A 50,777-nucleotide genomic window follows, 5' to 3' on the forward strand; every position below is an offset into this window, starting at 1 on the left:
CCAACGGGCTGTCCGTGATGCTCGGTGGATTCCGATCTGCCGTGCTGCAGGTAGTCTCAACCGTGGCTGTTGTGGCCTTTATTAGTCTTGGGGGGCTAGGGCGCTACATTATTGACGGACTTGCAGTGCAGGATTACGGTCAGGTACTTGGCGGGGCCGTGGCGATCGCCGCCGTCGCCATTGTGATTGACGGTTTGTTAGCCTTACTGCAGCGTTCAGTTGTTTCACCAGGGTTGCGGACCGCAGGAACGCCCTCGGAGCAGGCTGCTCCTAATGAGGTGGCCCTTGACGGCGAAACTATGGAAGAAAAAGTTCTTACTACAGGAGATAAATCATGAATAAAAATTCCACGTCCACACGCCGCGGGTTCCTTGGAGCTGCCGCTGGACTCTCCGTAGCTTTTGCCATTACCGCTTGCGGTGGCGGCGATCCACTGGCGCAGAACACCTCCAGCGGCGCAGCCGGTGGCGGAGAGGCCGTTGTGGTTGGCTCGGCTAACTTCCCAGAGAACGCAATTTTGGCTGAAATTTATGCCGGCGCCTTGAGTGCTGCCGGTATGGATGCCACCACACGGCTGAACATTGGCGCCCGTGAGGTTTATTTGAAGGCTCTCGAAGACGGCTCAATCGATGTTGTGCCCGAATACACAGGTAACCTCTTGGGCTATCTCGATGCCAGCAACACCGTGGTTGATGGAGCCGGTATTCTTGCCGCATTGCCCGCTAAGATGCCAGCAGGAATCAGTGTTTTGGACGCCTCATCCGCCGAAGACAAGGATGCCATTGTTGTGACTGCGGAAACTGCTGCCAAGTACAAACTGAAATCGATTGCCGATCTGACCCCCGTATGCAGTGAACTGACGCTGGCCGCGCCATCAGAATTTCAGACCCGCCCCTACGGTCTGCCCGGTTTGAAAAAACTTTATGATTGCGTGCCCAAGGACTTCAAAGCGTTCAGCGCAAGCAGCGAAGCATTGAATTTGAAGGCGCTGCTCAACGATGAGGTCCAGTTCGCCGATATCTTTACTACCTCTCCTGAAATCACCGCTAACAAGCTGGTGGTTCTGCAGGACCCCAAGTCCATGATCGGGGCGCAGCAGGTTATCCCCATTATCAAGACTGACAAGGTCAACGAGGCTGGCCAAAAAGCACTGAACAACGTCTCCAAGCAGCTCACCACCGAAGACTTGATTGCCTTGCGCACACAGGTTGAGGGCGATCAGAAGATGGATCCCAAGGCCGCCGCAGCACAGTGGCTCAAGGACAAGGGCATCACCAAGTAAGGAGCTTTCATGGCCACCACGGTTGAACCGGATGAAGTTGATGTTGTAGTCCTCGGCATGGGACCAGGTGGTGAGTCCGTTGCCGGGGACCTAGCCGCTGCGGGCTTAGACGTTGTGGGCGTGGAATCCCGGCTTGTGGGCGGAGAATGTCCATACTTTGGCTGTGTCCCGTCCAAAATGATGATACGGGCTGGCAACGTGGTGGCCGAAGCACTTCGTATTCCGGATCTTGCCGGCAGCGTGGAGGTCACACCGGACTTTTCCAAGGTGGCCTCCCGCATCCGTTCTGAAGCTACGGACAACTGGGATGATGCCGTCGCCGCCAAGCGGTTCACGGATAAGGGTGGCCGCTTAGTTCGTGGTACCGGCAGGCTCACTGGAGCCGGAGAAGTCTGTGTTTCTATGCCCGACGGCGGTGAACGCACCTTTCGGGCCCGGCGGGCAGTGGTGCTCAACCCCGGCACTAACCCCGCAGTCCCCGACGTTGCGGGACTGGCTGAGACCCCGTTTTGGACCAACAGGGAAGCCCTGCAGACGGAGGTGGCGCCGAAGTCTCTGATTATTTGGGGAGGCGGCCCCATTGCGGTGGAATTAGCCCAGGCATTCACCAGATTCGGCACCAAGGTAACAATGGTGTTGCGCGGTTCCAGCCTGCTTTCGCGCGAAGAACCCGAAGCAGCAGATCTGCTGGCCAAGGTTTTCCGTAGCGAAGGCATAAAGATACTGAATAACCGGGACATCACAGCTGTTGCTCATTCAGATGGGATCTTTAAAGTGCAACTGGCGGCATCCAGTCGCACTGCTCCTGGCGCCGGCGTTTCAGAGCTTTCGGCGGAGAATTTCTTGGTCGCCACGGGTCGAACACCGCAGTTAGCGACGCTTGAGCTGGCAGCAGCGAATATTGACTGGGACGGCAAACATGCGCCGTCATTCGATGAGCACATGCAGTTGACCGACGGTCTTTATCTGATCGGTGACGCCGCAGGTGCCGGAGCGTTTACCCACATGTCCATGTACCAGGCCAATATTGTGACCGGTCATATCCTCGGTGAGGACCGAGGCTCCGCTGAGTCTCATGCAGTTCCACATGTAACCTTTACCGACCCGGAAATTGGCGCCGTCGGTCTGAGCGAAAATCAGGCTCGAGAAGCTGGCCTGACCATTAGAGTTGGCTACTCCGAAATCAGTGCATCCGCGCGAGGGTGGATTCACAAGTCCGGAAACCAAGGCTTCATCAAGGTGATCGAAGACACCCAGGCCGGCGTTCTGGTGGGTGCCACCTCCGCCGGACCCACAGGTGGGGAATTACTGTCCCTGCTGGCCTTGGCTGTGCATGCCCGCATCCGCGTTGCTGAACTAAAAACGATGATTTACGCCTACCCCACGTTCCACCGAGCTATCCCCGAGGCATTGGCAGATCTAAAGTAGCCCTCCGTTTTGAGCCTGCCCTGGTGAGATTGGAGATAATGACAATGCCGGTGCCTGAACCTGTGGGCTAGGACTATCTCCTCAACTTCCCAGCTGGAGCGGCCCCCAGCCACCGGAGCCAATTCTTGACTGCACACCAAAGCGCCCCCTTAGCATTGGGTAGTGGTGCAGGTTTCCGGCACGGTCACGCGCTAAAATGCCCCACTGATGGGTGCCGAGGTGGTTATTGATGCCTGAAACGTGCGTCATACCATTCCAGCCGGAACCAATCACCTTGCGTGGCTCATCGATGAATCCGCCGCCTCCGTTGCCCCGGTACAGCAACAATGCTCCGGCAGTATTGCGGGCCAGAACATCACTGCGTCCATCACCATCGAAGTCCGCTGCAAGAACGTTTAATGACCCCCATCCGGTTCCGATCCTTGTACGTACAGAGAATCCGCGACCATTCGGAGACGGGTAGAGGAACAGTTCGCCGGTGACGCGCGATTTAGCTACAACTGCCGGAAATTTGTCGCTGGTGCGCCATTTGATGACCATAATGTCAAAAGATCCCCACCCTTTGCCGATCTGCAACGGTGCGGAAAGTGCGCCATTTGCTTGCCCGTACCTCACGGTCAGATGCCCACTTGACCATTTAGCCACGATGTCTTGGCGGCCATCGGAATCGAAGTCGACGATTTCCAGCTGCTGCACACCGCTCCAGCCCCCTGAGATGAATCGACGCTGCCATAAGTCACCTCCTTTGGCTGATCCGTAAATGAAAAGATTCCCGGCTTGGTCGACGGCGGCCACATCTCCCGCGTTGGCTACAGGAACCGGTGCGGGTTGCGGCTGAACGGCCCGTGATGACGCATAACCTGCCAAATTGGCCACCACCACCGACGACCCGTTCCAGCCACTCATAGAGATTTTGACCTGTCCTATGCCTATGTCAGTAGCCTGCTTGTTCAGCAAAGCCGCACGGTGCGACGGAGATCCCATCCACCAGTCAACAATCTGTTGAGCTGATCCGTTGATACCAATGATCTCCGAGTACATGTCCGCACCTGCAGGCAAAATAGATCGCCCGGCGTCGGCTCGATGCAGATTGTTTATGTCCAGAGAACCTTTGTTGATTCGCGTATTCAACGTTGTGGCCCACTGCTGAGATCCAGTGGAAATATTCTTGTTCCACACCAGCGGACCTGCTCCATTGGCTGCCCGATATTTATTCGCTAAAACCAGCACCTGAGCCGTGTAAGGGTTACTGGCAGTGGCCGCATCCGCCAAAGGCTGGGCCAAAGGAGTCCGAACACCTACTGGGGGCGTACCCGGGCCTGGTGTCACCGGCTTGACAGTCGCCGGAACAGGCGCGGGCACCGCCGGCTTAGCAGTCGCCGAGGGGGCCGAAGGCGCAGAAGGGGCCGAAGGGGCCGAAGGCGCAGGATTAATTGCAGTCGGAGCGGGGGCAGTCGACGCTGAAGACGAAGGAGTCGGGGTGGAAACAAGTTCTGGAGTCGGCGCGGACTTAGGAACAGGCTCCCCCAGATTTTTCGGCACCTCGGGCATCGCCGACTCTGTTGTGGGCGAAGGAGTCTGCCACTGCACCATGGAACCGGGTGAAACTGAACGCGCCGCAGCAACAGGACCCACACCTGCGCTCAGCAGGGTAGCCGTGAGAGATAGCGCTGCGATGCGCCTAAGTGTGTTGCGCAAATTCGTTTCCTTATTTTTATGGGCGTGTTCCCCGGAACCAAGAGAACGAGGCGACTAGGATGCCAGAATTGCCTTTCGTACCGCTGCGCTGAGCTGCATAGCCCTGCCCCCGGTTGCGCCCGCCTCGTTCCATGCTGGGACGTATCCAAACCCTATTCCGTAGAGGGGGTCAGCATAGCCCAATGAGCCGTTGGCCCCTTCATGTCCAAAGGCTTGGGCGCTGCCAAAGTCCATGCGCGGGTGGGCCTTCATGAAAGTAATGGCAAATGAGCTGGTCTCACAAAAGACCCTGTCTAGCCCCCACACCTGTTCCTGGCTCATGAGCGCAATAGTTTCAGGATTCAAATAGGGCGGAAGCAAGTCGATCCCGGTAGTTGCACCGGCATAGACACGGGCCAGCCCATCAGCTGATCCCACCCCTGCACCGCTGGAACTTCCTGCCGCTCGGACACTTCGGACATTGGGCATTCCTAGAAGATTTCCTGCAAACACATTCGCTGAGACGCCTGCAATGGAACCCGGCTCAAAAAACCCGGCCGCAGGCTCTTCCTGGAACAGGACAGGGCGGAAGCGTGACTCTTCAGATTCGGGTAGGCCCAGGTACATGTCAGCCGTGTAGGGTGCTCGAATACGACGGTTGTACAGGTCCTGTAACCGCTCTCCGCTGACGCGTCGGCACAACTCCTCAAGGAAGACACCCATGGTGAGCGCGTGGTAACCGAACGTTCCGCTGCCTGGCCGCCACATCGGCTCTAGCGCGGCCAACCGCTCGGCCACGGCAGAAAGATCGTTGTACTCCTCCATGGCAAAACCACCCTGTACACCCAACAAGCCAGCTTGATGAGAAAGCAGCTGCCTAACTGACAGGGCACTCTTGCCGTTCTCAGCAAATTCCGGCCAGTAGGTGGCAACGGTTGCGTCTAGATCGATCAGGCCATCCTGCACCAGGAGGCTGAAGGCGAGCGCGGCAATTCCCTTGGAACACGAGAACACGCCCGTAAGTGAGTTCTCGGAAGAATCAGGGCCGCCCACGAGTTCAACCACCTTGGCGCCGTTAAAGTAAACGGCCAGCTGCGCGCTGTAGCCGGGGTCGGCGTCGAGCATGGAATCAAAAAGTTCCCGAACACCGGTAAATTGTTCGGTGGCGAGGCCTTGGGATGCACCGGCGCCCGGCTGCTGTGAAAGTGTCATGGGACCACTCTAGGGAATACCGCACCCGCGGCGCCTCCTTGTGGATCACGGGTTGACCCGCTACGCGTTCTACGGAGATGAACTAGTGACTCCCGGCGCCCCTGTAAATACTCAGTCCGTTCGCTCGCGGTGTTTGCACCCCGGCCAGCAGCAGGGCCGTCGCTGACCTTGCTCAAGCTCTTCCTGGGTTCGGCGAATGCGGCGCACTCGAGTCGTCTTTTGTTTGGCATCTTCAACCCAACAGATAAATTCATTGCGAGCCAACGGCGTAATGTCGTCCCACAGAACTCGCGCCACAGGGTTGGCGAGCAGGGCCTCTCTCAGGTCTGCCGGCAAAGCGTGGACTACCCCTCCGGGCACTGGCTCGCTACTCATACCACTACGATAGCGGGCCGGTGTGCCAGCAGGTCCGCTTGACCACGGACCCGGAGAGTTTCGGCTAGCGGCTGGCCCGTAGCATACGTTGCACTCCGGTGATCGAAGATAAATTGGGACCACGCGCTCTCGTGGCTGTTGCTCACCATAGGCGTATTCGCCACACTCGCCACACTCGCCAACGGTAAAGGTGCAGCGTTGGAACTGCTCCGGACTACGCCGATGGAAAATGAGAACAAAACCGCAGATCTCTGAATCGACGCGAAGGTCTCTGGGCCAGCCACCGGGTTCATAACAGCATTCACGGGTGCTGGTTTCCCCATAGCAGCGGCTCCCAGGCGCCACCGTCAAGGCAAGGAGAGTCTTCCACCGTGCTTTGACCGTTAACGTTTTAACCGCCAGCCGATGACGGCACGGAAAATCGCGGCCAGCGATGCGTCTTCTGTGCTGGTCTCAATCGCCACAGGGTACACCCACCCCACTAGACTGGCGGTTGCGTCCCTTCGCCACCCGTTCCTGGAAGGTTTCTGCCCATGCATGACAAACACGACCTAATCCAAAGCCGGCTCAAACGAGTCCTGGTTGAGCGGATCATCCCGGCCATCCACACACCCATCGCTGCCCTGACCTTGACGGCTTGGCATGTTGCAGGTGGCCAGGGCGAACCTGTCTCTCCGGCTGAGGCGCTTCCCCAGGGAACAACGGACGACGGCGGCACCGCGGCAACGGGGTCTCCCAGCACGGGGTCTCCCGCCACGGGGTCTCCCAGCACAGGCGTGGATTACCAGCCCTTCGCAGTGGGAGACCAGTGGGGGCCACCGTGGGGCACCAGCTGGATTCATCTCAGCGGTACCGTTCCCGCTGAGGCGAGGGGTCACACAATTGAACTCGTGGTGGACTTGGGTTTTAGCCAGTCGTGGCCTGGATTCCAGGCCGAAGGGCTCATTTATCGTCCTGATGGGAGCACTCTCAAGGCGCTGAACCCTTTGAACACTTGGGTTCCAGTGGCGGAATTGGCTCAGGGCGGGGAATCAATTGACCTTTATGTTGAGGCTGCGGCGAACCCTTTCGTATTTACCGATAACCCCTTTGTCCCAACCCAGCTGGGCGAGAAGTTCACCGCCGGGGATACCCCGCGTTACACCATGGCCCGGGCAGACATCAATATTTTCAACGCCGAGGTGTGGGAGCTCGTCCAGGATTTTGAGGTTCTGGACCAGCTTCAAAATGAGCTTGATCTGGGCAACCCACGCCGCTGGGACATCCTCTACGCTCTGGAACGCGCGCTCGACGCCGTTTCCCTCACCGATGTTCCCGGCTCGGCTGCCGCTGCCCGCGCACAACTTGGCAACGTGCTCGCGCAGCCAGCCAGCGCCAGTGCCCACCAGATCACCGCCATTGGGCACGCGCACATTGATTCGGCGTGGTTGTGGCCGGTAAGGGAGACAGTACGCAAGGTGGCTCGCACCACCTCCAATGTCATTAATCTGCTAGCCGGAGACCCCGAATTCCAGTTCGTTATGTCTTCCGCCCAACAATACGAGTGGCTGGCGGAGCACCGCCCGGAGGTGTTCGCAAAGGTCAAGGCTGCCGTCACCGAGGGCCGCTTCATCCCGGTCGGGGGTATGTGGGTTGAGTCAGATACCAACATGGTGGGCTCCGAGGCCATGGCCCGCCAGTTCACCTACGGTCAGCGTTTTTTCACCGAAAACTTCGGCATACAGTGCCAGGAAGTGTGGTTGCCGGACTCCTTCGGGTACTCCGCCGCGCTGCCACAGATTGTGAAACAGGCAGGTGCCAAATGGTTCCTGACTCAGAAGATCTCCTGGAACACAGTTAATAAGTTTCCGCACCACACCTTCAACTGGGAGGGTATCGATGGGACCCGAGTGTTCACCCACTTCCCTCCCGTAGATACCTACAACTCTCAGCTCTCAGGAACTGAACTGGCCCATGCCGTGCGCAACTTCCGCGACAAAGGTGCGGCAAAGAATTCACTTGTCCCCTTTGGCTGGGGCGACGGCGGAGGTGGACCCACGCGCGAAATGCTGGCCCGGGCCAAGCGAACCAAAAATTTAGAAGGCTCCCCGCAGGTCACCATCCAAACTCCCACAGCGTTCTTCACGAGCGCTGAGGCCGAATACCCGAATGCTCCCGTGTGGAAGGGTGAGCTGTACCTTGAACTACACCGCGGCACGTACACCTCGCAGGCCCTGACCAAACAGGGCAACCGGCGCAGCGAACACCTGCTGCGCGAGGCAGAGCTATGGAGCACCACGGCAGCCGTGCGCGGCCTCATCGACTACCCCTATGCAGAGTTGGACCGGATTTGGAAGCTGGTGCTCTTAAACCAATTCCACGACATCTTGCCTGGTTCCTCGATCGCGTGGGTACACCGTGAAGCAGCCGAAAGCTACGCCCGGATTGCGGCAGACCTGAAAGCAATCATCTTTGCAGCGGTGGACGCCCTCGCCGACTCTGGGCAAGACCGCTCTGGGCCGGCCGATTCTGGGCCAGACGGCTCTGAACCACGCAGCTCCGGCCCCGCCGCGGTGGGAGAGAGGCTAGGGACCGCCCTGCATTTCAATGCCTCTCCCTACCCGCGCCGCGGCATTGCCCCTCTCAGCGCAGGCGTCCCGTCACCGGACACCACGGAAGTGACGGTGGAGCGGGACGGGAACGGGGAAATAGTTGTCCAGAACACACTCATCCGTGTCCGTTTCGGTGCCGACGGCGTCATCACCTCCATTGTGGATATTGCGGCCAACCGCGAGCTGGTACCGTCCGGGCAGGGCGCCAACCTGCTCCAGTTACACACCGACTTCCCAAACATGTGGGATGCGTGGGACATTGACGAGTTTTACAAAAACACAGTGACGGACATTCGCGAGCTGGACTCGATGGAGGTCACGATCTTGGACAGTCTGGCCCAGATCACCATCAAACGCAGTTTCCGCAGCTCACACATCACCCAACGCGTGCGCATCGCTCCGGACTCTAAGACCATCACCGTGCACAACGATGTCGATTGGCATGAGCAGGAGACCCTACTTAAAGCTGCCTTCCCGCTCGATCTGCACGCCGATCACGCCCGTTTTGAGACCCAGTATGGACACATTCAACGCGCCACGCATGAGAACACGTCCTGGGATAACGCCCGTTTTGAGGTCTGCGCGCACCGCTGGGTACATGTGGGCGAACCCGGCTTTGGCGCTGCGGTGATCAACGATTCCACCTACGGCCACGACGTCTCTCGCCACCCCGGAACCAACGGCTCAAGTTTCACCACCGTGCGCCTGTCGCTGCTGCGCGGGCCCCGCTTCCCCGACCCAACCACTGACCAGGGCCAGCATTCTTTCAGCTACGGGCTCGTGGTAGGCGCGGACGTGCAGGACGCGGTGGCCGCCGGGTACGCACTAAATCTGCCGTGGCACGGCGTGCCGGGCGATGGGTCCGGCCGTACCGTCATCGAACCACTGGTGCGCACCGATTCGCAGGCCGCCATCATCGAGGCCGTCAAATTGGCCGACGATCGCAGTGGTGACGTGATCGTCCGTCTCTACGAACCGCTTGGTGGCCGCGCCAAGGTGACCCTCTCGGCGTCGTTCCCGGTGGCAAATGTGCTGGAGAACAACCTCCTAGAGCAGCCGTACGACGCCGGATCCCTCACCTTAGGTACTGACACCCCGGGCAGCATGGAGTCCAACAATCCTCTTATTTTGTTGGCCTTGCGCCCCTTCCAGATCCTTACCTTACGCTTGCAGAAAGGCAATAAATGAGCCGCCCCGTTATCGCAACCCCCACCAACCGGGACCAGAGAGCTGCTGCCCGAAAAAATCCCCTGCGTTGGGGCGTGAATTACACGCCCAGCGAGGGTTGGTTCCACTCGTGGCAGGACTTTGATGCTGATGCCGTGCGGGCCGATTTTGAGTCAATTGCCAAGCTGGGTCTTGACCATGTGCGGATTTTCCCGCTATGGCCGTTACTGCAACCCAACCGGTCACTGATCCGTCCGGCCGGGATTGCCGATGTGGGCCGCGTGGTGGATGCCGCTGCGGAGTTCGGTTTGGACGTCTCCGTGGACGGCTTGCAGGGGCACCTTTCAAGCTTTGATTTTCTGCCGTCGTGGGTGACGAGCTGGCACCGGCGCAACATGTACACCGACCCGCAGGTAGTGGACGCCGAGACGCAGCTGATTGTGGCCCTGGCCGCCGAGGTGACCTCACGTCCCAACGTGCTGGGCATGACGCTGGGCAATGAAACGAACCAGTTTGCTGTAGCGCGCCACCCCGAACAGCAGGTCACCTCACCGGCGGAGATGGGCGAATGGTTCGCAACCTTGCTAGCTGCCGCCCGCAAAGCATGGCCTACAGGCATGCACCAACACAGCTTTGATGACAACGCCTGGTTTGTGGATAGCTGTCCGGTTACTCCCCGACACGCGACATCCCTGGGCGACGTGACCACTGTGCATTCGTGGGTATTCGTGGCCGTGGCGCGTTTGTTCCCGCAGGGTCACCCCGCTCGCACCCTTTTCGCTGACTACCTGGTGCAGCTAGCGGATGCCTATTCCAACGACCCCGCACGGCCTATCTGGCTACAGGAAATCGGTGCCCCACATCCGGCTGTCCCTGTGGAAGGTGCCGCGGACTTCCTAGAGCAGAGCCTTAGGCCAGTGCTGGACACTCCCAATTTGTGGGGTGTGACGTGGTGGTGTTCTCATGATGTCAGCAGGAAACTAGCTGACTTCCCCGAGCTGGAATACTCTCTAGGCCTACTGGATTCTGAGCGTCGGGTTAAGCCGGGCGGGCAGCGATTGGCGGAACTGATTGCCGCGGAGAAGACCAACCCCACGGCGCCAGTCTGGCGATCCACGGCCCTGTCCTTTGACCCGGGTGATGAAGCCACAGGTGTTGGGCGCTCGGTGGCTGATCCTTCCGGCGCCTTGTTCCCGGCGTGGTTGGAACTAACCGCTTCCGGTCAGAAGCCCGCCCTGGTGCGAGCATCCCAGAGGGAGAACTCCCGCTACCTCGCTGCCCGCGGCATCACCGACGTGAGAGATATCAGCGATGCTCACAGCAGTACACACTCCGGGTGCCAAGACTAGAAAGCGGGGAACTCCATGTGGGATGAGGTGCAGCCTAGGGACTGCGAACAAGGTTGGGAACTATTGCCAGAAAGCGGCTGGTTTGCACTGATGGCATGGACGGCCGGTCCGGATAATCTCAGCCGATCCGCCCAGGAAGATGCGGAGAAGAAGGTGCGCGTTATGCAAGTCCTTCACGAAGTGGAATCCCACACCGCCGCGCCTTTCACCGCGAAAGACAGGCATACCGTGAACGAGGCAGTAAATGAGTTTCTGCTCGATGCCGGGGTCGCCGCCCGGCCCCCGGGTTTTGACTGGTTCCTGCGCCTCCCGCAAGGTTGGCCGGTGGGGATTTCGTTAGCTGAGGAGCTCGGGTCACAAATCACCCTGGCTTGGGAAAACGGGACTCATCCGGCCAAGCTTCGACCGCTGTTTCACCGGGTAGTGCAAGATTTTTACGCCACTGCCCCGCGCTAGGGTGCCCCGGCAGCCCTAGGCGCGGAGGGCCCGTGGGCTGCCGGGGATTCGCGCGGCCCCTAGCCGCCACCCCTACGCCCGCGTAGCATCTCCTACGCCCGTGAAGCATCAAGGCATTACCGTGTTTCACCCCGAGCCGACGGTGGCAGCGGCCAGTCCGCCGGCGGAATTGAGGAAGCCATGAGCCACGATGGCGCTGCCGAAGCTGCGCGTGAAAATGCATGGGTTCGTCCCAGTTTCGCCAAGGGGCTGTACCTGGGCAATTTTGACATCGATCTGATCCATCCCCACCCGCAATCCACTGCCGATGATGCCGAACGCGGTGAAGCATTTCTGAAAAAGGTTGATGCCTATGCCAGAAGCCTTGACGGCGCCAAGGTCGAGCGGGATGCAAAAATCCCCGACGAGTACCTTGCTGGACTGGCGGAACTGGGCGCCTTTGGTATGAAAATCCCTGTGGAGTACGGCGGCCTAGGTTTGAACCTCACATATTACGGCAGAGCGCTGGCCATCTTGGGTAGCGTTCATCCGGCCTTTGGTGCACTACTTTCAGCTCATCAGTCTATTGGGGTACCCGAACCCGTAAAAGTATTTGGTACAGCTGAACAAAAACAAAAGTACTTGCCGCGCTGTGCCGCGGGTGCTGTCACAGCGTTCCTGCTCACCGAGGCGGACGTTGGCTCCGACCCTGCCAGGATGGGGTGTTTAGCTGTGCCCTCGAAGGACGGGTCCGAGTACATTTTGGATGGCGTAAAACTATGGACAACCACCGGCACCATTGCAGAACTTGTGGTCGTCATGGCTCTTATTCCCTCACGGGGGCTCGATGCTCTAGGACGCATAACAGGCGGCATCACAGCGTTCGTGGTGGAGGCAGACTCCCCCGGCATCACAGTGGAGAATCGCAATGAATTCATGGGACTTCGCGGTATTGAAAATGGTGTGACTCGTTTCCACCAGGTGCGTGTTCTCGCTGAAAATCGTTTGGGGCGGGAGGGCCAGGGTTTGAAGATCGCCCGGGAATGATCCAATGCAGGGGCCCAGTGGGGCTTGCCCGTTGGACAGCATGAGGCGGTTGGCAAGAAACTGGCCTTCATGGCGGCCACTACTTTCGCCCTGGAAGCTGTGTTCGAGCTCTTCGCAGCCCTAGCCGATGCGGGCATGAAGGACGTCCGTATCGAAGCGGCACTCGCCAAGCTATGGTCCTCCGAATTTTCCTACACGTGTGCCGATGAACTGGTTCAGATCCGCGGCGGTCGCGGCTACGAAAGCGCCGCGTCCCTCGCCGCACGAGGAGAGCGTGCCATCCCAGCCGAACAGCTGTTGCGTGGCAGTCACGGCTCCGCGTGGAAACCTTGTTCAATGAGCTGTGCCACAACACCGACGATTCGGATAAGTCACTCAGCGAGGAACTCTTGGCCGGAGACTTCACCTGGCTTGAAGAGGGAGTGCTCAATCCTTCGGAGGGTACAGGAGCCTGGATTGCCGACGCCTCAGACGGGGCGTCTCTTCAGGAAAATCAACACCGCAAATATCGCTGACACGGTCCATGCTCGGCAAAAAACAACGCGGGGGTGGTTATTACTATTCGCAGTGCGTAGACGCACTGCGAATAGTAATAACCACCCCCGCGTTGGGTGAAACGAGAAATATTAGCCGTCAGTCTTGACGATGTACACATCGCACGGGGCGTTATGTGAGACGGCGTTCGCCACGGAGCCCAGAACGCGGGCCAAGCCCTGCATACGCACGTTGCCAACAACGATCAATTTGGCTTTGAGCTTGGTGGCCTCTTCGATCAAGACGTCGGCAGGCTTGCCCAAGGCGGAGGAGTACTCGGTCTTGACACCGCTAATCTTCAGCTCTTCCGCAACGCGCTGTGCAACGCGCTCAGCCTCATCGGCCGTGGAGAGGAACCACTCGTCGTTGCCGATGGAAACCTTCTCGGTTCGGTCTTCGCCAAATGCTGTAACCACGCGCAAGGTGTAGCCAAGTGATTTGGCTAGTTCTGCTGCAACGCGTGCAGCCTTCATGGACGTTGTGTTGCCGTCGACGCCGACGATGATGATTCCAGCCATTTGCTTCATCCTTTGGTTGCTCCGAAACACCGGTGCTTTGCGCACCAGCACCAATCTTGTCCCCTACTTTAGCCACAAATGCCTGCACTTTGGCCTAAACGTGCCCGAACTTACCCTCCTGTTACGCCGCCAATATTAATCGTCTGCGCTCCACGGATGCCCCGTTGCCTACAGCTACGAGGGTTCGGTGAGCGCATCGGCCAGGATCTCCAGCACGTGGCGGTACTCTTCCCCCGTGGCTCGGCTCATACCCAGTTCACACGTCCTATTGCAGGAAGCATGGGCGGAGGCGCCCATCGTGGCCACCTCGGCTGCCTGGGCTTGCGTCGCTGAGGCCGTCAATTCCGGGTGCAGCATGCCCCGGTCCCCGGCAAAGCCGCAGCAGCCCCAGCTTTCCGGGACGTAAACCGAGTCCGCAACGGCCTGTGCCAGCTCCACCAAGGATGGATTCAGTCCCAAGCGCACCGACGAACAAGTTGGATGCAACGCAAGGGAATCCAGCCGCGCCCATGTTCCACCCAAGAGCGGCAGTAAACGTTCGGCGGTGAATGCCACGGCGTCAAGGACCCGCAGTGGCCGCTGTCCCGGGCTCAAAACCTCGTTTTCTAGGGTGTGCAGCAATCCTTCGGTGCAGCTGGAGGCATCACAAATGATCTCCAACTCCCCGTCCCGCGTTGCCTGACGCAACAGGGCCAGCGTTCGCGTGTGCATCTGCGCCAATCCATCCACCATCCCCTTCGATGACCACGGCGTTCCACAGCACGCACTGTCAATACCATCCGGGACCAGCAACTCAACCCCAGCCGCGAAGCACAATTGCTCAAAACTTGCCTGCACTCCAGCCGAACCACTGGCAGCAGGACCAAACATGACGTTCACACAGGCGGGAAAATACACGGCCACCGCTTCCCCCACAGGTGCTGGCCGACGTCGTGCCTCCCCTCCTGCGGGAAGCTCCCCTGAATACAAGGGCAGGGTGTCAGCACCAAGCACCTTGCGCCCGAGCTTATTGGCGGGAAGCACGACGGCGGCTGGCACCTTCGCGGCCACGTCCAGTGCCAGCGAGGCCCCCTGAGTCACGGGCCCCCAATGCTTTGCAGCCGTACCCCACACCGCCTTTTCCACTGTCCCGGCAGCCTGCGCACGCAGCCGCTTCACCAAAGTACCCGTGTTGATGTCCACAGGGCAGGCGGTTTGGCACATGCCATCCACGGCGCAAGTGTCTACGCCGGCGTAATCATAATCCGCCGCTAGGGCATCGGCGAGAGCATCATCGCCATCTGCCCGGGCCGTCGCCATATCGCGGAGAGTGACAATGCGCTGGCGCGGGGTCAGCGTCAGATTCTTGCTGGGGCACACCGGTTCGCAATAGCCGCAGGAGACACAACGGTCCACTTCCGGGTCTACGGCCGGGGGCGCAGACTTTATATGGTTCAAGTGTGCTAATGGGTTCTCTTCGAGAATTACCCCTGGATTCAGCATGCCCGTTGGGTCGCACAATGCCTTGATCCGGCGCATCACCTCATACAACTCATCCCCGTATTGGCGCCGCACAAACGGTGCCATGACCCGCCCTGTGCCATGCTCGGCCTTAAGCGAGCCACCCTCCCCGAGCACCACGTTCACCATGTCCTCGGTGAAGGCGGCATAGCGGTCAAGCTCGTCCTTGCTGGCAAAATTATCCGTCAGCATGAAGTGAATGTTGCCATCTTTGGCGTGCCCAAAAGTAACCGAGTTTTCGTAGCTGTATTTGGTAAACAACGCCCCCAGCTCCCGGCACGTGCGCGCGAGCGCAGGAACCGGAACAACCACATCCTCAAGCAGTGCGGTGGTGCCTGGAGGGCGAGCCCCGGCCACCGCGGTGTACAGCCCCTTGCGCAAGTGCCACAACTCTGCACGCACCTTAGCATCGGTACTAAAACCCGCCGGCCCCTCCAATCCCAACGTTGCCGCGAGTCGCACAGCCTTCGCATTGAGCTCAGCAAGCTCGCCCGCGTTGCCTGTTTGGTATTCCACAAGCAACGCCGCATGGTGTGCAACCTTAAGATCCCGCACAACTGCGGGTACTTGACTCAGTCCCTGCCCCACCCGCAGCGACAGCGCATCCATGAGCTCAACCGTGGCTGCTCCGCTGTCCACCAACGCCGGCAGCGCGGTGTTGGCCGCCTCGAGATCCTTAAAGACCAGCAGCCCGGACGTGGCGTGAGCCAGCCGTGAAACAGTCCTAAAGACGGCCTCAGCCACGAACCCAAGTGTCCCTTCACTACCAACAACAAGGTGCGCCAGGATATCAACGGGATCGGAGAAATCAAGGAGTGAGTTAAGTCCGTAACCCATGGTATTTTTCATGGCGAATTGTCGTTCCACGGTGGCACGCGACTGCGGATTCCTGCGCACCCGTTCCGCCAACTCGCCAAGACCCTTGTAGAGTTTCGGCTCCAGAGACCGGAGCCGGGCAGGTGCGTCGGCGGCGCCCGTGTCGATAACGGTTCCGCTGGGGAGCACCAGTGTCATTGATTCAAGAGTCTGGTAGGCATTATCCGTGGTGCCACAGGCCATCCCCGAGGAGTTATTGGCAATCACTCCCCCCACGGTGCAAGCAACCTCGCTTGCGGGATCAGGACCAAATTTCCGTCCATAGCGCAACAGCCGGGCATTTAAATCCCGTACCGTAACTCCCGGCTGCACGCGCACACGGGCACCGTCGTCGAGCACTTCAATATCTCTAAAGTTCTTCCGCACATCTACCAGCAGACCGGCGCTGACCGCCTGACCGCTCAGGCTTGTCCCGCCGGAACGCAAGGTTAATGGCAGTCCACGAGCGGCGCTGACCATCATCAGTTTGGCCACTTCAGTAGCATTTTCCGGGACGGCCACTGCCTGTGGGATCAGCAGAAAGTGTGAGGCGTCATGGGCGTTTGCGTGGCGGTCAAGGGCACGTGTGCGAGTTTGCTCCGGCGCCGCCATCGCCGCCGTGACTTCCTTTAGCAGCGGCCCACTTAACGCCGCGTTACCCCCGTTAACCGCACTTCTATGCCCCGGCATGCCTGCCCTTTCCCTCTTCTGTTTCTGTTTCTGTCGATTTCAGAGCTTCACATTCAAAACACAAAGCGGCAGCAACCAATTGGCCCTCTAGCTAGTCTTGTGCGGGGTCTGCCGCAAAGCAAGCAGCTCGCATGAACCGGCTGTCATGAACTAATAGTGGGCCCTCATGCCCCCTATGCTGTTGCTAGCAGCTAACAACCTTTATTTTTGGGAGCCCCATGACCATCTCTACAGCAGATCTTTATGACGAGCGCGGTTCAGAGTTAACCTCGGTGTCACTCCAATTTCGGGATTTCGGTGCTGTCGCCGCGTTTAGCGGCCCGGCCCGCACCGTCAAGTGCTTAGAAGACAATTCCTTGGCGAAGGCAACTTTGGCAACTCCCGGCGAGGGCGCCATTTTGGTTATCGACGGCGGCGGCTCACTGCGTACTGCCCTGATGGGAGACATGATCGCCCAACTCGCTGTGGACAACGGCTGGGCCGGAGTCATTATCCATGGCTGCGTCCGTGACAGCGTGGTGCTTGGAACCATCAATCTAGGCATCAAAGCCCTGGGAACAAATCCTGCCAAGAGCAATAAAAACGGTATAGGCCGCGTTGATGTCCCAGTCAGCTTGGGTGATGTCATCATTGTTCCCGGAGCGATGCTCTACGCCGACCCCGACGGAATCCTTGTGGCCCCGCCTCTTACATAGCTGAGAGACTCAGGGTTTGAAGTTAGCTGGTCCGCGTAGGGGCTCCAGTTGGTTCTTCTTCTCCGCTGGAAGTCGCACCAAGGTATTGCTAGGTTCATGGAAGAACGCCAGCACAGTTTCAGCTATGACGCATTTACTTTCAGTGACCGGATCAAAAATGGCATAAGCCACTGTGAAACTTGCCCCCTTTATGGCACTGATCCACAACTGCACGCTCGCCGCAACGTTGCGGTAATTCAACGGGGCCAGATATTTAACCCTGTGCTCCACCACTAGTGCCTGCACACCGGCGGCCAGTTCGGAAAAGATGGGCATCTCCACATCAGTTCCAGGGAGCCCGGTTCCCGATGGAGGGCCAAAGGCATGCACCCTGGCCTCCTCGAGGATGCGCAGAACTTCTACGTTGTTGATGTGCCCATAGGCGTCCATGTCTCCCCAGCGCATGGGCACCGCCAGCGTGAGCCGCTGGCCGTCGTCGAACTTTTCCTGCACAACTTTCATTTCAATCCGCTTCTTTCTCCTGGCACATCTTTACTTCGGGCACGTCTTCTCTTCGGGCACGATAGCCAGTCATCACGCTGCCGTGCGGCCTCAGTCTGGTTCATGGGAAGGCCATTCACGGCTCAAGATGGCGTAGTGGCGGAGGGTAATCCATTCGCCTTTGCTCCAGTCAGCTTCCACAAATGTGGCCTCCAAGCGCATCCCCAGCCGGGTCATCAGGGATGCTGACTTTTCATTCCTGTCATCGCAAATCCCCTCTACCCGGTGCCATCCAAAGTGGTTGAAGGCAAGGTCCAACGCTGCGGTACATGCAGCGAAGGCCACACCGCGACCTTGGACTGTGGGGCTGAAAACGAAACCGATTTCTCCCCGCCGCCAATTATCGCCATCCCACTTCAGCAGTACCTCTCCCACGATTTCAGGGGAAGATCCCAGCTCAACGGCCAGATCCAACCACTGTCCGGGGGTGGCAAAATCACGTTGGGCAACCATTGCATCAACCGTCAATTCGGTGTCGGCCAAGGACTGCGGAGGGTGCGGGAGATATCTTGCCACTTCTGCCAGCGACCTATATGCGTTCACGGCCGGCGCATCCGCCACCGCGATGGGGCGGAGGCGGATGTCTTCCGCCCCGCAGTCTGCTGGCGCCTTGGCAGAGGATTTGGCAGGCGCTTTGGCAGGGACTTGAGCATGGAACGGATAGATCGGCTGTGCGGGGACGGGGACCTTTGAAGTCTCACAAGACATGTTCAGATCCTAATGGAATTCCCCCGTGTCAGGCCCGAACAGCATCTGCCAATAGATATATTGCCCTCCCCCACCCGCGTCCTGCTAGGTGTTCGAGCCGGCTGAACCGTTGGTCAGAGGTCGGTTCAGGCGCTAGTTCAGGCCCTAGTTCAGGCCCTAGTTCAGGAGCCGCCTCAGGCGCTATCTCTCGCGGCAAACAGTCAGACTCGTTCGATAACATAGCTTCATGCCTGCCGCTCCAACAACTCGCCGACGCGTGGAACTCATTCTGGTTCCACTCGTTTCCGCTTTTTGTATGGCCTTCATCATCGGCGCAATAGTACTGGACCGCGACAGCGCCCCGTGCCCCTCTCCCACATGGGATAACAACCTCTCACTGTCATTGGTAAACAGCGGCAGCGTCAAGGCTGCAGCAGTCACTGCTTGTCCGGACGCGGATTGTGTCCCGACCTCTCCCACGTTCGCCAAGAGCTCTCTCGGAGACTCGCGCATCCTCACCCAGCAAAGGGACGGATCGTGGCTGCTGGTCTTGGGTGCGCCACCTCCCACAGCTGTTAGTTTCAGGGTCTACGACCAAGACGGCAAGCTCTTGGCTACCCAATCCACGGCACTGAACTGGACACGCGTGTCAGGCAACGAGCGCTGCGGCGGCAGGATGGCGAACATCAACGTGGCATTCGACGTCCCCTAGAGTTGGCTTTCCCCAGGCGGCTCACTAGCGCGCTTCACCCAGTTGCGCGGCCCGTAAAGACTGTGGCGCACATCTTTTAGCTCACACCTTCTGGCTCACCAATTGTGTGGAGCCGGGTTGCGGGCGCTGGGCAGCGCATTGTTTGCCTGCCATTGGTGCACCCATGCTGGAAGCTGGAGACCCTGCGGCGGCAGCCCAAAGACCTCAAGCAGCTGTTCCATGGGGATGGGTCGTCCCTTACCTACAAAGCGCATCCACACGATGGACTGAGCGTAAATCTCGCCAGTTACCACCATTCGTTGCTCAAAATAGAAGCCCCGCTCATCGGTGCCGATAATCCGCGTCTCCATGGAGTATTTTTGCCACAGTTGCAGCGACTTTCTAAAAGATATAGTTTCCGCCCCTGATACGGGACTCCAGCCCCGGCGCAGCATTTTCTTCCATGCCCCGCTGCGGACTATCAGATCCATACGGCCCAAATCCATCAGGGAGAAGTACATACCGTTGTTCAGTTGACGCGCTACATCTATGTCGCTTGGCCATACACGCATGGGCACGCTCGAGTTACCCCACAGTGTCGCGGCAGGTCTGCGCCATGAACAGAAAATATGAAAGAGAGTACGCAATAAGAGGTGCATGACTACATGTTACTTGCTAGTAACATAATGCAGCTTGAGCATGTCTACCTGTTTACAAAGTAAATCAAAACCCCTGTGACCCACGTGCCTGCGGCCATGGCCGCAAAGCCAAATTCTGCCAGTATCCCCAGCCCCATGGCCCTCAAAGCTGCAAGGGATGAAGAGATAGCGGGTCCCACTTCTTTCTTTCGAGCAAATTCCGAGAGAAACAGGCCCAGAACAAAGCCCACCAGCAAGCCCACCACTGGAATTACAAAGAAACCTACAACGCCCAAAACCACGCCGATCAACACAGACCGCCCAGGTATGGAGCGTTCCTTCATGACGCGGCCCGTCAGCACAGTACTCGAGACCATGCCCGCCGCAACAAGCAGTAAGCCGATACCAAAAATAACCCATCCCAGCGGAGACCCCAACACCAGCGCCCAAACGAACAGGCTGACGGCGATCAATATGCTGCCAGGAAGCACGGGAATGATAATGCCCGCGGCCCCAACCGCTATTGCCAATCCGCAAATAATTGTCCAAATAATCTGAGCGTCCATCCTGCAATGATCCCATTTATTTCCTGCGGCTTACTGCTTTGGTGAAGGTGGCTCCCTCTGCGCCAAATCCCTTTGCGCGCTTTTCTTGCGGGCTTCCAACGCTTGGTGCTGCTGATGGGGGGCGACGGCGGTTCTTGCGTTGTGGGGGTGGGTGCGGGTCGGGTTTCGGCTTGTGTTTTGGTTTGTGTTTCGGCTTGTGTAGCTGAGGCGTGGTGGGGTCTGAGTAGATATTGCTTAGAATGTTTCTTCTAGGAACTATAGCGTTTCGGTTACGACGGGCGTAGACTTGTGGTATGAGTATTCCGGTGATGGCCCCCGGAGAACGGGGCGAGGAAGCCACACAGGATGTGGCCGCACTCCTTGGTGCGATAGCCGCTCTTCCCTCTATTGAACCCTTCGGCACTGACAATCCATCCTTGGCAGGATTACCGCCACTGATTGGCTTTCCCCCGCCACAACCGGAGCCGCCCTCTCAGTTATGTGTGGTGCGTGGTGTTCATGATGGTGCTATCGGCGCTCTGGCGGTAGTGAAGCGTTTAGAAGACGCTACCGCGGCGTGTAAAGCGGCCCTGTTGGGACGATTAATGGGTGCGGTAGAAGTAGAACGAGTTTTAGTTGATCTAGACCGGAACCAATCATCACTAGCGCAAAGTAGTGCCGTGTTGGAAGCAGCTTTGGTCTTAGGGATCCCTGAACGAACAGCTGCCGCACTCACGCATCACTGCGTGGAGGTTCTAAAACACCCAGTCACTTTCAAGGCTTTACAAGCAGGGGTTTTATCTTGGCGGCACGCATGCACGATCGCTGATGAGATCACCACGGTCAAAGAGAGCAGTGGCATCAGTGCCCCTGAAGTCGCCGCTTTCCAGACCCGATTGCTGTGCTTAGCACCCGGGGCTACCGCATCAGTGTTTGCCGCCAAAGCCCGCCGGGCCCGTGAGTCAACATTCCCAGATACCCTCACCACCGCCACCAAGGAAGCCTTCACACGGCGTAAAATGTTCTGCGAAGAAGGCCGCGACGGGATGTCCTGGCTAAGCCTGCATCTACCCACCCTGGCCGCAGCAGGAATCATGACGCACTGCACCCGCACAGCACGAGCCATCAAAAACCACACCAACACCCACCCCACACCACACCCTAACCCCGGCCCCGGCCCCAGTTTTGGGAATGGGGCCGGTTCAGGTGCTGGGAATGGGTTTGGGGGAGATCGTGGGGAATACAGAACACTAGATCAACTTCGTGTTGACGTTGCTGCACTACTACTGATGGGCCAAGAACTACCCACCAACAACTACACCAAGACCGGCAGTAACAACGCCAGCACCAGCAAGACCAGCACCAGCGCTCCAGAGCACAACGACGATCGCAGCAACGCTCCTGAGAGTAGTTTCGGGGGATCTAGCTCGGGCTTTGGGGTGAGGTTGGTTGATCCGGAGCCTATCTGGACACACACAGACCCTGACCCCAAAGACCGTGATGCCACAGGCGGTGGTGCCATAGGTGGTGACGTGCGTGAATCCTGCCCTGGACGTGAGGCTGACTCCCTGCATAATCCAGGTAACCCGATTCAGGGGTACCTCCCTGTTCAAGAGCGCCCCGCGGCTGAGAAGGGGGCTGGGAAGGGATTAGGTGGTGAGGGCAGTGCGGTGGATGATGCGCACCCTACCCTTGCCCAGGACGTCGCTGGCGATAGTGGTGTAGCTGCTGGAGTAGATGTTGGGGTGGATGTTCTGGTGATGGGGGAGTTAGTGGGGGATGGTTCAGGTTTCGTCAATGGGGTCATTGACGGGATCGTGGAAGATCAGCAACAAGAATACTTAGACCAGCTTCACGCACTGGCGCAGGGGAAAGTCATTACGGATCCGCCGCTACCAAAGGCATTGATTCTCCTGAAGGTTCCTTTCCTGGGCTTGTTAGGGATAACTGATGAGCCCGCGGAGCTTGTGGGTATCGGCACCGGTCCGGTACCAGAAGAAATCGCAAGGAAACTCATGGCAGCCTCACACACGTTCCTACGCGTGCTCACCGATCCGATCAGTGGGGAAGCGTTAGCGTTGAACCCGGACCGGTACACACTTAGCAACGCTGAAAAAGCTGTGCTGCAAGCCCTGACTGGGGGTTGTTACATCCCTAATTGTCCTTATCCAGTGATGGACACTGAGCTGGATCACCTGAACGCGTGGGAACACGGGGGGACCACGGCCATGACTAATCTTCGCCCTGCCTGCGCACGTCACCACCGCCTCAAGCACTTCAAGGACGATAAAGACCGCCACGGTAACTACCGCCGCTATCAAGAACCACACCGGCAAAACATTCGTCTTCGTGGCTGGACCCCTCAACCCACCCCCGACGGACGCATCGGCTGGATCACCCCATCAGGGAACTACCAAAAACCCCAACATCAAGAACCCCAACGCACCCAATACCCCACCTGGCTCAAAAAACACATCAACCACACCCTCAACCCACCAAAAGAAAACACCACCAAACACCCCAAAAAACGCCACAAGTAGCCACGTCGGCGTTAACAATGCACGGGAGTGAAGTACCTGCGGCCTAGACTTTCTGTGTGACCACACTGCAAAAGAACATCCCCCCAGCAGGTGCCCGCTCTGCCTCAGCCTTTCTGCGGCGACCTACAGCTTTTGCCCGCTCGGCCACGCACCCCATCATCCTTTCCAGTTTGGTGGGCATGCTTTCTCTCACCGTGTATTCAATATTCTCCTGGCTGCAATGGCGGGGCTTCACCATCCGTTCGTGGGATCTGGGTATCTTCACTCAATTGGCCAAGGCGTACGCGAACTTCAGGCCGCCCATCGTGAGCCTCAAGGGCGAGGGTTACAACCTACTAGGCGATCACTTCCACCCCCTCCTCGTCCTTCTTGCACCCGTTTATCGCCTATTCCCTAGCGCCTATACATTGCTCGTGATACAAAACGTATTGCTGGCCCTCTCCGTCCTGATTGTGTGCCACTACGCAATCAGGCGGCTAGGAAAACTCCCCGGCGTGTGCATCGGGATCGGCTACGCGCTGAGCTGGGGACTGGCATCAGCGGTCGATTCCCAGTTCCACGAGGTTGCTTTCGCGGTCCCGTTGCTGGCACTCTCACTAGTTGCCCTACTTGACGAGCGGTGGCGATCTGTATGGATCTGGGCGTCCCTGCTTGTGTTTGTCAAAGAAGATCTGGGTCTGACAGTGTTTGTTATCGGCCTTGTCATGGCATGGCGCGCCCGGACCGCAGCAGGCCTATGGCTCGCCCTCTGGGGTGTTGCTTGGTTTGTGCTCGCAACCAAGGTCATCTTGCCGGCCATGAACCCCGGGGACCAGTGGGCGTATCAAAGCCAGCTGAATATCAATGGGTTACTCCGCGACCCGGGCTCACTTTTCCACCCGGACAAGGTCACAACAGTTCTGCTGCTTCTGCTCATCACAGCCGGACTCGCCCTACTATCTCCCTTGATATTGATCGTCCTACCCACCTTGGCATGGCGCTTCCTCTCGGACCTGCCCGTTTATTGGGGCCAGGAATGGCAGTACAGCGCGGTGCTCATGCCGATTGTTTTCTGCGCTGCCATTGATGCGCTCTCGCGCCGAAAACTACTCAATTCTATTCGGCTAAGACAACTTGCAGGCATAAGTATTCTGCTGGTTTCCATTGTACTGACGAGCCAATATGCGTTTGGGAAACTGGCTCATCCAGATAAGAACTTCCCGCTCACCACAGCGTCATCTTCACAGAGGGCCTTGGCGGCAGTGCCCGACGGCGTGAGCGTCGAGACAGATATCTCACTGATGAGTTACCTGACCGACCGAACCGAAGTTTATTGGATCGGCAATAAGAATCCGGCTCCAGATTACGTACTGATTGATGTCTCCGGGCGCTCCGACATTACTCCTACAACCGCGGCCACTGAGGCCGAACAGCGCTTCCCTGGCACCCGTTTCATCACCGTCTTTGCAGACGCACGTTATCAAGTGGTTCAACGCCAGTAGAGCAGAGTTACCACCTTCGTGGCAGCACCGCTGATTCTCAGATAGTGGCTAGCGTCTTCCGTGCGGTATCAATAAGCTCACCGCAGGAGCGCTTGTAGGTCCCGGGCTCGTAGGTTCCAGCTTCTAGGCCTTGGGGTTGAGAATCTGCTCGAACGAGTGGACTTTCTCTCACTCATCCGCAATTCCGTGCATAGTGCTGTGCGCTTAAGAACTCCATAAACCCCCGGCCAATTTAGAATATAAACAGCCTCAAACTGAGGGTGGTCCGAATAGGCACTGACCGTCGTTTCCGGCGCCGCAGAGCCCAAAGTTCCACCAACTGGATCGGCGAGGATTCAGTGCCCTAATCGACGCTCTTTATCTTCACCACGAAAACAGCACCCAAAAGTCCGATGACAGCTGCTACAACATAGAGCGTCACGTAGCCACCGAAAATTGTGACAAGCGGCCAAGCAATAATCGGCGCAATGACCTGTGGCAGAGAATTCGCCACGTTGATCACTCCCATATCTTTGCCCCGACTGGTTGCCGACGGCAGAACCTGCGTAAGAAGTGCGAAGTCAACAGCCAAGTAAACTCCGTAACCAATCCCTAGGACAGCAGCTCCCACCAGTGCACCGGCCCACGTTGGGAAGAACGCCAAGATCAGCGCAGCTAAGGCGATGATGGCTGACGATGCGATGACGAATGGTTTACGTTTGCCCACCCTGTCTGTCCACCGTCCACCAATGACCGCAGTGATTAACGTCAGGACGGCGTAGACACCGGTGAGTATCAAAACACCGAATTCCGGGTTCTCAAAACCCACAGCATCGGTCAGGAAGAAGAGTAGATACAAAGTCACCAAATGATTGCCCACATTGACCAGGAATCTGGTGATCCACGCCCACGCAAAATCAGGGTACCGCTGCGGGGAGATCCAAAAGCCCTTGATAAAATTCGGCCATGTGAAGGGTGGTTTGTCCCGCGCATCAAGCACTTGATCGTTTGCCAAGAACAAGTAAGGAACCATGCCAACCAACAGGGCCACAGCGCAAATAATGAATCCAAGCGAGAAATTCCCTGCCACTCCTGCAGCAATGGCGGCGCCCACAAGGATTCCCACCACGGTGCCCATCGAAGCGAGCCCGCCAATGGTGCCGCGCTGTCGCACCGGAACTTGGTCTGGAATGGCGGCCGTCGTGGCCGCGAGCGCACCGTTTGCACCCAATTGAACAACGCACCAAAGTAATGTCATGGCGGCAATGCTCGGTGCCCCAGCCAGACCTAACAATCCAATGATTCCCAACAGGGCTCCGATGAACACCCATGGAACCCGCCGGCCAAACCGTGAGGTTGTTCTGTCGCTGAACGTACCAAAAAGTGGGTTGGCAACAAGTGACACAGCAGCCCCGGCACCTGTCACCAGCGCTAGAATGCCTTCCTTGTCAGCTTCGCTGAAATCTGCAGCCTGTTGTCCAAGCAATACCTGTATAGGACCAAAGAATGCTGCATTGATGCCTACATTGACCAGCACTATGGAGGCAGTCCACCGGTGTTTTACATTGCTAGTTGGCTCAGCCAAGGCCGTATTACCGGGCCCCTGTTGAGGGAGACCCTCGGTATGTTTGTACTTCACGGTGACTTCAGCCTTCCCCGTCTGGTGCCTTGTCACACCAGTATCCGCCTCAGCTTACCCGTCAACACGTCCGTGATCGCTGGTGTTTCGAATTTGTTCAATGATGCGCAACGACGCCACGGAATCTGCTGGGTCCACCGGAACATCTCCACCGGAGAGGACGGCCGCAGAAAGTAGCTCATAGAATAAGGCGAAATTACCGCGCACAGTTGGCACGGGCATCGCGACTCCGTCATGGCCAAGCAGGCCCCAACATTCCTGCGGGTCTACTCCATACTCAGGATTTCCTGGCAGGATGCCCGCCATCACTTGATTTTCCTGAATATCGGCGGTCACTTTTACGTACGCAGATTCCGAACCCAGAACACGGAACCTCGGTCCTTTTTGCGCAACATTGAGATTCATCCAGAGGTGTGAAATCACGCCGCTAACGTGCCGAAGTGCCACGAAAACGTCGTCGTCGGCTAATTCCGCTGGTCGCCGCGCAGCAAGTTCTCCATAGACAGCTGCCACGGGGCCAAACAGCTCAAGTGCCTGATCTATGAGGTGTGTGCCGAGATCAAAAAGCAACCCTCCGCCGTCGGCCGCACTCGCCTGCGCTTTCCACGCTTTGGTGATATCCGGTTGCCACCGCTCAAGCCGGGATTCAAATCTGCGCACTTCTCCCAGAGCACCTTCGCCGAGTAGTTTTTGCAGTGTTAAGAACTCCCCGTCCCAGCGACGGTTTTGATAGGTCGTCAAAAGCTGCCCACGCTCCTTGGCCAGCGCAATCAACGCCTCACCTTCTACACTTGTCAGCGTAAAAGGCTTGTCAACAACAACGGCACACCCGGATTCAAGTGCCATGGTGGCAAGAGCAACATGTGTGGCGGGCGGGGTTGCCACCACCACCAAGTCGATGTTCTCCTGGCTTCCCGTGCGATCCCACTCCAGCCGGGTGAGGATTGCAGCATTCGGATACGCGGCCTTGGCAGCCGCCTGGCGTTCCGGATCCGAGGTCACAATCACATCGAGGCTGAACTGCTCCAGTGAGGCCAGCGACGGCGCGTGAAAAACACTGCCTGCCAGCCCAAATCCTAGGAGCGCAGTACGAATTTTTGGCGTCATGGCTCTTACCTTAGCTCGGGCTACTATTTGTTCCATGACATTACATGCCCCTAAAGTCAGTCCGGCACTGGAACCATCTGAGCAGGCCGCGCTAGCACGGACCCTTACCGGCGAGGGAGACGTGACAGTGTTTGTGGACGGAACTGCGCACCGTCTCGGCGGCAACTCTAGGGATGCCGTAGTGGATCTGCTGTCCCGCCTCTCCCGTGGAGATACTGTCAGCGTGGCCAGTATTGCCGACCTACTCACCACCTCACAGGCTGCGGAGTTGGCGGGAATTTCACACACATTCCTGCGCAACCTCACGGATCGAGGGGAAGTAGGCGTGCAATACCGTGGCTCGCACAGGCGCATTCACAGGCAAGACATCATGGCTTGGTTATCCACACAAAAGGGTGTGCCACCAAAAGATCCCTCACAAGATCCGTCACAAACAGCTAACGAGTAGCCTGCCTGGTCCGCGCAGGAGTCCACCCTGCTAGTGTCAGCCCATGGACGCTACCGTGGGGAAATTCATCGCTGACTTCGCTGCCCTTGTGGCGTTGGCTCAAAAAGAATCAACGGCCTTGCTCGATGGCGGACGGTTCCTAGAGGAGCTGAACGATCATCTGGGCATCCCACCTGTCCAGCTCAGCGTTGTCGTGGAAGAAATCCCCTCTCACCGTTTGGTCGATGCTGACATCCTCTTGGCTGAAATGGCTGCTGCCGATCCGAACAGCCAGCTCTTGGGCATAGCCAACGACCAGCGAAACCACTTGTCACTCAGCGACATGATCCAGCACGCAGTTTCTTACAACAACTTTCCACTCTCTCAGCCGGACTACACGAACGTGGCTGTGGGCCCGGTCGAGCAGCGTCAAGTAGTGGCCATGGGACTGTGGCTCTTTAACTATGCAGGCTCTCCTGTGGCCGTGCTTCAGCGTGCAGCCAATCCACAATTTGGCCGCCAATTCGCTTCCCTTGAGGTCCTGGCACTGCACCCTTCAACAGCAGCTGCGTTGTTGGCTGGGGTACGTACTGGCATGGAGAAGCGCAGCGTCTTCAAGGGCCAAGTAATCTCCCTGGTGGGAAGTGACTACGGATCAAGTATTGCTGGCGTAACGTTTAATGTTCGCCCCGACCTGAGCAGCGCAGAGGTAATTTTGCCCGACGGCGTGCTCAACCGGGTGGAGGAACACACGTTGGGAATTGGGCGGGCCGCCGCAGCACTCAACGTCCACAGCCAGCATCTCAAGCGCGGGTTGTTACTTTATGGCCCGCCTGGCACCGGGAAAACCCACACTGTGCGTTATTTGCTCAGCCGCAGTGAGGGGGTCACGGCGGTCCTTTTATCCGGTGGTTCGCTGGCTCGTATCACCGAGGCCACCACGATGGCCCGGGCCCTTGCCCCGTCAATAGTTGTTCTAGAAGATTGTGACCTCATTGCCGAGGACAGGAGCTTTGGCCACGGTCCGCAGCCACTTCTCTTTGAAGTCCTTGACGCCATGGATGGGCTCGACAGCGACTGCGACGTGGCCTTTGTATTGACTACCAACCGTGTAGACATGCTCGAGCGTGCTCTTGTGCAACGCCCGGGGCGCGTCGATCTGGCAGTGGAAATACCACTGCCTTCCGAACACGAACGCGAGGCACTCTTGCAGCTGTATGCTCACGGAATCGGTTTCTCACCGGGATCTTTGCTGGCGGCAGCGGCGCAGTCCGCAGGGACAACGGCGTCGTTCGCAAAAGAACTCATCCGACGCGCGGTCGTGGCCGCATCCTTGGCCGGAGAAGACCCCGCAGATTCTCATCTTAGACAGGCCGTAGCCCAACTAATGGCAGACGACCAGGCCCTCACCCGCAACCTACTGGGCAGCACCGAGTTGGGCAGTCACCCATCTAGCGGCACCAGAAACCCCACCAGCAAGGAAGAGCAATCATGATCATAGGCGTTCCCGAAGAGGTAAAAAATAACGAGTTCCGTGTGGCCCTGACCAATTCAGGGGTCCATGAACTTACCCGGAGCGGTCACACCGTGCTGGTGCAAAATGGCGCAGGAGAGGGTTCTGGTATTACCGACGCCGAATATGCTGATGCGGGTGCGCAGTTGGTGGCATCTGCCGAAGAGTTGTGGGCGCGTTCGGACATGGTGGTGAAGGTCAAGGAGCCCATCAGTAGTGAGTATGCGTATTTCCGCAAAGGCCTGGTGTTGTTTACCTATTTGCATTTGGCCGCGGAGCCGGCATTGACGCGCTCACTGGTGGCCGCCGGAGTTACTGCCATTGCCTACGAGACAGTTCAAATTGGGCGCACCCTGCCTCTGCTGGCACCCATGTCTGCTGTGGCGGGACGGCTTTCAGTCCAGGTGGGCGCCCAATGCCTAACAGCCCCTGCTGGTGGGAAGGGGATGCTCCTAGGCGGAGTACCGGGAGTCCGTCCGGCGAATGTCACAATTTTGGGTGCAGGGGTTTCCGGCACCCACGCCGCTGCCATGGCTATTGGTGCCGGTGCTGACGTGACAATTTTGGACATCAACATTGACCGGCTGCAGGAACTTGACGCTCATTACCGTGGCCGGCTAAAAACTGTGGCCTCAAATTCGCTGGAGATCGAGCGGTCCCTCTTGCAGGCCGATTTGGTGATTGGATCGGTGCTCATTCCCGGTGCCAGGGCACCCAAGCTTGTGAGTAATGACTTGGTTTCGAGAATGAAGCCGGGATCGGTTTTGGTTGACATCGCCGTTGATCAGGGCGGCTGTTTTGCCGACACCCGGCCCACAACCCATGCAGATCCCACCTTCATGGTGCACAACTCAGTCTTTTATTGCGTAGCGAACATGCCAGGCGCAGTGCCGAACACCTCCACCTACGCTCTCACCAACGTGACCCTGCCCTACACCTTGGCGCTGGCCAACCTTGGTGTGGTGCCCGCCCTCACGGCTGATCCGGCCCTACTGGCGGGCCTGAACGTAGCAGGCGGCTCTGTCACCCACCATTCGGTTTCAAGCGCACACGGTCTTGCACTTGAGGAAAACTGGCGAGCGCTGTTGTAGACGCTGGGCACCGGCTCCACGCCAGGGGAGGGCACGTGACCCGAGCGTAACCAGATTGCATTTGAACCTCCTTTCTCTTTGTTGCCTGTTCACTACGAGAAATTCCCTCTAATTTAGGAGCAGGGGATATTGCGGATCTTACGAATCCAACGGGAGGCCGTCATGCGTCGCAGAACAATGTGTTCAGCTTTGGCACTGCTGGCCGGTGCTGCTCTGATTTTGGTTGGCTGCACGGGAACTGTGCCTTCCGACGTAGCATCCGGCAGTTCGCTCTCGTCTTCGGCCGTGGCACCCGGCACACCACTGGCAACTGCCACCGATGGGGCAAGTGCCACGCTTTCAGCGAATCCCCCGGAACCCACTTCGCCGAGCAGTCAACCGACGCCCTCACCCACCAGCGCCTCACTGACACTGTTTTATATTGCCCAAGGCGACGGCGGGACCTCGGGCCCGGTAGTTGGCTGTGGTGACAGTGCCGTTGCCACGACGAGCCCATCAGTGACTTTCTCTGACCCCGTCGAGGGAGCATTGCGGACGCTGTTAGAGAACCATTCAGAGGAGGTGGGACAGTCTGGACTGCACAATGCACTGTGGAACTCGGAGCTCTCAGTGAGTTCGATTGAGCGTTCGGGCGGAACTGTTACGGCACAGTTACGTGGCACTCTAATCCTGGGAGGAGAGTGCGACATCCCTAGGGTTGAGCAGCAGCTTTTGCTGACGGCAGGACAAGCGGAGGGAGCTCCTGTGGCCATTACCATCAACGGGAAAACGTTGAGTGAGGCCCTGAGTTTGAAATAGCCCACGTCTGCGAAAACTTTTGATGCCTATTTAGCAACAAAGGCTATATCCTGAGCTGGTGAACACTCCAAACTCCGGCGCCAATGCAGCCGCCGAAACCCTGTCAGAAGAAACCGTCGACGCTTTGGCCCGGGCTCAAAACGAAGCGGCGTCCACGCCCTCCACCACACCGGCCGCAGCCACTCACAGACATGACGCCCTGTTGTCCGCTCGAGCGGCAAACATCAAGCAGTCGGCGGTGCGTGATGTATTTGAAATTTCAATGCAGCCAGGCCTGGTTTCTCTTGCCGGCGGCAACCCTTACCTGCAGTCTCTGCCGCTGGATCGCCTAGCCGCCACGGCCGCAAACATCATCTCCGAGCATGGCTTGGAAGCACTGCAGTACGGCGGGGGCCAGGGAACCCTTGAATTGCGCACCCAAATTTGTGATGTTATGGCTGCCGAAGGCATTCTCGACGCCGATCCTGAGAACGTCGTTATCACTTCCGGATCCCAGTCTGCCCAAGATGTTGCCGCCAAGGTCTTTTGCGATCCAGGTGATGTGATCCTGCTTGAGGACCCTACATATGTTGGCGCACTCAACACCTTCGAAGCGTACCAAGTTGATGTTCGCCCGGTGGCTGGAGACGAACAGGGACTCATCCCCGACGCATTGCGCAGCACAATCGCCGCTGTGCAGGCCGAAGGCAAAAGCATCAAGCTGCTGTACACGATCCCCAATTTTAACAACCCCTCGGGCGTCATGTTGGCCCCGGAACGTCGGCAGGAAATCGTCGACATATGCCGTGAGGCGAATGTTTTAGTGCTGGAGGACAACCCCTACGGATTGTTGAAGTTCGACGGCGTTCTGCCGCTGCCCATGCGCGCGGCCAACCCCGACGACGTGCTGTATTTGGGCTCATTCTCAAAAATCTTTGCACCAGGGCTACGCATCGGCTGGGCGCTTGTCCCGGCGCACCTGAAACAGCGCTATTACTTGGCAAGCGAGGCTGTCACTCTGTGTCCCCCAGCATTTAACCAACTCTTAGTCAGTGAATACCTGCGCAGCTACGACTGGCAGGGCCAGATCAGCACCTACCGTGGACTGTACTCGGAACGCTGCGCAGCATTGCTGGCGGCCCTGGACGAATTCATGCCAGCGGGTGTCACGTGGACCCGTCCTGAAGGCGGCTTCTTCGTCTGGCTCACGTTGCCCGAGGGAATCGACACGTACCCCTTGCTGTACACGGGGATCGATGCCGGTGTGGTTTTTGTGCCTGGCGCGGCATTTTCAACAACGGCGGGTCCCAGCAACAATCTCCGGCTAGCGTTCAGCGCTGTTCCGGCTGAGGCGCTGCGGGAAGGCGTGAAGCGTCTGGCCCCGGTTTTGGCACACGCCCTCGAGAACTACAACCACCCTTAAAGCTGATCGCTGAGACCCAAGTCAGGGCCTGGCAGTAGCCGGAGTTCGGTTACTGCCGGACCCTGACTAGTGCTGCACAGGACAAAGTAAGAACACGCTTAATCAAGGAGCAGTGCGGGCTCTTCCATGATCGCAGCCACGTCGGCCATGAACCGGGCCGAAAGGTCGCCATCAACCACCCTGTGGTCGAACGAGCCTCCCAGGGTTGTGATCCAGCGAGGGATCACTTCCCCATCAACAACCCAAGGCTTTTGTTTGATCGTGCCAAAGGCAACGATCGCTACTTCCCCCGGGTTGATGATGGGAGTTCCTGTGTCTATACCCAGTGCACCAATGTTGGTCACTGTGAGTGAGCCGCCCTGCATGTCCGCCGGCTGAGTCTTGCCGGCCCTGGCAGTTATTGCCAGAGAGTTTAGGGCAATCGCCAACTCTTTCAGTGAGAGATCCTGCGCGTCCTTGATATTTGGCACCATAAGACCTCGCGGGGTGGCCGCGGCAATACCCAAGTTCATGAAGTGTTTAATGATGATCTGCTCCCCGGCCCAGGTTGCATTGACTGACGGGTTCCGAGCGGCTGCCCAAATCACCGCCTTGGCCAGAATCAACAACGGCGAGACTTTTATGCCTTCAAAGTCTCGTGACACTTTCAAGCGCTTCACAAACTCCATTGTGCGCGAGGCATCAACGTCAACAAAAATGCTGACATGCGGTGCAGAAAATGCACTCTCCACCATGGCCTTGGCAGTCGCCTTGCGCACGCCTTTGACCTTGATGCGTTCAACACGCGGATCATCAGCCAATGCGGATCCTGCGGTAGACGCCCAAAACGAACCAGTGACACCTGGATGGTTGTGGTTGTTGTGGCCGTCATGGTTGTTGGCCCCATCCCGCGCTGCGGTGCGCTGATCCTGATAGCCGAGCAGGTCCTTCTTCGTCACTTCACCCCGCAGACCAGTTGCCGGTACAACCGCCAGGTCAATCCCCAAGTCTTTCGCGGCCTTGCGAACTGGCGGCTTCGCCAACACCCGGCTGGACTTCCCAAGCGCAGGGGCTGGCACAGCGGCGGGTGGGTGCGAGATCGTAGCCGTGGCGAGTTTGACGGGTGTCGCGCCCGCCCGTGGACGGCGTTTAACGGCGTCGGCCTTGGGGCCAGATCCTACCAACGGTTTGAGCACATCACCTTCCGCATCCGCCAAAGGAGCCGCAGCAACCGGATCCGGGGGTGCAGCAGAAGTAGCGGAAGCAGGAGCAGAAATCTGGGAACCGATGGCAATAATCGCGGTACCAACGTCCACCGTTTCACCCTCAGCCACCATTAGCTCGGCCACCATCCCCGCATAGGGCGAGGGCAGTTCAACAATGGATTTGGCTGTTTCAATCTCAACCAGGACGTCGTTAATCGCAACAACATCGCCAATCTTGACCTTCCAGGAGACAATTTCAGCTTCAGTCAGGCCTTCGCCTACATCTGGGAGATTGAACAGGTTCGGGGTCGACATAGTGCGGCCTTCCTAGAATGCGAAGGCGCGGTCCAACGCCTCCAACATGCGGTCAATGTCCGGCAGGTAATGTTCTTCAACACTGGCCACCGGGTAAGGCATGTGGAAGCCGCCCACACGAATGGCGGGCGCCTCCAACGAATAAAAACAGCGTTCGCTGATGCGTGAGGCAATCTCGCCACCAATCCCGCCAAAGGTGGGGGCTTCATGAGCCACCACCAGCCGTCCGGTCTTATTCACGGAGGTTTCAACGGCATCAAAGTCGATCGGGGAGATGGAGCGCAGGTCAATCACCTCAACACTGTGCCCATCCTCGGCCGCAGCCGTAGCTGCAGCCAAAGCTACCGGGACCAACGGGCCATAAACCACTAGGGTTGCCTCACTCCCCTCACGAACTACATGGGCTTTGAACGGATCGCCGGGGGAATTCTCCGTGTCCACTTCACCCTTGAGCCAATAGCGGCGCTTGGGTTCAAAATAAATCACTGGATCTTGGCACTGAACGGCCTGTTGAATCATCCAGTAGGCATCATTCGCATTTGACGGGGTGATGATGCGCAGCCCCGCCGTGTGGGCAAATAACGCCTCAGGGGACTCGGAGTGGTGCTCAATGGAACCGATACCGCCACCGTACGGGATACGAATAACCACCGGCGCGCTTAGCTGGCCGTCTGAACGGGTGTGGATTTTTGCCAGCTGCGTGGTGATTTGGTTGAACGCTGGAAACACAAAGCCATCAAACTGGATTTCACAGATCGGGCGGTACCCGCGCAGAGCCATCCCAAGAGCGGTTCCGACAATGCCGGATTCGGCAAGTGGCGTGTCCATAACCCGGTGGGCCCCAAATTCCTTTTTCAGCCCCTCGGTGACACGGTACACACCTCCAAGGGCGCCTATGTCCTCACCCATGAGGAAACTCTTCGGATCATTGGCCAACGTGGCACGCAGCCCCTCATTGATGGCTTTAGCCATGGTCATGGTCTTCATGCTGCACCACCCTGCGTTTCGGAAGTCTGTGTATGAGCATCAGCAAAAGACGCCTCGTAATTTTCAAACCAGGCCAGCTCTTCAGCCACCAAGGGGTGGGCTTGTGCGTAGACAGAAGCAAACTTCTGGCGGATGTCCGCTCCGTCCAGCGCCAGCGTGGCCCTGCGGACATGTGCAGCCAGCTCATCGGCGTCGCTCTTTAGCTGCTCGAAGAATCCGTCATCTGCCAACTTTTCAGCCCGCAGGTACGTCTCTAAACGCTGTAGCGGATCTTTCGTTTTCCAGAGTTCCTCTTCAGCGTTCAGACGATACTTGGTAGGATCGTCGGCAGTTGTGTGCGCACCCACGCGGTAGGTTGAGGCCTCGATCAGCACCGGGCCAAAGCCGTTCCGAGCATGTTCCAGAGCCCATTGAGTCACAGCATAAACCGCCAGAACATCGTTGCCGTCAACACGGATGCCGGGGATGTCGTACCCGCTGGCCCGGTTGACAAGCGGAATCCTTGACTGAACTTCAAAGGGCACGGAAATTGCCCAGTGGTTGTTTTGGCAGAAGAACACCACAGGGGCGTCATAGGAGGAGGCAAATACCATCGATTCATGGACATCACCTTCACTACTTGCTCCATCGCCAAAATAGGCCACTACCGCGGCCGGCTCGGTTGCAGGGTCAGCAGCCAAATCACGGGAGATACCCATAGCGTAGCCAACAGCGTGCAGCGTCTGAGCGGCGAGGACCAGCGTGTAGAGGTGGAAATTTGTTTCACGCGGATCCCAGCCGCCATTGGAAACACCGCGGAAAAGCTTAAGCAGGTCTGCCAGATCCAACCCGCGTGTCAGCGCCACACCGTGTTCGCGGTAGGTGGGAAAGGCATAGTCAGCCTTGTTCATGGCACGGCCAGAACCAATTTGCGCGGCTTCCTGGCCAACGACCGGAACCCACAACGCCAACTCGCCTTGGCGTTGCAGGGCCGTCGCTTCAGTATCGAAACGTCGCACGAAGGCCATATCGCGATAAAATCCGCGCAGGTCATCCGGGCTCAGCTTGTCAATATAGGGGCTGAAAACCCCATCATGATGGAGCATTCCGTGCTCGTCAAGAAGCTGGACCGAGTCATCGGAACCAACAGTGTTGCTACGCAAAACCCCAGGTGATTCACCTGGTTGGGGACGCCCGGCTTGCGAACGTCCTGATTGGGAGCGTACTGATTCCGAACGTCCTGATTGGGAGCGTACTGGCGAGTCTGCTCCGGAGGCAGCCGAACCGGCTGAAGTTGCCGGGCCTGCGTCGGCTCTAGATGATCCATTGGCAGCTTGCTGGGCGGCGCCCATGCTGTCTCCTCGTCTGTCGATTCAGGAGGCCTCATGCGACCTGTCCCGACACGTTGATCTCGACATATGCCACTACAGGAATGCATTCGCTGGGGCGCATATATATACGTTTTCGATTTACAACTGTATCGGTACAAACCTCTAAAGCACGTCTTTGTTAACCGCTAGGAACGTCGTGGCTCTTTTGTATAGGAGGTACAGATCTCAAGAAAACGAGTGTTGGCTTCAGCCTCACCGATGGTGACACGAACGCCTTCATCACCAAAGGCACGTAAGGACAATGCGTGACTTTGCGCTAGTGCCGCAAACTCCTGAGAGTTGGTGCCTAGGTTCAACCACACAAAGTTCCCTTGGGCATCCGGAATATCCCATCCCAGGTCCGTCAGACCCGCTACAACACGTGTGCGTTCATCGACAAGACTTTGTACTCTTTCTACAACCTGGTCATAGTTTTCCAGTGAGGCGACAGCGGCTTGCTCGGCAACACCTGAGACGGCGAACGGTGTCGCCACACTTCGCAGGAATCCTGTGATTGAAGGCTGAGAAATTGAATAGCCCACACGCAATCCGGCAAGTCCATGCGCCTTGGAGAATGTCCTGAGCACCAACACATTGGGGTACTTGCGGTACAGATCAACCCCATTGAGCGCATCTTCGGCGCGGACAAACTCTTGATAAGCCTCGTCAATGACAATCACCACGTCAGAGGGGATGCTTTGGATGAAGCTCTCGCTCTCTTGTGAACCCAACACCGGCCCCGTGGGGTTGTTAGGCGTGCACAAGAGCACCACTTTGGTCTGCTTGGTGACTGCCGCTGCCATGGCATCCAGATCATGACTACCGTCCGCGCGCACAGGCACCTGCACACTCTTAGCACCAGCCAGACCCACACAGATGGGATATGCCTCAAAGGACCGCCAGGCGTACACAACTTCGTCCTGGCTGCCGTCGCTGTTTTGGCCTGCGAAAGCGGCCAGAATCTGGTTCAGCGCGCCCAGGCTTCCTGCCCCCGTGACCACGTCGTCAGCGGGTACATCAAGAAAATTTGAGAGTGCGTTGCGCAAGAGCGTACAGCTTGTGTCCGGATAGCGATGAACGTCAAGTGTCCCCCGCAGTACTTCAAGGACCGCTGGCACCGGACCTAACGGATTTTCGTTGGAGGAGAGCTTGAAACTTTCAAGCCCTGATACAGCCTCCGGTGGTTTGCCTGCAACGTATTTGGGCAGTCGACCCACAACGGGGCGCGGTTGAATGCCGGGATGGACGCCGGGTTGAATGCCGGAATGAACGGTGCCGTTTGTCTCAGTCATGCAACAAGCTTAAGCCAGGGCCCGAAGCGCCGGCTCCTTCAATGTGGAATGTGAAACTATGGACACATGTTTAGAGTCGTTATTCGAGTAGTGATCAATGCCGCCGCACTATGGGTTGCTAGCTGGGTTCTTCCCGGGATGCATATCGCATCGGACTCCATTGTTGGCACCGAAGTTGGCGGTTCTGCAGAGACTGCCAACACCATCAACACTATTTTGGCCTATTTGTTCATAGGCCTCATTTTCGGTGTGGTCAACGCGTTGGTCAAACCAATAGTGAAGATGCTTTCACTTCCCGTCACAATTTTGACCCTTGGATTGTTCACCATTGTTATCAACGCAGCCATGTTGTGGCTGACCGCCTGGGTGAGCACGTTTACACCGGTGCAGTTCTCGATCGATGATTTCTTTTGGACAGCAATTCTGGCTGCATTGATCATCAGCATAATTTCCATGGTCACGGCCAATCTGGGCAAATCTAAGTCACGCAGATAAGCCACCACTGCTGGTCATCGGATGCCGAGCCTGTAGCGGTCTTCCGATCCAGTTTTATTCGACCACACCGGAGCAGACGTAGATTTGGGCTCCGGCTTGGCTTTGGTCCCATTGTTCACGTCACGTCCTTGATAAACCCATTTGGTTCCGCCAATGGCCGCCCCAGCCACACCTACACCGAGGAGATTCCTCAGCGTCTCGCGCGAGCCGGCCACGGCTGGGTTGTTGCTTTGATCAAGCAGCGTGGCATCATTCGTGTAGTTCTTGATTGAATGTGCATCCGCCACAATGCCCACCAAAGTGCCATCCTCTGCGGCAGCTGGACGGTGAGAGGTTACTGACACCCAGTTTTTGGATGGCGATGGAGGCCCATAATCTAAAGCCGTGACAATATCGTTCTCGTTTTGTAGGTCCAATACTGAGACTTCATCACCCACTCCAGAGTTCTTGGCCGGAGCTCCCGCAATAACAATCATCCGCACGTTTACGTCAGCGAGGAAAGCCGGATCGGCTGCAGCGGCCGCCGCATGGATCCCGCCCCCACTATGGCCCGTCAGCACCACGTCTTCTCCCGCTACTGCCCCTGAACTTGCAAGTCCCGTTTTGATTAGTTGCTGAACCAGCACCTCCTGCTGCTCAAATTCTTTCTGACTAGCCGCTGTCAGACCCTCGATATTGCCCTCCATATCAAAAGGGTTTGAACTATCCATCGTGGACCAGTCTTCAGTTCCAGGCAGGTGAACCACCCACGCATTCGTCCCGTCCGGGCGTTTCAGCCGCACAACGCCGATAGAACCAGGCGGGTAGTCATAGGCCTCGCTGCTGCCAGCCAACATCCCTTCAATACTCACCTCAACTGTGCACGGTTCCCCGCCCGTGGCATTCGCATGCCCGGCTGGATAAAACTCTGTGCTCTTTGGATCCCATTCCTGTGCAGGTACTTCCCGTACGGCTAAATGTCCGGGCAGGGTCAAGGTTGTTGCATCAAAAAGTTTTCGCAGAAGAAAGGCCTGCCGTTCCCCGGCCGGGCCGTTTCCTTTTCGGCCCATAGCCGAGATTAGAAACATCATGGCAATACCCGGGCCTTGTGCGCCGGCGAGGTATGCACCGCTCTCTCGGAGAACTTGCTCCACAGTGTCCCGCAAGCCCTCATGTTTGGCTCTGGTGAGAACTTTAAGCAGGTCGGCACCGAACTTCGCTGGAGCCAAAGCACCCCATGCCCAAACGTCCAGACCCGCACGGGTTTTCGCCACCCGTTCAGTCTCAGTCATGGCTCTGGCGTTGAGCGTTTCAGCCTGGGCATAGTTGATTCCTACTTGCGTTGTTTTCTTGGCCAAGCTGGCAATGCCACATTGCAGGCTTGTGCACTGCCACCATGCTCCTCTCATAAGATCCAGGCACTCGAACGGGTAAGGTGCCGCGCCAGCATCAGCCAACCACGACCATTCCGACCGCAGCCGATCGACCAAGGGATCCAAAAGTTGAGCAATCCTGTTCAGGACAGCCCCGGTTTCAGTTATTTCTGCGCTGGTCCAGCTGATGGAACCAGTACCGCCAGCAAAGCTAAACGTTGTCCCATCCTCTGAATAAACAGTCATGCCCGAGTTCCTCCACCCTCCACCCTCGGCACTGCATATTGCCTTACCGCTGGTCCGTCTGTACTAGAACGCGGGCCGCCAACTGCCCACCCCCGAGTTCCCACTCCAGGTTGGAGCGATACCCGGGTTCAGCTGCCAGATCGCATCAGATCCTGCCGGCGAGTCAGCTACTGAACGCAGGTACATTCCGTAGCTTGCTGCCGCCGTTGCAGCAGCCTCTGTCCGTTGGCCCACCGCAACGAAGTCTGCGTCCGCTTCAGCCAAAGACTTCCGGAATGCAGTAGCTGCAACCGAATTCCAGTCCACGCTGTCCAGGGCGCACAATTGCAACCGCAACCTTTGAAGTTCTGCAGCTACTCCGGACAACCGTTCGGCCAGCACCAACACCGACTCAGCGGAAGGGCCTGCGATCGCGCTAGGGCCTGCCTTGGAACCAGCAGCCGCGCCCGCACTAAAACCATGTGTCGCCCCGGCGCCCCCACCACCTGCATAACTCATTAAGCCCTCCCTCGACCTTTGGAATGAAACCCCTGCAAAACAGCCTAGAAGTCACCACGCCACTGCGCCACAGGATCCCGGCAGATTGTGAATCTAACCTCAATCAGCCCCGGCTGTGGGGGAATTGGTGGTTCATGGAAGAATTGAGCCATGTCTGAATCCGCAAATGCCTCTGCCCGCATCCCTTCCGGCCGGAAGTCCCTGGCCGCCTCCTCTGAGCACATCGCTTTGGGCCCTCTCGACGGTCGCTACTTCGGTGCAGTGGCGCCATTGGTTGACTACCTCTCCGAAGCCGCCCTGAACCGTGACCGCGTAGGAGTGGAAGTTGAGTGGTTCATCCACCTCAGCAATAGTGCTGCGCTGCCCGGTACGAAGCCGCTTTCGGTTGAGCAGCAGGAAGGCCTTCGCGCTATCGTCACCGAATTCGACACGGCCTCCGTTGCAGAGCTGGCTGGTATTGAAAAAGTGACGTTCCACGACGTCAAGGCTGTGGAATATTTCATCGGTAACCGCCTAGAAGCCCTGGGTCTGGAGCGTTTGAAGCCGTTGGTGCATTTTGGTTGCACCAGTGAGGACATCAACAACCTCTCCTACGCAGTGGGTATTAAGGGCGCCGTTGAGGATGTCTGGCTTCCGGCAGCCCACGCACTCGTGGAAAAGATTACCGCCATGGCAGAAGAAAACCGCGCCGTGCCCATGCTGTCCCGTACGCATGGCCAGCCAGCCACACCCACCACTTTGGGCAAGGAATTAGCCGTCACGGCGTTCCGCCTGACCCGCCAGCTCGATCGCATCACAAAGACCGACTTCCTGGGCAAAATCAATGGCGCCACCGGTACTTACGCCGCCCATTACGCCTCCGTCCCGGAAGCCGACTGGCAGGACATTGCCAAGACTTTCGTCGAGTCCCTCGGCTTAACGTGGAACCCGCTAACCACCCAGATCGAATCCCACGACTGGCAGGCCGAGCTGTACGCTGACATGGCCCGATTCAACCGCATCCTGCACAATCTGTGCACCGATGTGTGGAGCTACATCTCCATCGGGTACTTCGCCCAGGTCCCGGTTCCCGGCGCCACAGGCTCCTCCACCATGCCGCACAAGGTCAACCCGATTCGCTTTGAAAATGCAGAAGCCAACCTAGAGATCTCCAATGCCCTGCTGGACACCTTGGGTGCCACGCTAGTGACCAGCCGGTGGCAGCGGGACCTCACGGATTCCTCCAGTCAGCGCAACATCGGCGTTGCCTTCGGTCATTCCGTGTTGGCTATCAACAATGTTCTGGGCGGACTGGGTCGTTTGGACACCGCCGAGGCGGTGCTGGCCGATGATTTGGACCACAACTGGGAAGTCCTCGCCGAAGCCATCCAGATGGTTATGCGCGCCGAGGCCATTGCCGGCGTTGAAGGCATGCAGGACCCGTATGAACGTCTGAAGGACCTTACCCGGGGCCATCGCGTGGACGGTGCCCGCATGCGTGAGTTCGTCACGGGTCTGGGCCTGTCCGCCGATGCCCAGGGCCGTCTACTGGCGCTGACCCCCGGCAAGTACATCGGCATCGCTGATTCCCTGGTGGACCACTTGAAAAAATAGTTACAAACTAAAGTGCGACGGCGGCACCCACCTTGCGTTCTAGGCGCATCGGGGGTGCCGTTTGCGCTGCGGTGAGCGTTGCTGCCGTGCGTAGAGATGACGTGGCATGGCGGAGGAACCACTGTGGTAGACCTTCATTCAGTGGTGGACCTTCATTCAGCGGTACGCCCAGCGTGACAACGGCATAACCGTGACGAAGTACATGGCTATGCTTACATCACTTACGACCGCCACCGAAAGCCCAGCACACACCTGCAGTCAGCCGTTTAAGCAACTAGTGTTCCGCAGCGCCGTCGCGCAACCGGGCCGCCTGGAACGTAACGATTCGCTCTAAACCGTCACGGACGGCGTCGTACCCTGCAGCAAAACTCAACCGCACCGTGCCTCGGCCATTGACGGCGTCAAAGTCTAGCCCGGGCACCACGGCCACCCCAGCAGATTCCAGCAACGCTGAGCAGTACCCGGCTGAGTCCGTGAAGCCGTCCATGGCTGCGCCCAGATCCGCGTACAGATAAAAGGCGCCATCCGCCGGGGCGGCATCCACCCAGCCAAGCCGGTCAAGGTTCTCCAGCAGGTAAGCGCGAGTCTGCGCAAATTCGGCAACAAACGTGTCTGCTTCCATGTATGAGAGCTCCGTGAACGCCGCCACGGCCGCCATTTGGGCCGGGGCTGGCGGACACAGGGCAACGTTGCCGGCCAAAGCATCCACTACTGCAATCAGGTCATCCGGAACCAGCGCCCACCCCAGCCGCCAGCCGGTCATCCCCCAATATTTTGAAAAACTGGAAATGACGACGCCGGACCGGTCTAGTTCCCAGGCGCATACGCCCTTGGGATCGGGGTCGCCGAGCGCGGGATAGGTGATGCCGTGGTAAATTTCATCGCTGACTAGCCGCACCGAATTCTCCGCACACCACACCGTCAGGGCAGCTAGTTCTGTGCGGGAGACCATGGTTCCTGTGGGGTTGGCCGGAGAAGCGAGCACCAGCCCTGTGAGCGGACCATGTTCGGCAACGGCGGCGTCCAGTAGCACTGGTGTGGGCTGGAATCGCGCCTCTGGGCCGGCATCGAGTTCGATCACGTCCACGCCGAGGGCGTGCAGAATATTTTTGTAGGCCGGGTAGCCGGGGCGGGCCAGTGCCACCTTGTCCCCCGGATTAAAGGAAGCCAGAAACAAGAGCATGAAAGCACCTGAGGAGCCGGTGGTGACAGCCACGTTGCGGGCTGGCACATCCAGGCCGTACCAGCGGCGGTAGTGAGCGGAGATGGCCTCGCGGAGTTCGGCGATACCCAGTGCTGGCGTGTACGTCAGCGGCGTACCTGTGGAATGGATATCTGCTGCCGCAGCCGAGACCGCAGTGGGAGCACCACTACCGGGTTCTCCGGCACATAAGGAAATTATTGGGCGGCCTTGAGCACGGAGTTCTGCCACTCGCGCCAAGATATCCATGACTTGGAACGGCGGCACCTGGGCGCGGCTGGCTACTGTCAATGGATGGCTCATACTAACTCCCGAAAGATTCTGGCTGTGGAGGGCGGTGCAGGGCAATGGCGCCGGGCTATGGTGGCGACACTCCAGCTTGTCATATGTGCCAGACATCACGGGGGCATTCCTCCACCCGCGGGGTTACGTGGAAAATGCTCAGGTGTTGGGGAACCCCTTAGGCTGGTGAGGTGAAAGAATTTGCACAAGACACTCCCGCGGAACTAATCCAACCCATTATTTTGTTGGTGGACCGGGAGGAACCCGCTGGTGAACTATTTGGAATAGCAGCGGCCGCTCTAGCATCCGTACAAGCCTTCATGCGGGAACCGGAGAACCCGGACTGGCAGCAGTGGGCCGCCGGGGCCTTCGCCAAATCCGTCCGGCGCGCAGATGCCAAGACGTTTGCCAAAGTACTCACAGCGTTTCCCGAACATGCACTTGTCTCTGTTGGCCAGGCGAGCGCCATGGCACTGGCTCCGATGCCCTCAGCGAATCTGCCGAAGTTGCTGGCCAAACTACAGGTTTCATCCACCACGCTGCCTGCTGGGGATCCTTTGCCGCCGCAGACGCTGACGATTGTACTCAATGGATCCTTAGAAATGTCCACAGGGAAAGCTGCGGCTCAGGCTGCGCACGCGCTTTTCGCCTGGGTGCTTCAGGCAAAACCCTTCACGGTGGAGGCGTGGGCTGCCGATGGGTTCCCCCTCGGCATTCAGAAACTCCCTGCCAAGGACTTTCGCAAGGGAGCCCGGAAATCGGCGGGGCCGGTTATTCAGGACGCCGGACGCACCGAAATTGAACCCGGCTCCACCACCGCTTACGTGGCAGTCTCGACGCCCACACCGTAGCCGCAGAAAGACGAAAAGGACACCAACCCGGCTCCGCGCAGGGGGGCCGGGTTGGTGTCTTGGACGGCTTGAACGGGGGTGCGGAAGGACACTGAGCCTGTGGCTTCGCGGGATCAAGGTGGCCGGCCGTCGGCGGAACCCTCATCCAGTCTTTAGGTTTGGTGAACTTTTAGCAGGCCCCGAGGTCTTTCCAGACACCCCACGGGTCACCTCTGCCGGGCTCATCGCCCTGCGTCCACCATTGGGCAGACCAGTTGTGCTCGTTGCGGGAAACAGTGTCTCCTCCGGCGTAAATATTTCCGGGTACCCATGGGATGGACCTGCAGCCTGGCACATTGGCGGTAGCAGTGGCGGTGGGCGTCGGCGTGGGTGTCGCGGTCGCCGTCGCGGTGGGCGTCGCGGTCGCAGTGGCGGTAGGCGTCGCGGTAGGCGTCGCGGTAGCAGTGGCGGTGGCAGTGGCACTGGGCGTCGTTGCGCCACAGACTCGCTCATAGGCCCAAGCCCCGTTGCTGGTGATGACGCTGGGAGCTTCTCCAAGAGTCCACCATTTGGCGCGCCAGATGCTGCCGCGGTAGCTCACTTGACTACTGGAACTATATGACGAGCCAGCCTTCCATTCGGCTGCCTCGCATACCCCTGCCGGGGGATGGGTGGGCGTTTCGGTGGGTGTGGGAGTCACCGCAGGTTCGGTTGGTGCCGTGCTCGGATCCAGCGACCCATCAGTTTTTACGTTGACATCCAGGCAGCTGTAGAAAGCCATGGGCGTGTCGGCCACATTCCAGCGCGCCAAGATGGTGTGTTGGCCACGGGGTAAATTTGTGAGCCTGTGAGAGAGGACGGCGGTTGGTTTGGCACCGTGAGCATCCACTGTCTTAACCAGCGTGCCATCCAGGAAGTATTCCCAACTTTGTGTTGCGTGCAAAGCGGTTAGGTTCCACTTGATGTCGATGGTGCTAGCAATGTTCTTCCGTGGCCACGGCTTAGTTTCATCATCAAGAACGGTGTATTCCGGCGCTCCGCCACTGCATTTCAGGGAGCCCTTAGGAGCTTCAACGCTTTGGGGCTCATACTTGATTTTGCCGCAATCAAAGCTTGTCGTTCCGGCTGCGCAATTTTCTGCCCGGCTAGGTGGATCGGTCACCCAACCATGTGCAGAGGATCCGGTAGCAGTTGCAAGCGGAACCACCACTGCGGCAGCAACAACGAGCGTGAGCATGCCCCCTCGGAGTTGCATCATCAAAAATTCTCGCTTCATCTGGTGATTAATTACCCGCCCGAAGTGGCGAATACTGCCTGTGCTTCCTTGGCGGCTACGACCACGCTAGCCAGCCTTGTCTTCCAGCAACATTGGGGGAACCCCCTAGCGGGACTACGTAGAAGCACCTGAATCCCTGCCATAATCATCGAATAACCGCGGAATTTGCCAGAATCGAATCCGCAAAAAATTGTGCGGATTCCCTTGAAAGTCCCCTCCACTAGGCAGCTTCGCCCAACGTAAGGCCGCGCTTAACCCACAGAACGACGCCGGGACTCTAGGTCCCGGCGTCGTTCTGTAATGCCGTTTTCAGTAGGATAATCCAGCCGAAGCTCGGCTCCAAAAGAAGTTACTCTGCGGCGGCTAGCTGGCCACAGGCACCGTCAATTTCCTTGCCACGGGTGTCGCGCAGGGTGGTAGGCACGCCGTTTGCAATCAGCGTGTCAATGAATTCGGCCATGACTTCCGGCTCCGAGGACGTCCAGATGGAGCCGGGAGTGGGGTTCAGCGGAATCGGGTTCACATGGACCCAGCCGCGGCCGCGGGCATTGAGCTTTTTCGCCAAGAGTTCGGCCCGCCACGGGTGATCGTTCATGTCCTTGATCAGCGCGTACTCAATGGAGACGCGCCGACCAGTGACCTTGTAGTAGTTGTAAGCAGCATCCAGCGCCGCATCTACTTTCCACTTGTCATTGACAGGAATCAGCTCATCACGCAGCTCATCATCCGGAGCGTGCAGGGACAAAGCAAAGGTGATCGCCACACCCTCTTCTGCCAGCTTGTTGATGGCCGGAACCAAGCCAACAGTGGAAACGGTGATACCGCGGGCGCTCATGCCCAACCCTTCGGGCGCCTCCGCAATCATCCTGTGGACGGCGTTCATGACCCGTTTATAGTTGGCCAGCGGCTCACCCATACCCATGAAAACAATGTTGGTGACGCGCTCGGCGTCGTGCCCGCCGTCGCGGCGAAGATTACCCAACCCACCTTCAGCAATGACCCTGTTGGCCTGGACAATTTGGTCCAGGATCTCCGCCGTAGACATGTTGCGGGTCAACCCCGCCTGTCCGGTAGCGCAGAACGGGCAGTTCATCCCGCAACCGCACTGGCTGGACACGCACAAAGTAACCCGGCCGGGGTAACGCATGAGCACCGATTCCACGAGCGAACCGTCAAAGAGACGCCACAGGAACTTCACCGTGTCACCATTATCGGTGGAAAGACGCTTGATCTCAGTGAGCAACTTCGGGAACATTGTCTCGGTGATTTCGGCGCGGCGGTCCTTGGGAAGGTCGCTCATCAATTCAGGATCGGTGGTGTAGTGCTGGAAGTAGTGCACTGAGAGCTGCTTGGCACGGAAAGCCGGCAAACCCATCTCCTTGAATTTCGCTTCACGCTCAGCCAAGGTCAGGTCCGCCAAATGCACCGGAGGTTGGGAAACTCGCGGGGATTTGAATTGCAGCAGCGGGCGTCCACCCGGATCCTTCGCCTGCTTCCAGCCCTCCGTGGCAGGCATAACCTGAGCCGGACGGCGAGGAGCTCGCGCCGTCGAAGTGGTGGCGGTCGAGTCCTTGGAGACTGCGATCGCAGGGCCGGGGTTGCTTTTGTTCGAGGTCATCCTTTCCATTGTCTCCCACTTACCCCAAACTGTCCTGTCTTGGCCGCCAAGATCACATTTTTGCTCGTGTCTGCTGTATTAAGTCTCGGCATTGTGCCCCGCGCACGACGGCGGGTTCCATACTCCCCGGGCGCAGTTCCGCGCCGCGGAAACGACGGCGCAGCCACGGCGATTTTCCTTGGACCGGCACTTAGCCGCGCGGGATATTGCGCAGGTTGGACCGGGCCATGCTGACAGCCTCACCAGCACCTTTATTTAGCACGATTTTCGACATTGCCGTGGCGAAACCCAACACCTGGCCGCCCTTGATTTTTGGCGGTATGGACAGCGCATTGGGATCGGTGATCAGTTCCACCAGAGAGGGCCCGTTGTGGGCGAAGGCGGCCTTGTACGCGTCGGCTATCTTGGCCGGGTCGGTGACGCGGATCGCATGGAAGCCAAGGGCCGCAGCAACCCCGGCGTAGTTGGCGTCAGGAACGTCCACACCAAAGTCCTGTAGGCCGTCAACCAGCATTTCCAGTTTCACCATGCCCAAAGTGGAGTTGTTGAACACCACAACATTGACGGGCAATTTATGGGCAGCAACAGTGAGCAATTCACCCAGCAGCATGGACAGCCCTCCGTCACCGGAAACGGAGATGACCTGCCGCTGTGGGTATGCGCTCTGGGCACCGATGGCTTGGGGCAAGGCATTGGCCATGGAGCCGTGCAGATACGAGCCAATCAGTCTGCGCGTGCCCAACGGGTTGATGTAACGAGCTGTCCACACATTGCACATGCCGGTGTCGGCAGTAAAGATGGCGTCGTCGTCGGCGATTTCATCCAGTAGCGAGGCCGCGTATTCCGGGTGGATTGGCACAAGTTTCTCTGCCTTGCGGGTGTATGCACCAACCGCCTTGTTCATCAGCTTGTCGTGCTTTTTCAACATTTGATCCAAGAACTTGGAATTCTTCTTTTTAGTCAAGAGCGGCATCAAGGCTTGGAGCGTGGGCAGCACGTCCCCGTGGACGGCGATGTCAACGTCTGTGCGCCTGCCCAAATGCTCAGGGGCACGGTCAACTTGTGCTGTGCGCGAATCGGGCAGGAACTGATCGTAGGGGAAGTCGGTGCCCAGCAAGATCAGCAGATCAGCACCCTCAATACCCTCAGCTGCTGCGCCGTAACCCAGCAGGCCTGTCATGCCAATGTCGAAGGGGTTCTGGTACTGAATGAAGTCCTTCCCCCGCAGGCTGTGGGCAACTGGGGCATTGATCAGTTCAGCGAGTGCCATAACCTCCGCGTGCGCACCTTGCACGCCGGCGCCAGCAAAGATGGCCACCTTTTCTGCTTGGTTGATAGCGTCCGCAAGCTCCGTGACGCTTTCGGGGGCCGGGACCATGCTTGCCGCTTTGAGCGGACGCCACTGTGGGGTTGGTGCAGTGGCAGGGAGGCTGGCAATGTCACCCGGCAAAGTCACAACGGCCACGCCTCGAAGCCCCACGGCATGTGAGATGGCGTTACGCATAACCCGTGGCGCCTGCTCTGCGGTGCTGATGAGCTCCGAATATACGGAGCATTCCCCGAAGAGTCTGTCCGGATGAGTTTCCTGGAAGAACCCGCTGCCAATTTGCACACTGGGCAGGTGTGAGGCAATGGCCAGGACGGGAGCACCCGTCCGGTTGGCGTCGTACAACCCATTCATGAGGTGCAGGTTACCTGGACCGCACGATCCGGCACACACGGCCAGCTCCCCTGTCAGCTGCGCCTCCGCACCAGCTGCAAATGCGGCTGCTTCCTCGTGCCGGACGTGGATCCAGTCAATACCTCCGTTGGCGGAGCCACCTGTCTTGCGCACGGCATCCACCAGTGGGTTCAAGCTGTCGCCCACAATCCCGTAAATGCGCCGCACTCCGGCAAGCTGCAGTTGTTCAATAAGTTGACTGGCAAGTTCCTTGGCCACGTTGTCCTCCTGCTGAAAATAGTCCTGCGTTAGATACTGGCCAATATAGTCCCCAGAAATGGCCTATGCAGCCCAACCAGTCCAACCTCACATTCCGGCGCAACAACGCACCATGCTCATTTGAGCAAATCAAAGCGCTCATTTGATACAATGGGGTGAACCTCACTTCGCCAAAGGAGCGCCACCATGGTCCAACTCAATGCGCAGAGCCTCGCCGGACTACCGGAATCTGTTGCTGTGCCCACATATGACCGCAGTGCAGTCAGCACCGGGATTGTTCACTTTGGCGTTGGTGGTTTTCATCGGGCCCACCAAGCCATGTATATCGACAGGTTGCTGAACTCCGGGAAAGCCCTTGATTGGGGTATTTGCGGAGTGGGAGTGCTCCCGCATGATGAGAAAATGGCACAGGTCATGGCGGCACAGGACTGCCTGTACACGCTGCTGTTGAAGCACCCAGACGGCCGGCGCGAGGCCCGAGTGATCGGATCAATCACCGAATATCTCTTCGCTCCGGCCAACCCCGAGGCTGTTATTGAGAAAATGGCCTCCCCTGACACTCGAATCGTTTCATTGACAGTGACCGAGGGCGGCTACAACTTCCATCACGTCACCGGCGAGTTTGACGCCGAAAATCCTGACATTGTTCATGACCTTGCCCCTAACGCTGCCCCGCGCACCACCTTCGCCCTCGTCACGGAAGCCCTCTCCCGCCGTCGTGCTCGGGGCCTGGCGCCGTTCACCGTCATGTCTTGCGACAACATTGCTGGCAACGGCGACGTGGCAAAGAAGATGTTTACGGCGTTTGCCGAATTGCGGGACCCAGCTTTGGCGAACTGGATGCGTCAAAATGTGCTGTTCCCCAACTCCATGGTGGATCGAATCACCCCTGTCACCACGGATGAGGATCGAAGCGCCATAGCCGAGGAATTCGGCATTGCGGACCAGTGGCCAGTAGTGTGCGAGTCCTTTGAGCAGTGGGTTCTGGAGGATGATTTCACGCTCGGCCGCCCCCCATATGAGGACGCTGGCGTACAGCTAGTTGATGACGTTGAACCCTATGAGCTCATGAAGCTGCGCCTACTCAACGCAAGCCATCAGGCCCTGTGCTATTTCGGCACATTGGCGGGTTACACCTACGCGCACGAGGTCTGCCAGGATCCGCTATTTGTGCAGTTCCTTCTCGATTACATGGACCTTGAGGGCACACCGGCGCTCTCCCCCCTGCCCGGGGTTGACCTGCCGTTGTACAAGCACACACTCATTGAGCGTTTTGCCAACGAACACGTCCGGGACACCTTGACTCGCCTCTGCGCGGAGAGTTCGGACAGGATTCCCAAATGGCTCGTCCCTGTCATCAACCTCAATCTAGAGAACGACGGCGTGATTGCCCGTTCCGCCGGCATCGTTGCCTCCTGGGCTCGGTATGCCGAAGGGACGGACGAATCCGGGGCTCCCATCACAGTGGTTGACCGCCTGAAGGTGCCCTTGATGGCGGCCGCGGCGCAACAACATGAGGACAAGCTGGCGTTTCTGCGCAACCGCGACGTTTTTGGCGACCTTGTGGACAACACCCGCTTCACCGACGCCTACCTGCGCACCCTTAATACGCTGCACACCCGTGGTGCCCGGGCCGCTGTTGAAGAGCTCGTGGCGCTGGATAGGTAGCCGGCAACTTCCACCCCCTTCGCCCGCCTCCTTCGCCGAGGGCGTGCCAAAACCGTGAGGGCGTATTTAAATTGATAACCCCGCACCCGGTTTGGCCCCCCCCGGCTGTAAACCTGCGCGCAATTTGGGGCCGTTCGGCGCCCCGCAAAAAACCCGGGGGCCCCAAATAGGCGCACCCACCCATACCCTTCCGGTAAAATTTTTAAAACCACCCCCCAA

41 protein-coding genes and 2 pseudogenes are annotated in these 50,777 nt (G+C 58.2%); 22 read left to right on the forward strand and 21 right to left on the reverse strand.

Going from position 1 to position 50,777, the window contains the following annotated elements; all coding sequences use genetic code 11:
- The 3 genes and pseudogenes from QMG40_RS15070 to QMG40_RS15080 all read left to right on the forward strand — a co-directional run.
- Nucleotides 1-338 (forward strand): annotated as a pseudogene (locus QMG40_RS15070) (ABC transporter permease); the annotation flags it as partial.
- Complete coding sequence (locus QMG40_RS15075; RefSeq protein WP_283531922.1) at nt 335-1,282, forward strand: ABC transporter substrate-binding protein; 948 nt, start codon at nt 335-337, stop codon at nt 1,280-1,282. The pseudogene QMG40_RS15070 and the gene QMG40_RS15075, both read left to right, overlap by 4 nt.
- A gap of 9 nt (nt 1,283-1,291) precedes the next feature.
- Nucleotides 1,292-2,710, forward strand: coding sequence for a dihydrolipoyl dehydrogenase family protein (locus QMG40_RS15080; protein ID WP_283531923.1), 1,419 nt, complete (start codon nt 1,292-1,294; stop codon nt 2,708-2,710).
- A gap of 81 nt (nt 2,711-2,791) precedes the next feature.
- Here the strand turns inward: QMG40_RS15080 and QMG40_RS15085 are convergent, their stop codons facing one another.
- Nucleotides 2,792-3,994, reverse strand: coding sequence for an FG-GAP-like repeat-containing protein (locus QMG40_RS15085; protein WP_283531924.1), 1,203 nt, complete (start codon nt 3,992-3,994; stop codon nt 2,792-2,794).
- Here QMG40_RS15085 and QMG40_RS15090 point away from each other — a divergent pair.
- Nucleotides 3,966-4,466 carry a hypothetical protein gene (locus QMG40_RS15090; protein ID WP_283531925.1) on the forward strand — a complete coding sequence of 167 codons (501 nt, stop codon included), beginning with the start codon at nt 3,966-3,968 and terminating at the stop codon, nt 4,464-4,466. The genes QMG40_RS15085 and QMG40_RS15090 overlap by 29 nt on opposite strands.
- On the opposite strand, the gene QMG40_RS15095 is transcribed toward QMG40_RS15090, so the two are convergent.
- Nucleotides 4,463-5,599 (reverse strand): serine hydrolase domain-containing protein, encoded by a 1,137-nt coding sequence (locus tag QMG40_RS15095; RefSeq protein ID WP_283531926.1) that lies wholly within the window; start codon nt 5,597-5,599, stop codon nt 4,463-4,465. The genes QMG40_RS15090 and QMG40_RS15095 overlap by 4 nt on opposite strands.
- A gap of 111 nt (nt 5,600-5,710) precedes the next feature.
- Nucleotides 5,711-5,974 carry a YdeI/OmpD-associated family protein gene (locus QMG40_RS15100; RefSeq protein WP_283531927.1) on the reverse strand — a complete coding sequence of 88 codons (264 nt, stop codon included), beginning with the start codon at nt 5,972-5,974 and terminating at the stop codon, nt 5,711-5,713.
- A gap of 533 nt (nt 5,975-6,507) precedes the next feature.
- Here QMG40_RS15100 and QMG40_RS15105 point away from each other — a divergent pair.
- From QMG40_RS15105 to QMG40_RS17435, 5 genes and pseudogenes are all read left to right on the forward strand, one after another.
- Nucleotides 6,508-9,753, forward strand: coding sequence for an alpha-mannosidase (locus QMG40_RS15105; RefSeq protein ID WP_283531929.1), 3,246 nt, complete (start codon nt 6,508-6,510; stop codon nt 9,751-9,753).
- The gene (locus tag QMG40_RS15110; protein ID WP_283531930.1) at nt 9,750-11,081 is read left to right on the forward strand and encodes a glycoside hydrolase 5 family protein; all 1,332 of its coding nucleotides are present in this window, start codon (nt 9,750-9,752) and stop codon (nt 11,079-11,081) included. The genes QMG40_RS15105 and QMG40_RS15110 overlap by 4 nt, the downstream gene beginning before the upstream one ends.
- 15 nt (nt 11,082-11,096) lie before the next feature.
- Nucleotides 11,097-11,537 carry a DUF5956 family protein gene (locus tag QMG40_RS15115; protein WP_283531931.1) on the forward strand — a complete coding sequence of 147 codons (441 nt, stop codon included), beginning with the start codon at nt 11,097-11,099 and terminating at the stop codon, nt 11,535-11,537.
- Nucleotides 11,538-11,717: 180 nt separating this feature from the next.
- A pseudogene (locus QMG40_RS15120) lies at nt 11,718-12,866 on the forward strand (acyl-CoA dehydrogenase family protein); the annotation flags it as partial.
- A gap of 17 nt (nt 12,867-12,883) precedes the next feature.
- A complete protein-coding gene (locus QMG40_RS17435) occupies nt 12,884-13,078 on the forward strand; it encodes a hypothetical protein (protein ID WP_459253027.1) in 195 nt (64 codons plus the stop codon).
- 111 nt (nt 13,079-13,189) lie between these two features.
- On the opposite strand, the gene QMG40_RS15125 is transcribed toward QMG40_RS17435, so the two are convergent.
- Together QMG40_RS15125 and QMG40_RS15130 are read right to left on the reverse strand one after the other, a co-directional pair.
- Complete coding sequence (locus QMG40_RS15125; RefSeq protein WP_283531932.1) at nt 13,190-13,615, reverse strand: universal stress protein; 426 nt, start codon at nt 13,613-13,615, stop codon at nt 13,190-13,192.
- A gap of 174 nt (nt 13,616-13,789) precedes the next feature.
- A complete protein-coding gene (locus tag QMG40_RS15130) occupies nt 13,790-16,660 on the reverse strand; it encodes an FAD-binding and (Fe-S)-binding domain-containing protein (RefSeq protein WP_459253022.1) in 2,871 nt (956 codons plus the stop codon).
- 218 nt (nt 16,661-16,878) lie between these two features.
- Here QMG40_RS15130 and rraA point away from each other — a divergent pair, with 218 nt between their 5' ends.
- Nucleotides 16,879-17,355 (forward strand): ribonuclease E activity regulator RraA, encoded by a 477-nt coding sequence (rraA, locus tag QMG40_RS15135; protein WP_283531933.1) that lies wholly within the window; start codon nt 16,879-16,881, stop codon nt 17,353-17,355.
- Between the two features lie 9 nt (nt 17,356-17,364).
- Here the strand turns inward: rraA and QMG40_RS15140 are convergent, their stop codons facing one another.
- Both QMG40_RS15140 and QMG40_RS15145 read right to left on the reverse strand, forming a co-directional pair.
- Nucleotides 17,365-17,856: an acyl-CoA thioesterase gene (locus QMG40_RS15140; protein WP_283531934.1), complete on the reverse strand. Its 492-nt coding sequence runs from the start codon at nt 17,854-17,856 to the stop codon at nt 17,365-17,367.
- Between the two features lie 90 nt (nt 17,857-17,946).
- Nucleotides 17,947-18,603, reverse strand: a complete 657-nt coding sequence (locus QMG40_RS15145) for a GNAT family N-acetyltransferase (RefSeq protein ID WP_283531935.1) — start codon at nt 18,601-18,603, stop codon at nt 17,947-17,949.
- Nucleotides 18,604-18,829: 226 nt separating this feature from the next.
- Between QMG40_RS15145 and QMG40_RS15150 the strand changes: the two genes are divergently transcribed.
- Entirely contained in the window at nt 18,830-19,294 is a 465-nt protein-coding gene (locus QMG40_RS15150; RefSeq protein ID WP_283531936.1) for a hypothetical protein, read from the forward strand.
- Nucleotides 19,295-19,389: 95 nt separating this feature from the next.
- On the opposite strand, the gene QMG40_RS15155 is transcribed toward QMG40_RS15150, so the two are convergent.
- Nucleotides 19,390-19,932, reverse strand: a complete 543-nt coding sequence (locus QMG40_RS15155; RefSeq protein WP_283531937.1) for a thioesterase family protein — start codon at nt 19,930-19,932, stop codon at nt 19,390-19,392.
- 44 nt (nt 19,933-19,976) lie between these two features.
- Nucleotides 19,977-20,477, reverse strand: coding sequence for a DUF456 domain-containing protein (locus tag QMG40_RS15160; protein WP_283531938.1), 501 nt, complete (start codon nt 20,475-20,477; stop codon nt 19,977-19,979).
- 293 nt (nt 20,478-20,770) lie between these two features.
- Here QMG40_RS15160 and QMG40_RS15165 point away from each other — a divergent pair, with 293 nt between their 5' ends.
- Nucleotides 20,771-22,996, forward strand: coding sequence for an HNH endonuclease signature motif containing protein (locus QMG40_RS15165; RefSeq protein ID WP_283531940.1), 2,226 nt, complete (start codon nt 20,771-20,773; stop codon nt 22,994-22,996).
- A gap of 56 nt (nt 22,997-23,052) precedes the next feature.
- Nucleotides 23,053-24,477, forward strand: coding sequence for a DUF2079 domain-containing protein (locus QMG40_RS15170; RefSeq protein WP_283531941.1), 1,425 nt, complete (start codon nt 23,053-23,055; stop codon nt 24,475-24,477).
- Between the two features lie 343 nt (nt 24,478-24,820).
- Here QMG40_RS15170 and QMG40_RS15175 read toward each other — a convergent pair whose 3' ends face one another.
- Nucleotides 24,821-26,095, reverse strand: coding sequence for an MFS transporter (locus QMG40_RS15175; protein WP_283532001.1), 1,275 nt, complete (start codon nt 26,093-26,095; stop codon nt 24,821-24,823).
- A 54-nt stretch (nt 26,096-26,149) separates the two neighbouring features.
- Nucleotides 26,150-27,202: a Gfo/Idh/MocA family protein gene (locus QMG40_RS15180; RefSeq protein ID WP_283531942.1), complete on the reverse strand. Its 1,053-nt coding sequence runs from the start codon at nt 27,200-27,202 to the stop codon at nt 26,150-26,152.
- 34 nt (nt 27,203-27,236) lie between these two features.
- On the opposite strand from QMG40_RS15180, the gene QMG40_RS15185 reads away from it, so the two are divergent.
- The 5 genes from QMG40_RS15185 to QMG40_RS15205 all read left to right on the forward strand — a co-directional run bounded on the left by QMG40_RS15185 (nt 27,237) and on the right by QMG40_RS15205 (nt 32,433).
- Nucleotides 27,237-27,650, forward strand: a complete 414-nt coding sequence (locus QMG40_RS15185; RefSeq protein ID WP_283531943.1) for a helix-turn-helix domain-containing protein — start codon at nt 27,237-27,239, stop codon at nt 27,648-27,650.
- A 43-nt stretch (nt 27,651-27,693) separates the two neighbouring features.
- Nucleotides 27,694-29,124 (forward strand): AAA family ATPase, encoded by a 1,431-nt coding sequence (locus tag QMG40_RS15190; protein WP_283531944.1) that lies wholly within the window; start codon nt 27,694-27,696, stop codon nt 29,122-29,124.
- The gene (gene ald, locus QMG40_RS15195; protein ID WP_283531945.1) at nt 29,121-30,233 is read left to right on the forward strand and encodes an alanine dehydrogenase; all 1,113 of its coding nucleotides are present in this window, start codon (nt 29,121-29,123) and stop codon (nt 30,231-30,233) included. The genes QMG40_RS15190 and ald overlap by 4 nt, the downstream gene beginning before the upstream one ends.
- A 162-nt stretch (nt 30,234-30,395) precedes the next feature.
- A complete protein-coding gene (locus tag QMG40_RS15200; protein WP_283531946.1) occupies nt 30,396-31,031 on the forward strand; it encodes a hypothetical protein in 636 nt (211 codons plus the stop codon).
- Between the two features lie 58 nt (nt 31,032-31,089).
- The gene (locus tag QMG40_RS15205; RefSeq protein ID WP_283531947.1) at nt 31,090-32,433 is read left to right on the forward strand and encodes an aminotransferase-like domain-containing protein; all 1,344 of its coding nucleotides are present in this window, start codon (nt 31,090-31,092) and stop codon (nt 32,431-32,433) included.
- A gap of 98 nt (nt 32,434-32,531) precedes the next feature.
- Here the strand turns inward: QMG40_RS15205 and QMG40_RS15210 are convergent, their stop codons facing one another.
- The 4 genes from QMG40_RS15210 to QMG40_RS15225 form a co-directional block, all read right to left on the reverse strand.
- On the reverse strand, nt 32,532-33,932 hold the full coding sequence (locus QMG40_RS15210; RefSeq protein WP_283531948.1) for a dihydrolipoamide acetyltransferase family protein: 1,401 nt from the start codon (nt 33,930-33,932) through the stop codon (nt 32,532-32,534).
- 12 nt (nt 33,933-33,944) lie between these two features.
- A complete protein-coding gene (locus QMG40_RS15215; protein WP_283531949.1) occupies nt 33,945-34,919 on the reverse strand; it encodes an alpha-ketoacid dehydrogenase subunit beta in 975 nt (324 codons plus the stop codon).
- The gene (gene pdhA, locus QMG40_RS15220) at nt 34,916-36,250 is read right to left on the reverse strand and encodes a pyruvate dehydrogenase (acetyl-transferring) E1 component subunit alpha (RefSeq protein WP_283531950.1); all 1,335 of its coding nucleotides are present in this window, start codon (nt 36,248-36,250) and stop codon (nt 34,916-34,918) included. Before pdhA ends, QMG40_RS15215 begins: the two co-directional genes overlap by 4 nt.
- A gap of 164 nt (nt 36,251-36,414) precedes the next feature.
- Nucleotides 36,415-37,560, reverse strand: a complete 1,146-nt coding sequence (locus QMG40_RS15225; protein ID WP_283531951.1) for a histidinol-phosphate transaminase — start codon at nt 37,558-37,560, stop codon at nt 36,415-36,417.
- A gap of 66 nt (nt 37,561-37,626) precedes the next feature.
- Here QMG40_RS15225 and QMG40_RS15230 point away from each other — a divergent pair, with 66 nt between their 5' ends.
- A complete protein-coding gene (locus QMG40_RS15230) occupies nt 37,627-38,055 on the forward strand; it encodes a phage holin family protein (RefSeq protein WP_283531952.1) in 429 nt (142 codons plus the stop codon).
- 14 nt (nt 38,056-38,069) lie between these two features.
- Here QMG40_RS15230 and QMG40_RS15235 read toward each other — a convergent pair whose 3' ends face one another.
- Nucleotides 38,070-39,653 (reverse strand): hypothetical protein, encoded by a 1,584-nt coding sequence (locus tag QMG40_RS15235; protein ID WP_283531953.1) that lies wholly within the window; start codon nt 39,651-39,653, stop codon nt 38,070-38,072.
- Between the two features lie 63 nt (nt 39,654-39,716).
- Nucleotides 39,717-40,151, reverse strand: a complete 435-nt coding sequence (locus QMG40_RS15240) for a hypothetical protein (RefSeq protein WP_283531954.1) — start codon at nt 40,149-40,151, stop codon at nt 39,717-39,719.
- 150 nt (nt 40,152-40,301) lie between these two features.
- Between QMG40_RS15240 and purB the strand changes: the two genes are divergently transcribed.
- Nucleotides 40,302-41,744, forward strand: a complete 1,443-nt coding sequence (gene purB / locus QMG40_RS15245; RefSeq protein ID WP_283531955.1) for an adenylosuccinate lyase — start codon at nt 40,302-40,304, stop codon at nt 41,742-41,744.
- Nucleotides 41,745-42,018: 274 nt separating this feature from the next.
- Here the strand turns inward: purB and QMG40_RS15250 are convergent, their stop codons facing one another.
- Nucleotides 42,019-43,248: an aminotransferase class I/II-fold pyridoxal phosphate-dependent enzyme gene (locus QMG40_RS15250; protein ID WP_283531956.1), complete on the reverse strand. Its 1,230-nt coding sequence runs from the start codon at nt 43,246-43,248 to the stop codon at nt 42,019-42,021.
- Between the two features lie 170 nt (nt 43,249-43,418).
- Between QMG40_RS15250 and QMG40_RS15255 the strand changes: the two genes are divergently transcribed.
- Nucleotides 43,419-44,078 (forward strand): peptidyl-tRNA hydrolase, encoded by a 660-nt coding sequence (locus tag QMG40_RS15255; protein ID WP_283531957.1) that lies wholly within the window; start codon nt 43,419-43,421, stop codon nt 44,076-44,078.
- A gap of 169 nt (nt 44,079-44,247) precedes the next feature.
- Here QMG40_RS15255 and QMG40_RS15260 read toward each other — a convergent pair whose 3' ends face one another.
- From QMG40_RS15260 to QMG40_RS15270, 3 genes are all read right to left on the reverse strand, one after another.
- Nucleotides 44,248-45,333: a lytic polysaccharide monooxygenase gene (locus QMG40_RS15260; RefSeq protein ID WP_283531958.1), complete on the reverse strand. Its 1,086-nt coding sequence runs from the start codon at nt 45,331-45,333 to the stop codon at nt 44,248-44,250.
- 349 nt (nt 45,334-45,682) lie between these two features.
- Nucleotides 45,683-46,849, reverse strand: coding sequence for a dual-specificity RNA methyltransferase RlmN (rlmN, locus tag QMG40_RS15265; RefSeq protein WP_283532003.1), 1,167 nt, complete (start codon nt 46,847-46,849; stop codon nt 45,683-45,685).
- 292 nt (nt 46,850-47,141) lie between these two features.
- Nucleotides 47,142-48,890 (reverse strand): pyruvate dehydrogenase, encoded by a 1,749-nt coding sequence (locus QMG40_RS15270; protein WP_283531959.1) that lies wholly within the window; start codon nt 48,888-48,890, stop codon nt 47,142-47,144.
- Nucleotides 48,891-49,076: 186 nt separating this feature from the next.
- Between QMG40_RS15270 and QMG40_RS15275 the strand changes: the two genes are divergently transcribed.
- Nucleotides 49,077-50,558, forward strand: a complete 1,482-nt coding sequence (locus QMG40_RS15275; protein WP_283531960.1) for a mannitol dehydrogenase family protein — start codon at nt 49,077-49,079, stop codon at nt 50,556-50,558.
- Nucleotides 50,559-50,777 lie beyond the last annotated feature (219 nt).

Origin of the sequence: Arthrobacter antibioticus (genome assembly GCF_030063205.1) — a bacterium.
Taxonomy (GTDB): Bacteria; Actinomycetota; Actinomycetes; order Actinomycetales; family Micrococcaceae; genus Specibacter.

Bases quoted from the DNA above. Each gene is read 5' to 3' on its own strand.
- QMG40_RS15075 (WP_283531922.1), top strand. From the start codon at position 335: ATGAATAAAAATTCCACGTCCACACGCCGCGGGTTCCTTGGAGCTGCC.
- QMG40_RS15080 (WP_283531923.1), top strand. From the start codon at position 1,292: ATGGCCACCACGGTTGAACCGGATGAAGTTGATGTTGTAGTCCTCGGC.
- QMG40_RS15095 (WP_283531926.1), bottom strand. From the start codon at position 5,599: ATGACACTTTCACAGCAGCCGGGCGCCGGTGCATCCCAAGGCCTCGCC.
- QMG40_RS15100 (WP_283531927.1), bottom strand. From the start codon at position 5,974: ATGAGTAGCGAGCCAGTGCCCGGAGGGGTAGTCCACGCTTTGCCGGCA.
- QMG40_RS15105 (WP_283531929.1), top strand. From the start codon at position 6,508: ATGCATGACAAACACGACCTAATCCAAAGCCGGCTCAAACGAGTCCTG.
- QMG40_RS15110 (WP_283531930.1), top strand. From the start codon at position 9,750: ATGAGCCGCCCCGTTATCGCAACCCCCACCAACCGGGACCAGAGAGCT.
- QMG40_RS15115 (WP_283531931.1), top strand. From the start codon at position 11,097: ATGTGGGATGAGGTGCAGCCTAGGGACTGCGAACAAGGTTGGGAACTA.
- QMG40_RS15125 (WP_283531932.1), bottom strand. From the start codon at position 13,615: ATGGCTGGAATCATCATCGTCGGCGTCGACGGCAACACAACGTCCATG.
- QMG40_RS15130 (WP_459253022.1), bottom strand. From the start codon at position 16,660: ATGCCGGGGCATAGAAGTGCGGTTAACGGGGGTAACGCGGCGTTAAGT.
- rraA (WP_283531933.1), top strand. From the start codon at position 16,879: ATGACCATCTCTACAGCAGATCTTTATGACGAGCGCGGTTCAGAGTTA.
- QMG40_RS15140 (WP_283531934.1), bottom strand. From the start codon at position 17,856: ATGAAAGTTGTGCAGGAAAAGTTCGACGACGGCCAGCGGCTCACGCTG.
- QMG40_RS15145 (WP_283531935.1), bottom strand. From the start codon at position 18,603: ATGTCTTGTGAGACTTCAAAGGTCCCCGTCCCCGCACAGCCGATCTAT.
- QMG40_RS15150 (WP_283531936.1), top strand. From the start codon at position 18,830: ATGCCTGCCGCTCCAACAACTCGCCGACGCGTGGAACTCATTCTGGTT.
- QMG40_RS15155 (WP_283531937.1), bottom strand. From the start codon at position 19,932: ATGCACCTCTTATTGCGTACTCTCTTTCATATTTTCTGTTCATGGCGC.
- QMG40_RS15160 (WP_283531938.1), bottom strand. From the start codon at position 20,477: ATGGACGCTCAGATTATTTGGACAATTATTTGCGGATTGGCAATAGCG.
- QMG40_RS15165 (WP_283531940.1), top strand. From the start codon at position 20,771: ATGAGTATTCCGGTGATGGCCCCCGGAGAACGGGGCGAGGAAGCCACA.
- QMG40_RS15180 (WP_283531942.1), bottom strand. From the start codon at position 27,202: ATGACGCCAAAAATTCGTACTGCGCTCCTAGGATTTGGGCTGGCAGGC.
- QMG40_RS15185 (WP_283531943.1), top strand. From the start codon at position 27,237: ATGACATTACATGCCCCTAAAGTCAGTCCGGCACTGGAACCATCTGAG.
- QMG40_RS15190 (WP_283531944.1), top strand. From the start codon at position 27,694: ATGGACGCTACCGTGGGGAAATTCATCGCTGACTTCGCTGCCCTTGTG.
- ald (WP_283531945.1), top strand. From the start codon at position 29,121: ATGATCATAGGCGTTCCCGAAGAGGTAAAAAATAACGAGTTCCGTGTG.
- QMG40_RS15200 (WP_283531946.1), top strand. From the start codon at position 30,396: ATGCGTCGCAGAACAATGTGTTCAGCTTTGGCACTGCTGGCCGGTGCT.
- QMG40_RS15210 (WP_283531948.1), bottom strand. From the start codon at position 33,932: ATGTCGACCCCGAACCTGTTCAATCTCCCAGATGTAGGCGAAGGCCTG.
- QMG40_RS15215 (WP_283531949.1), bottom strand. From the start codon at position 34,919: ATGAAGACCATGACCATGGCTAAAGCCATCAATGAGGGGCTGCGTGCC.
- pdhA (WP_283531950.1), bottom strand. From the start codon at position 36,250: ATGGGCGCCGCCCAGCAAGCTGCCAATGGATCATCTAGAGCCGACGCA.
- QMG40_RS15225 (WP_283531951.1), bottom strand. From the start codon at position 37,560: ATGACTGAGACAAACGGCACCGTTCATTCCGGCATTCAACCCGGCGTC.
- QMG40_RS15230 (WP_283531952.1), top strand. From the start codon at position 37,627: ATGTTTAGAGTCGTTATTCGAGTAGTGATCAATGCCGCCGCACTATGG.
- QMG40_RS15235 (WP_283531953.1), bottom strand. From the start codon at position 39,653: ATGACTGTTTATTCAGAGGATGGGACAACGTTTAGCTTTGCTGGCGGT.
- QMG40_RS15240 (WP_283531954.1), bottom strand. From the start codon at position 40,151: ATGAGTTATGCAGGTGGTGGGGGCGCCGGGGCGACACATGGTTTTAGT.
- purB (WP_283531955.1), top strand. From the start codon at position 40,302: ATGTCTGAATCCGCAAATGCCTCTGCCCGCATCCCTTCCGGCCGGAAG.
- QMG40_RS15250 (WP_283531956.1), bottom strand. From the start codon at position 43,248: ATGAGCCATCCATTGACAGTAGCCAGCCGCGCCCAGGTGCCGCCGTTC.
- QMG40_RS15260 (WP_283531958.1), bottom strand. From the start codon at position 45,333: ATGAAGCGAGAATTTTTGATGATGCAACTCCGAGGGGGCATGCTCACG.
- rlmN (WP_283532003.1), bottom strand. From the start codon at position 46,849: ATGCCTGCCACGGAGGGCTGGAAGCAGGCGAAGGATCCGGGTGGACGC.
- QMG40_RS15275 (WP_283531960.1), top strand. From the start codon at position 49,077: ATGGTCCAACTCAATGCGCAGAGCCTCGCCGGACTACCGGAATCTGTT.